The organism is Denitrobaculum tricleocarpae (assembly GCF_007004665.1).
GTDB lineage: Bacteria > Pseudomonadota > Alphaproteobacteria > Kiloniellales > Kiloniellaceae > Denitrobaculum > Denitrobaculum tricleocarpae.
On sequence record NZ_ML660062.1, the window covers coordinates 114,690 to 172,360 of the forward strand.

Below are 57,671 nucleotides of genomic sequence, written 5' to 3' on the forward strand. Positions count from 1 at the left end.
AAGCTCCTATTCTCTGCCACGCGCGGGCCATTGCCCGGCGGCTCGGATGCGATCCCTTCCCGGCCTACGATCTGCTCGAGCTCTTTGCCTTCGTGCGCCCGGCGCGCTTCTGCACGCCGACGCCGCGCGGTCTTGCCAACGAACTGGGCCTGCTGACACCGGACAGTCTGGATGCGGATGTCAGTGTCCTGCCACAGATCGCTCTGGCCCTCCTGCGCGAATTGGCGGCAGGAAGCAGCCGGCGCGACCCCTCCGCCCACGACATCGCCTGGGCCATGGCCCAGACCGGCTGGCGCTGGGGGCCTGCCGTGCTCTCCGCCGTTCAGCTGACCGACAGCGGCGACGAGCGGCACATGGCGCGCGGCCTGCATGTCTGGGACTTTCTCTCGGAGTGGAACGAAGTCCCGCCCGCCACCCCGCCCGGCAGCGAGGCCGTCACCGCGAACGAAGCCCGGCACCGCCTGAGCGAACTCTTGGATAGCGAGGCCGAATCGCGGCCGCAACAGGCGGACTACGCTTCCGCCGTCAGTCAGGCCTTCGGCCCCAGGCGCGAAGCCGATCAGCCCAATCTGGTTCTGGCCGAAGCCGGCACGGGAACCGGCAAGACCCTGGGTTACATCGCCCCGGCCAGTCTGTGGGCGCAGAAGAACCAGGGCCCGGTCTGGATCTCGACCTATACGCGGAACCTGCAACGCCAACTGGACGACGAACTCTCCAAGCTCTATCCGGAACCGCGCCTGAAGTCCGAACGGGTCGTGATCCGCAAGGGCCGGGAAAACTATCTCTGCCTGCTGAATTTCGACGAAGCCGTGACGGGGCTGGCCAGCCGCGGCAGCGACGGCGTTGCAATTGGGCTGATGGCCCGCTGGGCCGCCTGGACCCGGGACGGCGACATGGTCGGCGGCGATTTTCCGGGCTGGCTGGCGGATCTGCTGGGCCGGGCCAGAACCCTTGGCCTGACCGACCGGCGGGGCGAATGCATCTATTCCGCCTGCTCTCACTACCGGAAATGCTTTATCGAGCGCAATCTGCGCAAGGCAAAACAGGCCGAGATCGTGGTGGCCAATCACGCCCTGGTGATGATCCAGGCGGCCCTGGGCGGCGGTGAGGACGGCCAGCTGCCGACCCACTACGTGCTCGACGAAGGCCATCATGTTTTCGATGCCGCCGACAGCGCCTTTGCCGCCCACCTCTCCGGGCAGGAGACCTATGACCTGCGCCGCTGGCTGATCGGCAGCGAGTCGGCAGGCCGCTCGGCGGGCCGGGCACGGGGCCTGCGCAAGCGCCTGGAAGACCTGGTCGCGGGTGATGCCGAGCTCACGGATCTGCTCAACCAGACCCTGAGGGCAGCCACGGTGCTGCCGGCCGAAGCCTGGCATCAGAGGATCGCCGACGGTCGCACCAACGGCCCGGCGGAGGCCTTTTTACGTGGTGTGCGGCAACAGGTTTACGCCCGCAGCGGCGGCCATGACAGCCCCTACAGCCTGGAAGTCGACGCCCGCCCGGCGGAACCGGACGTGATCGAGGCGGCCGCGACACTCAAAGACGCCCTCATGACGGTGCTGAAACCCATGGAAGGGCTGAAAAAGGGTTTGCAGGCACGGCTCGACGACGATGCCGACAAGCTGGACAGCGACACGCGCCGCCGGATCGAGGCCTCGACCCGCAGCCTGGAGCGGCGCGGCCAGATGCAGATCACGGCCTGGTGCGCCATGCTGGACGCTCTGCAGGCGGACACCCCGCCGGAATTCACCGACTGGTTCGCGGTCGAACGCAACGGCGGAAACGACATGGATGTCGGAATGTTCCGCCATTGGAAGGACCCGACCATTCCCTTCGCCGACGCCGTCATGCGCAACGCCCAAGGGCTGGTCATCACCTCCGCGACCCTGACCGATGACCCGGGCGGCACGCCATCAAAAAAGCCGACGGATAGCGCCGAGCTTGAGAGCCCGGATCCCGAGAGCCCGTTGGGCGAAGCGGCCTGGAAGGCCGCGGAACAGCGCACCGGCGCGCTGCACCTGGAGAATCCGGCGATCCGCGCCCTGGTGACGTCACCTTTCGACTACGAGAAGCAAACCCGGGTCTATGTGATTTCCGATGTGCGGAAGGACGATCTGAACCAGGTTGCCGCGGCTTACCGCGAACTCTTCCTGGCATCCGGCGGCGGCGGGCTCGGTCTCTTTACCGCGATATCCCGCCTGCGCGCGGTCCGGCAGCGGCTGGTGGAACCGCTGGAGCAGGCCGGTCTGCATCTCTATGCCCAGCATGTGGACGCCATGGATATCTCCACCCTGGTGGATATCTTCCGCGACGAGTTGGATTCCTGCCTGCTGGGGACCGATGCGGTTCGGGACGGCGTGGACGTGCCCGGCGATGCCCTGCGCCTGATCGTCTTTGACCGGGTGCCCTGGCCCCGGCCCGATATTCAGCATCGCGAGCGCCGCAAGCTCTTCGGCGGGCGTGCCTTCGACGATCGCCTGGTGCGCCTGAAACTGCGCCAGGCCTTCGGACGACTGGTCCGCCGGGACCGGGACCGCGGCATTTTCGTGCTGCTCGATCCCATGATGCCCTCGCGCCTGCACGGCGCTTTTCCCAAGGGCGTTGTGCCGCAGAAAGTGGGTTTGGCTCAAGCGGTCGACGAGATCAGTGCGTTTTTCAGCAAAGACGCAGAGGGGGATTCGCCCTTTTAACGCGACATGCTTTAGCTGATCCCCAGGATGTTCAGCAGGACGGTCAGGGTCACAACGGAAAGCAGGGTGGAGATCATGATCGCCGCCGTGGAACGCTGGGTATAGATGCCGTAGCGCTGGGCCAGGACGAAGGCCAGAGCCCCGGTCGGCAAGGCCCCCATGATGACGGCAGACGCGGCCCAGATCGGCTCCATATCCATCACGCCGTACGCGAGCCAGGCGGTAATAATCGGCTGCAAAATGAGCTTGAGCGACACCAGGATCGAGATCTCGCCGGCACCTGCGGTAAAAGACCGCCCCACCATAAAGAGGCCCATGGCGAAGAGTGCGCAGGGACCCGCGGTCGCCGCCAAGAGGTCGCAGAAGGTCGCCAGCGCCCCGGGCAGCGGGAATTCGACTGCCGAAAGCAGCAATCCGGCAAGGGCCGAGACCACGAGCGGGCTTTTGAAGACGCCGGCGAAGGCGTTGCGCAGAATGGCGAGCCCGCCGCTCTTTTGGTTCAGATCGATCTCAATGATCACGGTCGCGACCGCCAGCACCACGGTTCCGTTCAGAACCGTCGCGATTACACCCGGCATGGTCGCGCGGTCCCCGAACGCGAGCAGCAGGATCGGAATGCCCATGTAGCCGGTGTTGGAAAAAATCGCTGTCAAACCGTTCAAGCCCAGGGCACCGAGCCGGTTCGGAAAGAGATAGGTGGCAATCAGCATGGCGATGCCGAAGGTTCCCAACATGCCGCCGCCGATCGCCAGGAGGTAGGGAATGTTGAAAATCTGCGAGACTTCGACGCGCGACATGGAAACGAGAAAGAGTGCAGGCAGGGAAACGTAGTAAACGAATGCATTCAGAGCCTCGCCGCTGGATTCCCCCAAAACGTTAAAGCGTCCGCAGGCATAACCGGCCAGCATGATCCCGAAAACAGGTAAAACGACGTTCAATACAGCATCCATAGCGGCGGAAACTGCCTTCCTATTCTCCATCTGTCGAGTGCGGAATTTGCATCGCTCCCTTGCAACTTCGTAGGATGGCAGTATATAGCGAGTGTCGTTGCCAAGCGGCTTGCGGATAGGCCTTCGCGCCTTTCACGGTCACTGCAGCGGCAGTTTAGTTCGAGAGATTTTCCGAAACGCACCCCGTTGGCGAAATCAGCATAGAAAGAAGCGAGCCGTCCTTATGATCGACCATCATGCCGCCCTGATCTACACCATGGTTCTGGTGTCCGCTGCCGACCGTGAGATGACGGACTCCGAACTGCTGACCATCGGCGATGTGGTCAAGCATTTGCCGATCTTCGAGGACTACGAAGAGGCCAAACTGCTTGAGACGTCCCGCGACTGCGCGGAGCTGATGAACAACGACGACGGTCTGGAGCGTGTGCTGAACGTGATTCTGGCCAGCTTGCCCGAAAAGCTGCGCGAAACCGCCTACGCCCTGGCCTGCGACGTTGCGGCCTCGGACGGGGAAGTGAGCCAGGAAGAGCTCCGCCTGCTTGAACTCTTGCGGCATCAACTGCCGGTCGGCCGCCTGCCCGCAGCCGCCATCGAGCGCGGCGCCCGTGCCCGCTTCATGACCCTTTAAGGATCATCAGCCGCAAAATACGCCGGTGGCGGCGCTTTGCCACAGTGAGTGGGCACTTGGCCGCACAGGGTTGTCGGACTAGATTATGTCGCGTTCGCGTTAGCGGACGTCAGAAATCCAGTTCAGCAAGAAGCATCCATGACCGCGAGCCCCTCAGTCTCCGCAGGGACAATTCCAAACAGCTCTGACAGAAGCGTCGGCCTCTGGCTCTTAAGCTGTTGTGCCATGATTCTGGCGATGGCGGTCATCGGCGCCATCACCCGCCTGACCGAATCCGGCCTCTCGATCATGGAATGGGCACCCATCGGCGGAACTCTGCCGCCCCTCAGCGACGCCGAATGGCAACGCGTCTTCGCGCTCTATCGCCAGATCCCGGAATATCAGCAGGTCAATGCCGGGATGAGTCTCGAGGAATTTAAGACCATCTTCTGGTGGGAATACATCCACCGGCTTTGGGGCCGCCTGATCGGGGTGGTTTTTGCGGTTCCCTTCATCTGGTTCCTGATTCGCGGCAAGCTCCGGCGCGATCTGATCCCGCATCTGATTGCGATGTTCCTGCTCGGCGGCCTGCAGGGTGGTCTGGGCTGGTACATGGTTGCCAGCGGCTTCGCCGACCGGACCGACGTCAGCCAATACCGCCTGACGGCACACCTGCTGCTGGCCATCGTGATCTATGCCTACATTCTCTGGGTCGCGCTGCGGCTGCTGGTGCCTGCACCGCCCCCATCCCCTGCCGTCCAGGTCGGCGGCCTGCGCCGGTCGGTGATCGCCCTGATCGCCCTGCTGCTGGTCACCATTGCCTCGGGCGGCTTCGTCGCGGGGCTGAACGCAGGCATGATCTACAATACCTTCCCCTTGATGGACGGAGACTGGATCCCGAGTGACTACGGCGCGCTCTCGCCCTTCACCCTGAACTTCTTCGAGAACATTGCCGCGGTGCAGTTCAATCACCGGGCGCTGGCCATGATCTGCGCCGCCGCGGTCCTGGGACTGTGGATCTGGTCGCGCCGTCTTGCGCTGTCCGATACCGCACAAAACGCCTTCACGCTGCTGCTGGCCGGAGTCGTGGCGCAGGTGATCCTGGGGATCTCCACCCTGCTGCTGGTAGTACCGATCTGGCTCGGCGCACTGCATCAGGCCGGCGCGATTTTGCTGCTGTCCCTGGCGTTCTGGGTTCTGCATCATCTTCGCGCTGCCCCGGTGGAACAGGAAAACCCGGGGGAGACTCTGCAAACAAGCTACAGAACGGCATCATGACTGCGCCAGAGCAAGGGCAGGGGCACGGGCAGGGGCAGGAGCAAGCACAAGACCAGGATCTGGCCATTCCTGATGCCCCCTTGCCGGTCTCGGTCCTGACGGGATTTCTGGGCAGCGGCAAGACCACGGTTCTACGCCATCTCCTGGCGCAGCCGGATATGGCGAACACCGCGGTGATCGTGAATGAATTCGGCGAGATCGGCCTGGATCACATGCTGGTCGAGAATGCCAAGGAAGATACCATCCTGCTGAACAGCGGCTGTCTTTGCTGCACGGTCCGGGGCGATCTGGTCGAGACCATGCGCAGGCTCTTCAAGCAGCGGGTCCGGCGCGAAATTCCGCCTTTCGACCGGCTGGTGATCGAAACCACCGGCCTCGCGGATCCCGCACCGATCCTGCAGACTCTGATGAACGATCCCTTCCTGGTCGAGCGCTTCCGCCTGGACGGTGTGATCGCGACGGTCGATGCGGCCAACGGCGGCACTACACTCGACAATCACTTCGAATCCGTGAAGCAGGCGGCGGTGGCCGACCGGCTGCTGCTGACCAAGACCGATGCCGCCGAGCCGGATGCGGCCGAGGCCCTGAAGATCCGCCTGAAAGATCTGAACCCGGCGGCGCCCGTCCTGCCGGTCTCGCAGGGCGAAGTCGAAGCCGCCGCGCTTTTCAATGCCGGCCTCTACGATCCGACCACCAAAACCCTGGATGTGCAGCGCTGGCTGAAACCCGAAGCTTACGACGACGATCACGGGCATGATCATCACCACGACGTCAACCGGCACGATGCCAGCATCCGCGCCTTCTGCATCACCCGGGAGGAACCGTTGAACTGGGACCGGCTCAATTCCTGGGTCGAGATGCTGATCATGCTCTACGGCGGCAATCTGCTGCGTATCAAGGGCATCCTGAACATCGAAGACTGCGAGGGTCCGGTGGTGATCCACGGCGTGCAGCATATGTTCCATCCGCCCAGTCAGCTGGAGAGCTGGCCCGATGCGGATCACCGATCACGGCTGGTCTTCATCACCCGGGATCTTGAGAAAGAGATGTTCGAGCACACCCTGGAAGCCTTTGCGGGCGGGTCGGATCTGACCTAGGCTGCTGCTACCATGAGCAAAGCTTTCACCAAGGAAACAGAAACTGAAGACGAGGATCTGCCCGAAGAGGCGGAAGCGCTGCCGCGCGGGGTGAAGAACTATATCACGCCCGCGGGCCTGCAGCGCCTGCGTGACGAGCTGAAACACCTGCGCGTCGAGGAACGGCCGAAGGTCGTCGAGGTGGTCTCCTGGGCAGCGGGAAATGGCGACCGCTCCGAGAACGGCGACTATATTTACGGCAAGAAGCGCCTGCGCGAGATCGACCGGCGTATGCGCTTTCTGATTAAACGCATTGAGATTGCCGAGGTGGTCGATCCGGCCCGTCAGACCAATCACGAGCAGGTCTTTTTCGGCGCCACCGTAACCTATGCGGATTCCAACGACACCGAGCGCACCATCCGCATCGTCGGGGTCGACGAGGCCCGCAGCGAGCATAACGAAGTCAGCTGGATATCGCCTATCGCCCGCGCCCTGCTGAAATCCTCGGAGGGCGATACCGTCGAGGTGCGCACCCCAAACGGCCGGGAGCCCATCGAAGTGCTGGAGATTTCCTACAGCGGCGCGTGAGACTTCGAGAGTCTTTCGTAAAGCAGGGAGGCAACCGCAAGATCCTGGGCACCGAGCCCTGTCAGATCGACCACGGAGATCGTATTCCCACCCACCGTAAAGCCTGCGGGGTCCTCGAGGACACGCCCCAGAGGGAGATCGCCGCTCTCCTCCACGAGACCGGCGCGAACCGCAACGCCGAATTCGCCGTGATGCAAGGCCTGTTTGTGATCGTCGGTGATGATGGTTTCGGCGCGCGCCAGAATTTCCGGATCCAATTCGTTCTTGCCGGGGCTGTCCGCCCCGACCGCGATGATGTGTTTGCCGCCCTCGATATCCGAAGACTGCAGGACCGGCGTGCTGGCGGGCGTCGTGGTCACAATGATGTCCGATTGCGCGCAGAGTTCCGCTGCCGAACCCGCAACCAGGCAAGGCCTGCCGCTGTCGTTCAACCGCTCCGCCAGTCCGGCGGCCTTGCTCGCATCGCGGCCAAAGATCGTGATTTGCGAGATGCCGACATGGGCGGAAATCCAACGCGCCTGCTGGTCGGCCTGCTGGCCGGTGCCGATCACCCCCAGACGCTGGGGCGTCGCATCCACCACAACGGAAGCAGCAAGCGCACCCGCCGCCGCAGTGCGGGCGGATGTCAGATACCCCTGATCCTGAAGCAGGGCGATCGGCACACCCGTCTCGGCGGATAAAAGCAGCAGCAGGCCGTTGTTCACCTCAAGGCCACGTGCTGGATTGCCGTAGAAGCCAGTCGCGACTTTGATGCAAAAGTAGGGCAGCTTGGCGGAAAGGGCCGACTTGACGTGGCAGTCGCCTCTCAAGTCCTGCGCCTCCGCTCCAAAGAGCATCTGAATGGGCGCCGGCGTCTCGATCTCGCCACGGCTGTGCAGGATGATGCTTTCACGCACGGCGTCGATGATCGGTGCCTTGTCGAGCAGGGGCTGAATCTCGTCCAGAGCAATCACTCGCATGGCTCAAACCCTCTAACGCGACACGCGCTAAACAGCCAGACGATTGTGATTGCGGTCGAGGAAGTCACGAAACGCCGTGACGCCTTCCTCGATCTTTTCCCGCCCGAAACCGATCCGGAACCGGTCTGTGGGAGCTTCCATCAGCTCCGATCTATAGATCGAAGCGGGCAGCAGAAGCACACCATTCTCCTCGATCAGGTCATGACAGAAGCTCTCGACATCGCCTTGCCCGATGTAGCGGGGATAGGCGATGCAGCCGCCGTCCGGATGGCGCCATTCGAAGAGCTTAGGATAGTCAGCGAAGAAGCGGTCGAGTTCAGCGATATTGCGCCGAAGCAGCGCTCGGTTCCGCTCGAGGATCTTGTCTCGAACCCCCAGCGCGATGACTGCAAGCCGTTCACTCGGCGCAGAATTGCAGATCGAAAGGTAGTGTTTGTAGCGCTCCAGTTTCAGGAGAACCTCTTTGTCCTGGCTCGCGATCCAGCCAATACGCAAGCCCGGCAAACCATAGGCCTTCGACATCACGCTCAGGGAAAGTCCCTTCTCGTAGACATCAGCGGTTTGCGGCAGGCGTTTGGTCTCGTCCAGTTCCAGAAGGCGGTAGACTTCGTCATTGAAGAGATACAAATCCTGTTCCCGGCAGAGCGCGATCAGGGCGTCGTAATCTTCCCTCGGCATCACCGCACCGGTCGGGTTGTTCGGAAAGTTGATGGAAATCAGCTTTGTGTTGGGCCGGATGGCACGCCTGACATCCTCGAGATCCAGCCGCCAGTCTCGCGTTGCGTCAAGCGGAACACCCGTCACCGCGCAGATGCTCAGGGGAATGGTCTCTGCGGCCTGGTAGTTCGGAACCACGACGATGGCATGATCGTCAGGCCCCAGAAGAACCCGCATGGCGGCGTAGACGCCTTCTTCCGCACCGGCGAAGCAGAGGATGTTGTCCGGCTGCATCCCCTCGTAAGTGCCGGCAATCGCCGCGCGCAGGTCCGGCGCCCCCCAGGTTTCGGTGTAGCCCAGCCAGAGATCGTCCAGGCTTTCCGCCGCCGAGGTGCCAGCCATCGCCAGCAGGTCATTGAGGCTCATGCTCTGGACATCGGAGGCCGTCATGTGATGGCGGGCCGTGAATTCCCATTTTGAAAAGTAGGTTTCGAGTTCGAAATTACGCATGGAGCTAAGCAACCTCCGCCGTCTCGTTATCACCCGCCGAAGCCCCCTCGCGGCGGGCGTCTTTCAGCAGGTTGTAAATGCTGGCGCGCGACATCCCCAGCGCCTTGGCCGCATAGTCCGGCGAACCCCGCATCTCAAGAATACCAGCCCGGTCAAGCGCCGCGACCAGTGCAACCTTATCGGTCCTGCGCGCCGTCACGAGGGTCACGCCGCGTTCCGACAGTGTTTCGGCGATCAGCGCATTCGCGGCCTCCCGCCAATCCTGCGCGAAGAGAGCCTTCGAGCGCGGCTTTTGCCCAACGGCGCTGAAAGCCGCCAGCAGGTCTGCCGCGGCAGCAAAGGCCGCCGTGCGCATATTCACGCAGATCAGCCCGCTCGGCCGGCGGTCCTCATCCCGCACCACGGCGGTAAAGGATCGCAAGACTTCGCCGTTCCAGTTTGTCTGCGCGTAGGGTCCGATGATGTCCGCATCATCCACGTCCGCTTCGAGACTTTCGGTCTCAACAAGCGATTCGTCGCCGACGGCACGATTGGAGAGATTCCCCTCAATCCCGACGATTTTTCCGGTCCGCAGGTCATGCAGAACGACCTCCAGCTGGCCCGGGAAAAGCCGCGTCATCAGTCTGCACACCGCGGCATAGTCTGAAGATAAATTGCTCATAGGATCTATTGAGCAGGAATTTTACAAAATGTCTAATTTTTTATTTTTCATCTTATCGTAACTCGACGCAGGTAGCCCCCGGATACATTCTCCGCTTGTCTTTACACGGAGTTCCGTAATATGGATTTTTGACCGGTTTGTTTCCAAGAAGTTCAAAATGACGAAACTGCAGCAGAGCTCGATCGTCCACAAGTGCGCACAGATTCTGGACGTTCTGGCGCACGCGAGACGTCCGCTCGCCTATATGGAAATTGTCGAAAAGACCGGCTTCGTGAAGAGTTCGGCCCACCGGATTCTGGCCGTCATGGAGGGCGAAGGCCTCGTCGAAAAAGACGCATCCCTGAAAGCCTACAGGCTGGGTCCCAAGCTTTCCTACTGGGCGCAGACAGCCTGGCGCAAGACGGATCTGCAGGATGTTGCCGGCGCAGAACTTGAGGCTTTCTGCGAAAAAAACGGTTACAACGTCGCCCTATCGATTCGAGACGACGATAAAGTGCTTTATCTTCGTACCCTCGACTCGGTGCCGGTCCGCTATGCATCGCGCGCCGGAGAGCGCGCGCCGCTGCACTGCACGGCAGCCGGCAAAGTCTTTCTCGCCCACATGAGCGAGTCGCAGCAGGATCGTCTGATGGGCGAGCTGAAATTCGAGCGCCTGACGGAAAATACAATCGTCTCCGCCGAGGTTCTGAAACGCGAGTTGAAGCTGACCCGCTTGCGGGGTTATGGCACCGCGGACCGGGAAGAGTCCCTGCAGGTGGCGGGCGTCGCCGCGCCGATCCTGGATACGGACCGGGCCGTGATGGCAGCCGTCTCGATCTGGTGCCCGGTCGCCCAGGCGGGCATCGGCGAGCTGCAGCTCATGGCGCCCGAACTGCTTGAGATGACCAAACGCATTTCAGCGCAAATGGGGCATCACATCGGCGCCTAGAGCATGTTCCGATCATACGGGATCAGTTTGATGGGCTTTGAAGTCTCATTCGGCAAGGCGCGTTGTGAAGCGCGATGCGGCGGCATCCGATGCGGCGGCATCCGATGCGGCGGCATCCGATGCGGCGCATCGGGCAAGCAGCGCAACGCCGCCGATGAGCCTTCAAGGCCCACCGTAGGCCGGGCTCTTTTACGCTCTGACTGCGTTGCGGCTCTTATCCGATGCGCTGCATCGCATTGCGAGCCGCGCCTTGTCAGAACGAAAAATCTTCCCGGTCAAATGATTCCGGATGATCGGAATATGCTCTAGCTCGAAGATTTTCTCGGAACTCTCACGCGCGAAACCCCATGAATCAGCTGCGATCACCCGCAGACTGTAGAGGCTCACGCTTCGCCTTTTTCACAGACACAACAGAAGGATTCGGATCCCGCTCGAGGACCGGATCAATTCAAATCGACCGGCCTCTGTGGAATTTTGTTTCAATTCTGAATAAAAGAACTTAAGTTCTGTATTTTAAAACTGTAGCTCATTTGGACTGACAGGAAGCCAAGTTATGAGAACCGACGTCTCAGAAACGGCAGTTTGGAAGGTGACTGCGCCGGATCGGCCGGCTGGTTCACCACTGAACGAAGACCTCCGCTGCGACGTTGCCGTGGTCGGGGCCGGCTTTACCGGCCTGCGGGCGGCGATTGCCCTGGCCGAGGCGGGAAGCCATGTTGCCGTCTTCGACGGCGGCGATGTGGGATATGGCGCCTCGGGCCGGAGTGGCGGGCAGGTGAACCCGATGCTGCCGGTGGCACGGCCGGAAGACCTGCGCGCGGCGGTTGGAGACACCTACTTCGAGAGAATGGCCCAGGTTTCGCTTGGCTCCGCCGACGAACTCTTCGTACTGGTCCGCAAATACAAGATCGACTGCGACGCCCGGCAACATGGCTGGCTTCGCGCAGATCACAGCCACGCAGCGCGGGAACAGGCCCGGGCCGGGGCCAGAGCATGGAACAAGTTCGGGGCCGGCTTCGAGTTTCTGGAAGCCGAAGACACCCAAAGACTGAGCGGCTCACCCGCCTACCAGTCGGCCACCCTCTCGCCAAGGGGCGGCGCGGTTCAACCCCTGGCGCTGGTGCGGGGTTTGGCAGATGTTGCCGAATCTCTCGGGGTGAGAATCTACGCGCGCTCGGCGGTCCGGAATCTGGAGCGGCACGACCAGCGCTGGAACATGACGGCGGCCGGACAGAGGGTTACGGCAGACAGGGTCCTGCTGGCAACAAACGGCTACACAGACAACCTCTTCAAGGGCCTGAAACGCTCGATCCTGCCGCTCAATCCGATCCAGATTGCCACGGATCCGCTTGGCGATAATGAAATCGGCCCGGTTCTGCCCGAGGGCCACACCATTTCAGACACCCGGCGCCTGATCATGTACGCCCGGCGCGAACCCGACAATCGGATGGTTTTCGGAGGCATCGGGTACCGGAAACCCTTTGGCGGAGCGGCCAGGTTTAACGCGCTGCTTCGAGATGCGCGACGCATTTTCCCGTCGATCCGGCCTGAGAGCTGGCGCTATCGCTGGAGTGGCCAGATCGCAATAACGGACGACCGTATCCCGCACTTTCACGAACCTGCGCCGGGTCTGGTTGCGGGCCTCGGCTACAACGGGCGCGGCGTGGCCATGTCGCTCGTGATGGGCCGGGTTCTTGCTGAGCGGCTGCTGGGGGCGGCCCCCGAATCACTGCCCCTGCCGGTCTCACCAATCCATCCCGCGGCATTTCGCAACCTGCAATTGGCAGGGGCCAGCATCGGCATATCCGCAATGGCTGTGCGCGACAGGTTTGAGTTTCGTTAAACGATATCCGCCACTTACGAGAGAGGAGAAGCAAAAAAGATTGACCTGCCCGAGTTCCTCGATAACTGTCAAAAAAACGTCTCGCACCGGTGCAGGTGTGAAGGCGAGAACAAGGCGAAGGGTTCCGCGTCATTTTCAAACGGACGCGGAACAGAAGTTTTAACTGGGAGAGCAAAGATGAAAAAAATGCTAGTTTCAGCGGCAGCGGCGGTGATGGCGCTGTCCGTATCCTCGGCCAAAGCAATGGACGAGATCACGGTCGCTTACTTCCTCGAGTGGCCGATGCCAATGCTGGCCGCGAAGGCGGATGGCACCTACGAGCGCGAGCTCGGCGTAAAGATCAACTGGCGCTCGTTCGAAACCGGCACCGCCATGTCAGCCGCAATGGCCTCGGGTGACGTCCAGATCTCGGTCAGCCAGGGTCTGCCGCCCTTCGTTGTCGCAGCTTCGGCGGGCCAGGACATCCAGGTTCTCGACGTGGCCGTGAGCTATTCGGACAACGACAACTGCGTCGTCCATGGTGACCTGGAAGTCGATAAGGCTTCCGCGTCGGAGTTGGCCGGGAAGAAAGTGGCCGTGCCCCTGGGGACCGCGGCGCATTACGGTTTCCTGCGCCAGATGGACCACTTCGGCATCGATATCGCCAGCCTCGACGTGGTGAACATGCCCCCACCCGAGGGCGCTGCGGCCCTGGCCCAGAAGGCGGTCGACTTTGCCTGTGGCTATGGCGGCGGCCTTACCCGGATGAAGGAACACGGCAACGTGCTGCTGACGGGTGCGGAGAAGGAAGAGCTTGGTATTCTGGTGTTCGACGTCACCTCGGCTCCGGCGGCTTTCGTGGCTGAAAACCCCGATCTGGTGTCGAAGTTCCTGGGTGTCACCGCGACAACCAACGCAAAGTGGAACGCCAGCAAAGACGAAGCCATGCTGGAAGTCATCGCCAAGGAAGCCGGCATGGACCTGGAAGCCGCCAAAGGCGCCATTGCCACGATGTCCTTCCCGTCTGCTGAAGAGCAGCTCTCAGAGAAATGGCTTGGCGGCAACGCGCAGACCTTCATGAAGGGTGTAGCGGACGTCTTTGTCGAGGCAGGCTCGATCGACAAAGCCCTTGATACTTACGAGAACGCGGTCAACGCAGGTCCTTTGGGCGAGTCTCAGTAAGCTGGAAATCCGGGCCTGGAGAGCAATCTCCAGGCCCATTTTCATGAATGGGGGCGAGAGCAATGACTGCACTTACGATCGAAGACGTTTCGATGCGTTTTGAGCTGCCGAACGGCGCGTCGGTACAGGCACTAAAGAATATCAACCTGGATATCGGAACCGGTGAGCTGATGTCCGTGCTGGGTCCATCGGGCTGCGGAAAAACAACACTTCTGAACATCGTTGCGGGCTTCCTGGCACCGACCGAGGGCATCATCAAATTGGGGAACGAGGTGGTGCACGGCCCCGGACCGGAGCGCGGCATGGTGTTCCAGCAGGGCGCCTTGTTCGAGTGGATGAACGTGCGCAAGAATATCGGTTTCGGACCCGCAATGAAGGGCGCGCCACGCGCTGAGACCGAGGCGCGGGTCACGGAGCTTCTGGAGATCGTTGGCCTCCACGACTTCGGCGAAAAGATGATCTATGAACTCTCCGGCGGCATGCAGCAGCGCGTCGCTCTGGCCCGTTGCCTGGCCAATGATCCGGAAGTGATCCTGATGGATGAGCCGCTCGGCGCACTCGACGCGCTGACCCGGGAAAAAATGCAGTCCCTGGTTCTGGAAATCTGGAAAAAGACCGGCACCACCATCATCCTGATCACACACTCCGTGGAAGAAGCCTTGCTGCTGGGTGAACGGCTTCTGGTCATGGCGCCGCGGCCTGGCCGGATCCACAAGGAATACCGTTTGCCCTTTGCCGAAATGGGCGTTGGTGCCGATCTGCGCGAAGTGAAGCACCATGAAGACTACAGCACGACGCGCGAAGAGATCCTGTCGATGATCTGGGATATGGAAGAGGAAATCATGGGCAGAGGCGAGACCGCGGCATGACTATTCTTCTCATCTACATCGCAATCTTCGTCGGCGCGTTTTTTGCCGTCAAAGCGGTTGCAGGCCATCTGACCAAGCGGTCCGACTTCACCTCCAGGAAGACCGTCACCTTCGGCGACGAGAGCGCGGTCACGGCGAACCGGGCCGCCTCGGTCATCTCGGTGATCGCCATTTTCCTGATCTGGGGCGCCTTCACCGGATCAAGCCTGTCACCAATCCATGCTCCCGGACCCTTCGTCGGCGACGCGACCTTCACTTACACAGTCGAGACGCCCGACGGTCAACGGGACGACGGGACCGTCCACGTGAGGGTCTTTCCCCGGGACGCGGCGGCGGACGTGCCGGAAATAGAACCGGGAGACGGCTTCGCCAAGGACGATGCGGCAAAGGTCGCCGCCTGGCGGTCCGTCCTGATCCGGGTCGACAGAAACGACGAAATCGGCAGAGACCAAGGCGCCAAGGTTGTCGCCATCGACGGCCAGGCCATTGCGCCGGGCGAGACGGTCCAGGTCGCCTCGGGCGAGGTCACACTCACGCCGAAGGGAACGCCTAACTATAAACCGGAGCAGGGCTGGCAGATGGAGCCGGTCTGGCTGCCGCCGCCCGAGGCCGTTGCCGGGCGCGTTATCGAGATCATGGGCGGCGGCTACCAGAACTTTACTCTGGCCGAACACGTGGGCTGGTCGCTGTTCCGCGTGATCGCCGGTTTCCTGGCAGGCGCACTGGTTGGAATACCCCTTGGCTATGCCATGGGCCTGAGCGACTGGTTCCGGGGCTGGTTCGATCCGATCGTCGAGTTTATGCGGCCTGTACCGCCCCTGGCCTTGATCCCGCTGGTGATCATCTGGGCGGGGATCGGTGAGGTCGGCAAGGTCATCCTGCTGTTCCTCGCGGCGCTCTGGATCATGACCATTGCCGCCCGCGCCGGTGTATCGGGCGTGCGGATATCGAAGATCCATGCGGCCTATTCTCTGGGCGCTTCGAAGTGGCAGATCCTCCGGCATGTCATTGTTCCGAACTCGCTGCCGGAAATCTTCACCGGCGCGCGTGTGGCAATGGGCGTCTGTTGGGGAACGGTTGTCGCCGCCGAACTGGTCGCCGCCGAGAAAGGCGCCGGCATGATGATCATGGTTGCGTCACGCTTCCAGCTCACCGACATCGTGATCATGGGTATCATTCTGATCGGCGTCATCGGTTACGCGATCGATATTCTCATGCGCATGGCCGAAAACTGGCTGATCCCCTGGAAAGGCCGCGGCTGACGCCTGCCGCTGCAAAGCCAGCTTTGAACAGTCGGCCTCCAATCGATGCGGTTGGAGGCCGATTTTGGTTCCAGACGGGTGAACGGAAACAGGCTGTTGTTGCTACAGGGACTTGTGCAGCCGCACGTAACGCGCCGGGGTGATGCCATGGGCCGATTTAAACATGCGGGTGAAATGCGCCTGATCAGCGAAACCGGCTTCGACCGCCAGTTCCGCCAGCGAGCCCTCGCGGCTCAAGCGGCAACGCGCGAAATCCAGGCGGCGCGCCAGGGAATAGCGGTAGGGGCTGTTGCCGTAGGCCGCGCGGAACTGACGTGCGAGATCGTAACGGCTCAGTCCGCTGACGCCCTCCAATTCCGACGAGGAAACGACACGGTCGAACGCGGCGTCCAGGAATTCTCTGACACGCTGCAAGGCAGGAAGATCCAGACTTCGTCCCGACGCACGCGCAACGCTGCGCGGGTCATTCCGCCGCAGCCCCTCAGCCAGTTCCAGGATAAGGCTGTCTGTGGCAAGCGGTTCCAAACCAGCAGCACGGCCATCATCGAACGCCGATGCGATCACACGCGCCAATTTGGGATCACTGGAAACAGCATCGGGAACAAAAGGAAGGACGGCATCACTGGAGAGCGAACGTACGGCTTCGAAGAGACGCACGGGTGACACGTACAGCATGCGGTAACCGAAGCCCTCGTCGCTTCCGGCGTGACCGTCATGAACTTCGTCGGGATGTAAAACGATGACCTTACCCGCGGTACTGACCTGCGCGGCGCCCCGGTAATCGAAGGCCTGCACACCGAGATAGGTCAAACCGATGGCGTAGGTGTCATGACGGTGCTTGTCGTAGGCATGTCCCTGGAACCAGGCTTCGAACAATTCCAGACCCGGCGCCGAGGCGACGTTACGGAACCAGTCGCGTCTTGGCCGCTGCGCGACAGAAGCGTGCCCGCACAAACGTTCAATACCTTCGCCGCCCGATCTGTTTTTCTTACCGGTCATGAATTCCACAAGAGGACGCCGTCCTCAAACAGATAGGATACCCACGCATGTCTTACGAGCCCGGCACAATAAACCTGGCTGAAAAGTTCAGCAAATTCTCCGAGCACTGGTCACCGAAAGTCATCGGCCAACTCAACGACCTGCACATCAAGATCGCGAAGATCCAGGGCGAATTCGTCTGGCATGCCCACGAGGATACCGACGAGCTTTTCATGGTCAACAAAGGCCGGCTGACGATTCGCTACCGGGACGGCGACGCCAGGCTGACGCCAGGTGATATCCACGTTGTGCCGAAGGGAGTCGAACATCTGCCCGTGGCCGAGGAGGAATGCGAGATCATCATGATCGAACCGGCCGGCACCTTGAACACGGGCAATGCAGATGACGGCCGGACGGTCGAGGACCCGCCCTGGATCTGAGCCCCTCTCGTTACGCATCGTCCGGAACACCGAAGCCCGTCTTGAGGGCCAAAGCCCATCTGCAGAGCCAAAATCATGTCTCTTGAACAAGCGCTCGCCTTTTTTATTTTTGCCTTCGTCGCCGCGGTGACGCCGGGCCCGAGCAATGTGTTGCTGACTGCCACGGGTGCAAATGCAGGTCTGATGCGGGGCCTGTCCTGCCTTTTCGGCGTGGTGCTAGGCATGGGTTTCATGATGTCGATCGTCGCTTTCGGGCTGGGCAGCGTCGTGCTCGACAGCCCGCAGATTATGGAGGCGCTGAAGTGGGGCGGCGCCACCTTTCTTCTCTGGCTCGCCTGGAAAATTGCCACGGCGCAGCCCTCGGCACCGGAGTCCGGCGATGATGAGGGGCAAGCCGGAGAGCCCATTGGCTTCCTGGGTGCCGCGGGCTTTCAATGGGTCAACCCGAAGTCCTGGCTGGTCTGTGCCGGGGCTGCGGGCACCTACCTGCAGAGCGATGCCGCCGGGGCTCTGGCGCAATCCCTCTCTCTGGGTGGTGTCTTCGTCCTTGCCGCCTTGCCCAGCAGCTTCATCTGGCTTGCCGCAGGGGTGGCATTGCAGCAGGTCTTGCGCGATTCCAAAAGCCAGCGCCGTTTCAATCTGGTCATGGGCGCGCTTCTGGCCGGCTCCGTCATCTATTTCATACGTTGACCGCTCACCGCGACTTTGCGCCCCCGAATTGATAGCCTTTGGATAGATAGCCTTTGGACAGTGAGGCGCAGATCGGATATTCAAGGCGCGTCGGACCGGGGACGTAAACACGCCACGCGCATTTACGTTCCCGGACAGGTCTTTCCAGATCCAGAGGTGGACTCATGAGCAGTGAAAACGCAGGCAGCAACCAGGACGTCAAAGGGCTTGGAACCCTGTTCCCGCTCGGAGAGGATACCACGCCTTACCGCAAGCTCTCGGATCAGGGCGTTTCGGTCGAAAGCTTCAACGGCGAAGAGATCCTGAAGGTCGACGCGGAAGCCATCCGCCTGCTGTCGGAACAGGCCTTCATGGACATCAACCATCTGCTGCGCCCCGGTCATCTGGAGCAGCTGCGCAAAATTCTGGACGATCCGGAAGCCTCCCCAAACGATCGCTTCGTCGCCTTCGATCTTCTGAAGAACGCGAATATCGCGGCGGGTGAGATACTGCCCATGTGCCAGGACACGGGCACCGCTATCATCATGGGCAAGAAGGGCCGGCGCGTCTGGACCGCAGGCGGCGACGACACCGCGCTGGGACAGGGCGTGCTCGACGCCTACGACAAGCGGAACCTGCGCTACAGCCAGGTTTCGCCGGTCACCATGTATGAAGAGAAGAACACCGCCAACAACCTGCCGGCCCAGATCGAGATCTATGCGGAGGGCGAGGACGCCTACAAGTTCCTCTTCGTCGCCAAGGGCGGCGGCTCGGCCAACAAAACCTTCCTGTTCCAGGCCACTCCTTCTCTGCTCACTCCCGACCGGCTGATCGAATTCCTGGACGAAAAAATCCGCACGCTCGGCACAGCAGCCTGTCCGCCATACCATCTGGCGATCTGTATCGGCGGAACCTCCGCGGAAATGGCGCTGAAGACCGTCAAACTGGCCAGTTGCCGCTATCTGGACAGCCTGCCGACGCAGGGCTCCGATCAGGGCCATGCCTTCCGCGATACGGAGATGGAAGAACAGATCTTCAAGCTGACCCAGAACATGGGCATAGGTGCACAGTTCGGCGGTAAATATTTCTGCCACGATGTGCGGGTCGTGCGCTTGCCGCGACATGGCGCCAGCCTGCCTATTGCCTTGGGCGTTTCCTGTTCCGCCGACCGGCAGGCCATGGGCAAGATTACCAAGGAAGGCGTTTTCCTGGAGGAGCTTGAGCGGAACCCGGCCAAGTTCCTTCCCGATGTGGACGGCGAAGCTTTGGGCGGCGATGTCGTTAAGATCGATCTTACCCGGCCCATGTCCGAGATCCTCACCGAACTGAACAAACACCCGATTAAAACCCGCCTCTCGCTGACCGGCCCGATGATCGTCGCCCGCGATGCGGCGCATGCGAAGCTGCGCGCCCGTCTGGAAGCCGGTGAGCCGCTGCCCGACTACTTCAAGAACCACCCGGTCTATTACGCCGGGCCGGCCAAGACACCGGAAGGCTATGCGTCAGGCTCCTTCGGTCCCACCACGGCGGGCCGCATGGACGGTTTCGTCGAACAGTTTCAGGCCGCAGGCGGCTCCATGGTCATGCTGGCCAAAGGCAACCGCAGCAGCAAGGTGCGCCGGGCCTGCGCGGCGCACGGCGGATTCTATCTGGGTTCGATCGGCGGTCCGGCGGCACGGCTGGCGCAGGACTGCATCCGCAAGGTCGAATGTATCGAATACCCGGAACTGGGCATGGAAGCTATCTGGCGTATCGACGTGGAAGACTTCCCCGCCTTCATCGTGATCGACGGCAAGGGCAACGACTTCTTCCTGGATCTGAACCTGGAATAACTCAGCCCGCCAGCAGGTGTTTGACGAAAGCCCGTTCGGTGAGCGACGGCTTCTTGTCGAGAAGCTGCACCAATGAGATGCGGTTGATCTCGTCGGCAGGGCCCGAGAGCACGGCGCGCAATGCGCCGCTCTCAAGCTCGGGTTCCACCAGATGCGACCCGAACACCGCAAGCCCGAGGGAGCATTTCACCGCTTCGATCAGCGCGTGACTGTCATCAACCGTCAGAGCAATCGAAAGCTGCGGCGGCACCTTGGCAAAGTGATGCCGGAACCAGCTTTTGAGATCGAAGTTCTGGCTCTGATAGGTCAGGAAATTGCAGGCCGCGAGCGTCTCGATCGTCGCATTTTCGAGCCGGTGATCTTCGAAATACGCGCGCGAACACACCAACGTCATGCGCTCCTCGAACAGAGTCTCCAGACTGAAGAGCGACGAACGCAGGCGTGACGGGCTGGGATCGTCGAAAACATCGGCGATAGTGAAATCCAGTTCCCCCGCTTCAAGCAGGGACAGCAGCCGGGTCTGGTTGCCCAGTTCAAGTGCGAACTCCACCTCCGGATAGCGCGCCCGGAAGGCGGCAAGCTTCACAGGCAAGTAGCAGCGGCCAAAGGCAACCGGAGTACCAAGCCGCAGCAGACCGGACGGACGCTCACCCGCCGACTTGATCGCGCGCACCTCGTTTTCCAGTGACGACAGGAAAGGATCGATGCGCCGGAAGAGGCTGTGTCCCGCCGAGGTCGGGACCAAGCCTTTCGCCGCGCGGGTGAAGAGTTTAACCCCGATCTCGGCCTCCAGTTTGCTCAAGGACTGGCTGACCGCCGATCGGGTGACCGAGAGCGTACGCGCGGCGCCGACCGTGCTATTATGTTGATAAACCGCCTGAAAAGCGCGGAGTCTGTTCAAATCCATAATCGTTATTCCAACTAATCGATAACTATAAATAGATTAACATAGTTAACTCATGAAAAGCAGGTCTCACGGAGTTTTCTGTCGGCAAGCCCGGTAAATTAACGCATTTAACATTATTGTTAATTATTAATTAACCAAAAGCGAAATTATGAAAAACACCGAACTTGCGGCTTTGATCGACCGCTATTGCGCAGCCTGGCGGGAGAGGGACGCGGGCGCGAGGGCAGCAATACTTGAGGCCGTCTGGCATGACGACGGACGTTACAGCGACCCCACAGTGGAGGTCGAAGGACGCATCGCCCTCTGCAATCTCATCGGCGAAACCCAGGCCCGTTTCCCAGGAAGTGAGGTCGTGCGGTTGAGCGAGGTGGATAGCCATCACGGTACCTTTCGCTTCACCTGGAAAATGCAGACGGGCGAGGGCAAGCAACTGCCCGAGAGCATCGATTTTGGGCGCCTCTCGAGTGACGGACGTATTCTTGAAATAGTCGGTTTCTTCGGCTTGATCGGAGGCGAGGACGTTTGATGGGGGTTTGACGAAGATCCGGGAATGGGGTCGGAAGCCAGGCCAACTGGGCGGCAAGCCCTGTATCAAAGCTCAAGAAGCGCAGATAAGACGATTAGTCCTGCTAACGCATGTCGTCATAAGGTTTAACTTTTCTACCCATTAAACGGCGCATAATTCTGGAACGATGAGGAAGCGCAGTCTCTTCTTCTGATCAGCTTGGGTTTGAACAACCGGCGAACATGGGCGCTTCGCGCACGTCGGGATCGTTAGACGAGAGGAACTGAGTGATGGATGTCTCACGAATTGCCGCCTTTTCAGAAAACAACGCCGGTGGAAATCCAGCCGGTGTTGCCTTTGTCGAAGCCATGCCGCCGGACGCCGAGATGCTGAAAACCGCTGCCGAGATCGGTTACTCTGAAACCGCGTTTCTCACCCGGACCAGCGAGGGCTGGCGCGTGCGGTACTTTGCACCGGAATCCGAGGTGCCCTTCTGCGGTCACGCCACGATCGCAACCGGCGCGGCCCTGGGCCAGCGCTTCGGCGCAGGCACCTACAAACTGGAACTCAACGATGCCAACATCACGGTTGAGGCCGAAGCGACCGCGGACGGCGGCTGGGGCGCAGCCCTGCAATCACCGAAAACCTGGTCGAAACCGGCGCCTGAAGAACTGAAAAAAGCCGTCCTGGCCGCCTTTGGCCTGACCGCAGGGGACCTGGACACACGCCTGCCGGTGACCATTGCCAATGGAGGGGCGTCGCATCTGGTCATCGCGCTGGCGAGCCGCGGCATCCTGGCGGACATGTCCTACCCTTATGAGGAGGTCAAAAGCCTGATGACCTCGGCTGGCCTGACCACCATCAGCCTGATCTGGGCTGAAAACGACCGGCGCTTCCACGCCCGCAACCCCTTTCCCGTCGGCGGCGTCTACGAAGATCCGGCCACCGGCGCCGCGGCGGCGGCCCTCGGCGGTTTCCTGCGTGACCATGGCTGGCTGAAAGACGGCGGCACCATCGAGATCCTGCAGGGCCATGATATGGGCGCCCCCTCTGCCCTGACGGTTACGCTTGGCCCGACGAAGGGCGAGAGCGTCCGGGTCTCCGGCGGGACTCACGTGATCGGCTAGTCTGCCCCGCCATCCGGATGTTAAAGGGCCAAATCTCATAGGAAGCTGTAACGCCGGTCACTCCGCCTCGATGACCACCACCAGATCGTGCGGTTCGACACGGGTGCCGGCGGGCGCCGTCACCTCGAGCACCTTGCCGCCGATCTCCGCGTAGACCGCGGTCTCCATTTTCATGGCTTCGATGGTGAAGAGACGGTCGCCCGGCTCCACCTTGCTGCCCGGTGAGGCGGAGACCGAGACGATCAGGCCCGGCATGGGTGCCCCGATCTGTCCGGGGTCGTTCTCATCGGCCTTGACCTGTGTACGTGCGTTTGCCGCAAGCAGTTTATCAGCCACTTTGACTGTACGTGGTTGTCCGTTGAGCTCGAAGAAGACCGTACGTTGGCCTTCGACGTTGGCATCGCTGGTCGCCTGATAGCGGATGATCAGGGTTTTGCCGCGCTCGATGTCGACGTTGATCTCCTGACCGTGCTCCAGCCCATAGAAGAAGGCCGGGGTCGGCAGGATCGCGACATTGCCAAAGCTGCGGCGGTGATTTGCGTACTCCTCGAAAACACTTGGGTACATCAGGTAGGAGGCGAGATCCCGGTTGTCGACCTTGCGGCGCAGCTTGCGTTCGATCTCCGTGCGCTCCTGTTCCAGATCCGTATCCGGCAGGACCGAGCCCGGGCGTACAGTGTTTGCTGTCTCGCCCTTCAGCACTTTCTCCTGCAGCGCCTTGGGCCAACCGCCCGGCGGCTGTCCCATGTCACCCCGGAAGAGCTCGACCACGGATTCCGGGAAGGCAATATCGTGGTTCGGATCGAGCACCTCGGCGGGCGTGAGATCGTTGGTGACCATAAAGAGCGCCATGTCGCCGACCACCTTGGAGGAAGGGGTGACCTTCACGATGTCGCCGAACATCTCGTTGACCGCGGTATAGGCTGCGGCAACCTCCTGCCAATGGGCTTCCAATCCCATGGAGCGGGCCTGTTGCCTGAGATTGGTGTACTGGCCGCCGGGCATGCCGTGCTCGAAAACGCCTGCGGATCCGGCACGCATGTCGCTCTCGAAGGCCTGGTAGTAGCGCCGGACCCCGTCCCAATAGTTTGCCGTCTCGCGCAACGCGGTTCTGTCCAGACCAGGATCGCGCGGCTGTCCCTTCAAGGCTTCGGCGATCGATCCCAGGTTCGGCTGCGAGGTCAGCCCGCTCATGGAATCCATGGCCCCGTCGGCGGCATCCACGCCGGCTTCGGCAGCCGCCAGGATCGAGGCGGCGGCAATGCCGCTGGTGTCGTGGGTGTGGAAGTGGATCGGCAGCCCCACCTCCTGCTTCAAAGCCGTAATCAGCATGCGCGCAGCCGCCGGCTTGCAGAGCCCGGCCATGTCCTTGACCGCGATGATGTGCGCGCCGGCAGCTTCCAGTTCCTTCGCCATGTCGACGTAGTACTTAAGGTCGTACTTGCTGCGGTTGGGATCGGTGATGTCGCCGGTGTAACAGATCGCGGCTTCACAGACCTTGCCGGTCTCGACCACCGCATCCATGGCGACCCGCATGTTCTCGACCCAGTTCAGGGAATCGAAGACCCGGAAGATATCGACTCCGGCCTCGGCGGACTGCTGGACGAAAAAGCGCACCACGTTGTCGGGATAGTTCTTGTAACCCACCCCGTTCGCGCCGCGCAGCAGCATCTGGAACAGGATATTCGGGATCCGCTCTCGCAGCGCGACCAAGCGCTCCCAGGGATCCTCTTTCAGGAAGCGCATGGCGACATCGAACGTGGCCCCGCCCCAGCACTCCAGGGAAAAGAGATTCGGCAGTGAACGGGAATAGTGCTCGGCGATCGCCAGCATGTCGTGGGTACGCATGCGCGTCGCAAAGAGCGACTGATGAGCATCGCGGAAGGTGGTGTCGGTGACCAGAAGCTGTTTCTGGTCGAGCATCCATTTGGAAAGGCCCTCGGGACCCAGCTGATCCAGGCGATCCCGGCTGCCGCGCGGACCCTGGTCGCTGTCCGGCGAAGTGGTCACCAGAATCTTGGTGGCGGGCACCTGGGCCTCCGGCATAGGACCGGGGGCGGGACGGCCTTCGACCTCGGGGTTGCCGTTGATCAGGACATCGCCAATGAAAGACAGCAGGCGGGTCGCCCGGTCGCGTCGGAACTGCACCTCGAAGAGCTCGGGCGTCTGATCGATGAAGCGTGTGGTGTAGTCGCCCTCGACGAAGCTGGGATGCCCGATCAGCGTCTCCAGGAAGAAAAGATTAGTTGCCACGCCGCGAATCCGGAACTCGCGCAACGCCCGGTCCATGCGGTGCACGGCTTCTTCCGGCGTTGGCGCCCAGGCCGTGACCTTCTCCAGCAGAGAGTCGTAAAAGGGCGTGATCAACGCGCCGGAATAGGCGGTCCCGCCATCCAGACGGATCCCGAATCCATTGGCGCCGCGGTAGTTGGTGATCCGCCCGTAGTCGGGGATGAAATTGTTCTGCGGATCTTCCGTGGTAACCCGGCACTGCAGGGCGTGGCCGCGCAGCGTGATATCTTCCTGGGCCGGAACACCGCTTTCGGGACTGCCGATGACCGCACCCTGGGCAATACGGATCTGAGCCTTCACCAGGTCGACGCCCGTGACCTCCTCGGTCACCGTGTGCTCAACCTGGATACGCGGATTGACCTCGATGAAGTAAGTCTTGGCGGTATCCACGTCGTAGAGGAACTCGACCGTACCGGCGAGCTGATAGCCCGCCGAGCGCGCCAGCTTCACGGCCGACTGGCAGAGGTCCTGGCGTTGCGCTTCATCGAAATAGGGCGCGGGGGCGCGTTCCACGACTTTTTGATTGCGGCGCTGCATGGTGCAGTCACGCTCGAAGAGGTGCACGATGTTGCCGTGCAGATCGCCCAGCACCTGCACCTCGACATGGCGGGCGCGGCGCACGAGCTTCTCCAGAAAAACCTCATCGCGGCCAAAGGCGGCACGGGCTTCCCGCTGGCCTGCGGCGACCTGTTCGAAAAGCTCGTCCGCACTTTCGATGATCCGCATCCCGCGGCCGCCGCCGCCCCAGCTGGCCTTCAACATGACCGGATAGCCGACCTGTTCAGCCAGCCTGGCGATCTCTTCCTTGTCGCCCGGCAGAGGGCCAGTCGCGGGCATGACGGGAACGCCGGCGGCTTCAGCCATGTCGCGCGCCTCGACCTTGCTGCCGAAGCTGCGCATGACATCCGGAGACGGGCCGATAAAGGTGATGCCTTCCCGGCGGCAGGCTTCGGCAAAGTCCGGGTTTTCCGACAGGAAGCCATAGCCCGGATGGATCGCGTCGACCTTGGCATCCTTGGCGACGCGCAGGATTTCATCAATCGCGAGATAGGCCTGGACCGGCTCACGGCCCTTGCCGATCAGATAACTCTCATCCGATTTGAAGCGATGGAGGGCGAAACGGTCTTCATGGGAGTAAACCGCGACCGTGCGAATCCCCAGTTCGCTGGCCGCGCGCAGTACCCGGATCGCGATTTCACTCCGATTCGCGACCAGAATTTTCCGGAAAGTCTTGCGGCCGTTCTTTGAGTCTGCTGCCGGCATTCTCACGCTCCCTTTTTTTAGTTAGAGCCCGGCCCCTTTTTCTAATTTCTTGAGCCAAAACCGTGTGTCTTGAGTCAAAATCTGAGGCCGTGGTTCCATTATAGCTTCAAATACACTGGATCGGGCTCTATATGCCCGAGCAACTTTGCCGACTCCAGAAATTCGCTTGACCAAACGTATGTTTCGCTGAGGACGCAGCCTCCAAAACAAATGGAGTCGCGCGGGCGAATCCGAAGGCGATACAGCTTAGTCTGGAACCTTCGCAGGGAAGTGGTTAGTGTGCGCGTTTTATTGCAGAGACTCACATTCTACCGCCATCTGCGGAGCTTGGCAGTCACAGGTTGCAGGTGGATTTTATTTTTTGTCGCGTAAGGTTTGATCCCAGTTCGATGGACCACAAAGAAGTACAGATGTTGGCGGCGGAGTTTGTGCTCGGCACCTTGAACAGGGCCATGCTGCTGCAATTCAAAAACGAACTGAGTCAGAATCCGGCGTTGCGCACGGCTGTGAAAGACTGGGAACGGCGTTTCGGGATGGAGCGCGGTGGTGCGCCGCTTCACCGTGAGAAGCCTGATCCGGCCTCGGAACCGCACGAAACACCGAAGAACGAAACATCTTTCAGCCGCAAAGGCGACAGCGCCAGCGAAGCCGATCCCATTCTCGATCAAAAGACCCAACGCGAAGTGCAGGCCACTTTAGAGCAGATATCGCTGGATTCGACCCTTGCCAGCCGGGTGCGCTGCGGACAGGCGGGTCAGCGGGTCCCCCGCAGAGTAACGGCTGCAACGCCCAGTCAATCACCGCCGCGAACCAGCCGGTCGGGAAACACGGCGCGCGCCCTGGTGTCGGCCCTCGAACAAGAGGTCAACTCGGCGACCAGCCCGGACGCCGACTTTAAGACCGGCCCAAAGGCCGATCCGGAGACCAAGCCGGAAGTCCGCCGGCAGCAAACGACCAAACAGCTTCCAAAGGCACCGCAAGCGCAGGACGGCACCAAAGCCGAGAACGATACCAAAACCGAGGAGACCGAGAAGCACGCGCGGGACCAGGCAGCCTTGAAGGTCCAATCCGTCTTAAAAGCCGCCCGGAACATTTTGTCGAAGCAGGCTTCAGAGGCCAAGCAGCCCCCCCGGGGGAAAGAGACATCTCAGGTGACGGAAAATGCCCCGGCCGGCGCGGCGTCTCAGGCCGAAGAGACGCGGCCCGTCCTTGACACAACGCCAGTCCCAGACTCACCAAGAGTCCCAGAATCACCAAGAGTCCCAGAATCACCAAAAGCCCCAGAATCACCAAAGGTCTCAGAATCACCAAAGGTTCAAGAGACACCCAAGATCCAGGAAACCTTGCCGGTCCAAGACTCCCCAAAGGCCAAGGAAAATCCGTCCGCCCATGAAACAACAGCGGCCCAGGAAATGCTGCCGGCAAAAGCGGCCTCTGGCGCCACCCCTGCGGCTCAGGATGAGCCCGGGGATTCGGCACCATCGCTTCTGCGCGCCGAGGACGGCATTTGGGACGCGCTTGCGCCACGGGTGTACAAAAAACGACTCAACCGGGACGACAGTTTCAACCGGCAGAGTTATCTGCTTCGTATGATTCCCGGCGGCCGCATACAGCCTCAACGCAGAGGCGGGATCGAAGAAATCTACGTGGTGGAAGGCCGGGTCAAAATCGGCGAAAACACCCTCGGTCCCGGCGATTTTCAAGCCTTTGCGGCCAGGAGCTTCATACCGGAAATCGCCGCATCCGGCGATAGTCTGGTTTTGGTCCGTGGCCAGATCGCGACACGGATCCCCGATCCCGAAGGCACGGCCTGACTTCTCCCCGATTGAATGTAAGCACTTGACTTCCGGCAATGTTTGCCACTAGACCGGTGCATTCGTTAACCATATTCACTCAAGACTAGTGCCGGATTTAACTGTCAGCCTGTTTACGTCTTGGTCATAAACTGCTGCGAGACTGGTCAAGCTGAACAACGGCAATTGAGGATGAAAATACGTGTCGATACTGCCTATCGGACATCTCGCGTTTACCAAGGCCGATATCAATGTGCTCGTCGAAGCGGGCACCCACTTGGTCGACGATCAGCGCGCCGGATCCTGTGTTCCGGTTGAAATCGACAACGGCGAGGTTGTCGTCGCAATCCTGGATCAGGACGACGAATATCTCCTCTGCGCATTTGGCAAAGACCACGGCTGGTATTGTGCCTACGACTCCGAATGGTCGGTCATCGCCCGCAGCCAGTTTATTCAGGACGTGATCGACGTTCTGCCCACTGTTGCGGAGAACAATGATCGCAGGTCGGCAGCCAACGCAGCCTGACCCCGCTGGAAAGTCTCTCGTTCGCCGGGCCTGACCGCCCGGTACGAAAGCCTGCGAGAATAGAATTTCCCTCTGCGCCCGGACGCCCCGTTGCTATGCCGCGGATCACCGGGCCGGCAGAAACCAAAAGACGGCGGCCCAAAAGGGCCGCCGTCACTTCTGTTGGGTCAATCCTCGCTACCCGGGCACGTCGCTCGACCCGAGTAAGAGCTTGCCAGCCGGACCAGCCCGGCTCGCAGTCCAGACCCTATTCCCTAACTTCACGCGGAAGAATGCGCAGAAGAATGTACAGAAGACCCTGCGCCTCGGCCCCTTACTGCGTAGGAACCGACGGATCCTGAGGCTGCTGGTTGTCAGGCACCTGCTCAAGCTGAGCCGGCGCTTCACTTTGCTGTTCCCGCGGAACTTCGTCGCACGCCGACACCGCAGCACCCAAAGCAAGAACCGCGAACAACGGGGCGAAACGCTTCACTTCAAACATCGTAATCTCCTTCATAACAATACAACATCGTTATGAATCGAATATTTGCGCCCGTAAAGTGACATTCAATCGCTTTTTACATTGCTATTTTTATATCACAGAATGCCATTTATTTGACATCCATTAGACACCTGAGGATCACAGAAACTGATTTCAGATGAGAGCTATAATTTCGCATTGAATGTATTGCGCCTAGTTTTACAGGCGCCACCGATTACTGTTGGGCATTCCCGGGGTCACGCGCCTTCTCCCCCCTGCGGCTTAATGTCTTTTGCCGTGGCGTAGATCGAGGACGCCAGAAACAGCGCAACGGCAATGGATGCAAAACCAAGGCGATAACCCAGTTCGTCCGACAGGCCTGAGCGCCTGCTGAGATCCAGGACGAGACCGAAACCACCCTGCAGCAGGGGAATACCGGCCACGGAAACCAGGGTCAGGAGTGTCGAAGCACGGCCAACGAGGTGATCGCCGAAGAGCGCACGGTTGTGCGCAGCCAATGGCAAATAGAATTGCTGGCAGAAGGTCATAAAGACCAGGCAGGCAATCGCGGCCCCCAGAGGCGCCTGCGGCCAAAGCGCGAGCACGGCAAGGCTGCTGAACGACAAGAAGGTACATCCCAAGATGACGCCCTTGCGTGTGCCAAAGCGGCGGTCCAAAGGCCCCACGACCAAACCTGCGAAACTGGTCGACAGAAAGAGCACAAAGAGGATCAGCCCGGTTTCAGTCCGGCTGAGGCCGTGGACCTCCTGGAAATAAGGCCCACCCCAAAGTCCGGCAATCGCAGTGATGGGCGCAAAGGTCACCAGCCCAAGCGCCAGGATCTTGAAGAAGTCCCGCTTGCCAAAGATCTCCCGATATCCGGTCAGAGTTTCCTTGATTGACCTGGGACGGCCGCCCTGGTCACGATAGTCAGGAGGTGCATCGCGGATCGTCAGGTATCCGAGCAACGATACGGCCAGAATAAGGAAACCGACCGCGGCAAAGTTCGACCGCCAGCCGAAGATCCCGATGGATTCGGCGAGCGGGTAGGTTCCGGTCAAGCCTCCGATGCCGCCGATCGCGACCATGAGACCGGACAGGGTGGCAAACCTGTCCTGCGGGAACCAGCGTGCGAAGAGGAGGTAAGCTCCGGCCGTGAGCGATGCAAACCCGACACCCAGGAGAATCCGCGCCACGAGCAGCCACTGGACGTCGATCGCCTGCGCAAAAAGCAGGCTGCCGCAGCCTGACAGGGCGAGCGAAAACGGTACGACCCGTCGGACGCCGTAGCGGTCCAGTGCGATACCCGCGGGTACCTGCATGATCACCGTCGCAATGAACATCGCACCGATCACGCCGCCAATCGCCGTGGGGGTCAGCTGAAATTCTTCGGTCAGAACCGGTGAGATAATTCCGCCGGCGGCACGGTGAAACTGCGCCATGGCGAAAATCAAAGCGCAGAAGAGGACGATCCAGATACGGGCCAAAGGCAAATTTGATGAAGCCGTCAAGAGAACCGCAGTCTTTCTCATCGAATTCCAGCGCGCCCTGCATGCCGTGCCGGAAGTGTCATGGACGCACAGCCGCCATCAGGGAGTGTTGTAAGATGACAGGAAAGCTGGAGCGGGCGAAGGGAATCGAACCCTCGTCGTAAGCTTGGGAAGCTTCTGCTCTACCATTGAGCTACGCCCGCAGCCGGTTTTTGTATAAGCGAAGGCGCCGCGGGATGCAATGGCGCACACCTTTGCTGCGGACCGCCACAACACAAACCTGAAGCTGTGCCGACGCTGCAGATAATCGATGCAAGCGGTAACTTCCCGGTAAAAGCCGCGTGAAGGCGTTTTTCTAGCTACTGACATTGGCGAGCACGCAGGCTAGGTTGCCCCTCGCCCGAAATCAGAGAAAAGAAGCAACGATGCGCAGTATTCAGACCGGAATTCGCCAGATTTTCATCGGCCTTATCTGCCTGCTCGGCACCGCTGCTGCGAGCCAGGCCCAGACTCAGGATGAGACTGTCGCCGCGAACTGGGAGGAGACCCTTGCCGCGGCGCGCGGGCAAGAGGTTTACTGGAACGCCTGGGGCGGAGACGAACGCATCAACGCTTACATCGCCTGGGTTGGCCAGCGCGTTCGGGACGATTACGGCATCAAGCTGAACCACGTGAAACTCTCGGACACGGCCGACGCGGTTTCCCGGGTTCTGGCCGAGAAGGCAGCGGGCCGCACATCCGGCGGCTCGATCGACCTCATCTGGATCAATGGCGAGAACTTCGCGGCCATGAAGGAAAACGGACTTCTGTTCGGTCCCTTCAGCGAAGAGCTTCCCAATTTCGCCGGGGTCGACGTCGAACATAAGCCCAGCACGCTGGTGGACTTTACGGTTCCCGTCGAAGGCCTGGAAGCGCCCTGGGGCATGGCCAAGATCAATTTCATCTATGACAGCGCCCGCGTGAAGACGACTCCACGCTCCATTCCGGGCTTTCTGGAGTGGGCAGAAGCAAACCCGGGCCGCTTCACCTACCCGACCCCACCCGACTTCATCGGCTCGACCTTCCTGAAACAGGTTTTGATCGAACTGGCGGAGGATCGGGACGAACTTCAAAAGCCCTTCACCAGCGACGCGCGCTTCGCCGAGGTGACGGCACCTCTTTGGGATTACCTCGACGCTCTGCATCCACATCTCTGGCGCAAGGGTGCACTTTTCCCCGCCAACGGTCCGGCACAAAGGCAGTTGCTGGATGACGGCGAAGTCGACATCCACATCTCCTTCTATCCATCGGAAGCATCATCACTGATCGCGACCGACCTGCTGCCGGATACCGCACGGGTCTTCGTGTTGGAAGAAGGTACGATCGGCAACACGCACTTTGTGGCCATTCCCTTTAACGCGTCGGCCAAGGAGGCCGCCATGGTCGTTGCGGATTTTCTCATGAGTCCCGAGGCTCAGGCGGAAAAGCAGAACGAGGCGGTCTGGGGTGACGACACGGTGCTTGCCATGTCGAAACTCTCGAACGAAGACCGGCAGCGCTTTGACGATCTGCCGCGCGGTGTCGCAACACTTACGCCCGAGCAACTGGGCGCGACGCTGTTGGAACCCCACCCGGCATGGATGACCAAAATTGAGGCGGAATGGCAGCAGCGCTATAGCCGCTGATCAGGCGGCACTGACGGCAATGCACTTGCCTGAGCCTGCGATCTCCATTGCACCCCGGGCCTCGGGGAAACGCCTGTGAACGGATTCAGGCGAGGTGGGATTCTGCGCGCCGCCCCGGGCCTTACCATGCTGCTGTTTCTGGCGCCGGTCGGCGCCGGACTGATCGGAACCTGGCTGCCTGCTTTCGGGATTTTTCCTGCACTTGGGGGGGATGAATTCAGCCTCGCCGGCTGGCGCGAACTCTTTGCCTATCCGGGTCTGGGTTCCGCCCTCAGACTGACACTGGTCTCAGGCATTCTCTCAACATTCTTGTCCCTGGCGCTGGTCATCGGCTTCGTCGCGTCCTGCGGCGAACGCAAGTCATTTCAAGCGCTTCGCCGTCTCATCGCCCCACTGCTGGCAGTCCCTCACGTCGCAGTGGCAATCGGCCTGGCCTTTTTGATCGCCCCCAGCGGATGGTTTGTGCGACTGGTTTCGCCCTGGCCGAGCGGCTGGGACACACCGCCTGATATAGCCACGGTACAGGACCCTTACGGGCTCGCACTGACGCTCGGGCTCGTGGTCAAGGAAATGCCGTTTCTTTTCCTCATGACCCTGGCGGCGCTTCACCAGACCCATGCGGACCGCCGCCTAGCGATCGCCCGCTCGCTGGGCTACGGCCCCGTAACGGCCTGGATCAAGACGGTCCTGCCTGCGATCTATCCACAGATCCGCTTGCCAATCTATGCAGTGCTCGCCTTTTCGCTGTCGGTCGTCGACATGGCCTTGATCCTGGCGCCCACCACTCCGCCACCGCTCGCGGTCCTGGTCCTGCGCTGGTTTAATGATCCGGATCTGAGCATGCGGTTTGTCGCGGCCGCCTGCGCGAGCCTGCAGTTCGGTATCGTCGCCGCGGCGATCGGAAGTTGGAGACTGCTCGAAATCCTGGTTGCCAAGCTCGCCCGGTCCTGGCTGACCGACGGCCGGCGCGGCGGAAGCGGAAGCGCTCTCGCACCGGTTTTCAGTCTGGCGGCCGGCGCCATTTGCGGACTGGGCGCTTTGAGCATTCTGGGTATGGCGGTCTGGTCGATTGCCAGGCGATGGCGCTATCCGGACGTCCTGCCCAGCGCCGTCTCGCTCGACAGTTGGATGCGGCAGGGAAGCTCGATCCTGAATGCGGGCCTGAACACTCTGTCCATCGGCCTGGCGGCCGCGGCCATCGCGACCATACTGGTCGTCGCCTGTCTCGAGAATGAACGCCGCCAGCGGGTCCCTAGCAACGGGCGCGCCATCTGGTTGCTCTACGCGCCCCTGCTGGTACCGCAAATCGGCTTTCTCTTCGGAACCCAGGTCCTGGCCGTACATCTGAATCTCGACGGCACCTGGTTGGCCCTGGTCTGGACGCATTTGCTGTTTGTCTTGCCGTACGTGTTTCTCTCACTCTCGGATTCCTACCGTAATCTCGACGAACGCTATGTCCGCAGCGCGCTCTGTCTCGGAGCGTCGCCCGGCAGGGTCTTCTGGCGGGTCAAGCTGCCGATGCTGTTACGACCGATTCTTTATGCGATGGCCATCGGATTCGCGGTCAGCGTCGCGCAGTACCTGCCGACCCTGTTTGCAGGCGGCGGGCGTTATGTCACTCTCACCACGGAAGCCGTGAGCCTGGCGGCCGGCGCCAATCGCCGGGTGGCTGGCGTCTTTGCTTTACTGCAGGCCCTGATGCCAATGATTGCCTTCGTTTTGGCAATTGGCATCCCGGCGTTACTCTATCGTCACCGCCGCGGCTTGAGGGGAATCGCGTGAGTCAGTCTAGAGATGGGTCAAGAGATCCGGCAAGGGATCGGACAAAGGACCGAATCGAGGCGCAAAGCAGCTTGGCCTTGCGGGGCGTCAGTCTTGCAATCGCAGGCCGTCCCCTGATCGCGCCGCTGGATCTCGACGTTAACGGCGGCGAGATTGTGACCCTCATGGGACCGAGCGGATCCGGCAAGTCGAGCATCCTGGCGTGCGTTTGCGGGACTCTGGACCCAATTTTCGACACGACCGGAAAAATTTTTATCAACGGTCAAGATATGACGGGATTCCCACCGGAGCGGCGCCGGGCCGGGATCCTGTTTCAGGACGATCTGCTCTTCCCACATCTCTCAGTAGGTGAGAACCTCGCCTTCGGTTTACCGCGACACATCAAAAACCGGCAGGAGCGCGACGCCCGCATCAATCAAGCCCTGGTAGAAGCGGATCTGGAAGGCTTTGCGCGCCGTGACCCGGCGACCCTGTCCGGCGGCCAGCGGGCCCGGGTGGCGTTGATGCGCACTCTGCTGTCCGAACCCCGGGCTCTGCTTCTTGATGAGCCCTTTTCGAAACTGGACGTTCATCTGCGCGAGAGGGTCCGGCGGTTCGTGTTCGACCACGCCCGAGCGGAGGGCCTGCCGACACTGCTGGTCACGCACGATCCGGAGGATGCAGCGGCAACGGGTGAAAGGGTTGTTGAAGTTCAGCCCGCTATGGTTGATAATTCATCGGCCTCTCGGCCGCCGCAAAAAAATCATGAAATATCCACAGTTGATCACAGAGAAGTCGGGATAATAAAAAAACTATCACTGTAACGCGATAGGATCGAATGTCGGCGTGTATATTTGCCATCGAACGGTTTTGACAGTAAGACTCGCCGCACATAGACTGTGTTTTCGTCAGCATCAAGTCCGTAACAACACGCATTGCGAAGTCGCATAGATCCGGTTCAGAATTACGTCGTTTTATATTCGGTGCGCCACATGGAGCCGCCGTTAAGGAGAGTGTGAATATGTTCCCTACTAAATTACTTGGCGCTCTCGCCGCTCTGACTCTGTTGAGCGGCTGTGCTGGTTTCGGTGTTGGCTACGACATTGAAAACATGCGCAATGCCAATGCATCGGGCGGTACGCCCTTCACCCAGGCTCTGACCGAGGAGTATCGTCAGATCACCTTGTTCGAGGCTGACGAAATGTACGACTGGCAAGATGCCGGCTACTTCTCTCAAAAAGGTCTGCGCGCCGCAGGCGGCGAAGTCGTCCTGCCTGAAGAGATTTCTGCATGGCACCTGCCCGCCGACAAGGTCGGTGAACTGACCGACGCCCGTGCCCGTCTGGTCACCGCGCTGGATAACGGTGGACGCGAGAACAAGCCAGAGCGGGCCGCTCATGCGCAAGGCCGCTTTGACTGCTGGATCGAGCAACAGGAAGAGAACCACCAGCCTGATCACATCGCTGCCTGCCGCGATGAGTTCTTCGCCGCGCTCGCGGATCTGGAGGCCAAACCAGCCCCTGCGCCGGCCCCTGCCGCCGCCGCTCCGGCGCCTGCCCCAGTGATCGCGACGGATGCACCGAAGCCGTTCGTGCTGCTGTTTGATTTCGACAGCTCCAGCGTTCGGGGCGGAGACTTCGCCAAGCTCGACGAAGCCGTCTCAACTGCAAGCGCACTGGATGATGCAGAATTTGCCGTCACCGGTCATGCTGACCGCGCGGGCTCCGAGGAGTACAACATAGACCTCTCGCTCCAGCGGGCGGATGCGGTTCGTGCTGCTCTGATCGACCGGGGTGTTGCGCCGGATGCCATCTCGGTTGGTGGACGCGGTGAGGCCGAGTCGGCCGTTCCGACCGCCGATGGTGTACGTGAACAGGCAAACCGCCGTGTTGAAGTCATTATCCAGTAACCGGATATCGGCTCGCGACCGGGGAATATCCCCGGGTTGATTGAAGAGGACGGCGTCGCGAGAGCGGCGCCGTTCTTATTTTTACTTGATCGTGAGTGACGATATACTAAGGTCCGCCAAGCGCTTAGAGCACAATCGGGCCTGCCTGAATCCGTTACGGGCTTGAATTGATCTCTAACGAAATAAATAGAGATCCGTTCCTTTTTCGTGAGATCAAAGAAAAAGCCGGGCTCTAAGACCGGATCATGTTTGGCAGGAACCCGTTGTGGGGCCGTGGAACATGTGAATGCGCCTGAACTCGGAGAGCGAGTGGCGGTTCACCAGGATGCTGGATCACCGAGAGGGATTCCACCATACCTGGATCTACTCTGGCAGGACCGAGAGGGCCTGCGAGTGCGATAGCCAGGTAAGGAGTTCTACAGGCCATGTATTCCGCGACAACACGCGGTATCCGCGTCACGGTCAAACCAGTCTATCTGGAAGAGCAATCCTCGCCGTCTGACAGTCACTTCGTCTGGGCCTATCAGGTTCACATCGAGAACACCGGAGACGAAACGGTCCAGCTGCTGAACCGCTACTGGCGCATCACCGATTCCCTGGGGCGGGTTCAGGAGGTCCGTGGCGCCGGTGTTGTCGGCGAACAACCGCAGCTCAATCCGGGGGATGACTATGAATACGCCAGCGGAACGCCGCTTTCGACCCCCTCGGGCATCATGGTCGGATCCTACGAGATGGAATACGCGAACGGCGAGCGTTTCGATGTCGAGGTCCCGGCCTTTTCTCTGGACAGCCCCCACCAGGCGGTGCAGCTGAACTAGCAGAACATCATGGCAGCGCCCACCCTCGGGTCGTTTTTCGTGGAAGCGATCGCGCCGAAGACATGCCGGTCCTTTTGAGTGAGGCCGGGTAGGTTAGAGCGGGCTAAGTCATCGCATCCCCCTTGCCTGTTGCGGACTTGCATCCACTTCATTGCCGAACCACTGCAGGACCGATCCGCAGCAACATGGAGTTTCGAACGTGAATACAAACCCCTCCCCCTCTCCGTCCACCGAGACCGGACCGGATTCCTCAGACAAACCGACGCGTGACGAAGCGCTGCAGGCGGTAAAGACACTTTTGCGCTGGGCCGGGGACGATCCGGACAGAGAAGGCCTGCTGGCCACTCCGGACCGGGTGGTGCGGTCTTATGACGAGTTTTTTGGCGGTTACGACGTCGATCCGGATGAAGTGCTTCAGCGGACCTTCGAGGAGGTTGAAGGCTACGACGAAATCGTTCTTTTGCGCGACATCGACTTCGTTTCCCACTGTGAACACCATATGGCACCGATTATCGGGCGGGCACACGTTGCCTACATGCCCGACAACCGGGTCGTTGGAATCAGCAAGCTGGCGCGCATCGTCGAAGCCTACGCGCGCCGCCTGCAGATTCAGGAAAAGATGACGGCCCAGATTGCCAACAGCATCAACGAGGTCCTGAAACCCAAGGGCGTTGCAGTCGTTATCGAAGCCGCCCACCAATGCATGACGACCCGCGGCGTCAACAAGACCGGGGTGACAATGGTGACCAGCCGTATGCTTGGTTTGTTCCGCAGCAATGCCTCTACCCGCCGGGAGTTCCTGGCCCTGGTCGGTTCGCCGCAAACAAGGTGATCCCGAAAGACTTGAGTTTCGGGACTCAAATGCGCGTAATGGCACTGTGACGAATCGGAGCATGACAGCAATCGACGAACGGACGCCGTGTCTTCCCGCGCAACGGCCTGTGCACACCTATGCGTCTGCCCAGGCCCTTAGCTCCACTGATGATGGGGCCCGCAGGTAATGGAGCTGCGCCCGGTCGTCTTCGTCGCTGGCATTCTGCTCTCGGTCCTCGCCGTTGCCATGATGATCCCCGCGGTCGTGGATGCCGCCGCGGGTCACCCAGACTGGCAGGTCTTTGCCGCTTCCTCGGCGATCGCTCTGTTTCTCAGTGTATCCATGGTGCTCACCACACGCTCGGGGTTTCTGACCTTTACGCTGCGGCAGGCCTTCGTCATGACCAACCTGTCATGGCTGATGATCGCCACGGTCGGTGCCTTGCCCTTCGCGTTCAGCGATCTCAACATGAGCTTCACCGACGCCTTTTTCGAATCCATGTCCGGCGTCACGACCACCGGATCGACCGTGATCGTCGGCCTCGACAACGCACCCCCGGGTATCTTGCTGTGGCGCGCGATCCTTCAATGGCTTGGCGGCATCGGTATTATCGTCATGGCGGTCGCAATCCTGCCGATCCTGCAGGTTGGTGGTATGCAGATGTTCCGGGTGGAAGCCTTCGATACGGATAAGGTTCTCCCCAAAGCCGCGCAGATCGCTGCTGAAATCTCGATTGTCTATGTCTCCCTGACGGTCTTCGCCGCCATCTGGCTCTGGAGCCTGGGCCTCTCGGGCTTCGACGCCATCGCACACGCCATGACCTCGATCGCGACCGGCGGATTCTCGACCTACGACGCCTCGGTCGGACAGTTCGACAGCAGCGCCGTCGATTGGTCAATCAGCCTTTTCATGCTGCTGGGCAGCTTGCCGTTCGTGCTCTATCTGCGCGCGGTGCGCGGAAACTTCCGCTCCCTGATCAACGACGCCCAGGTGCGCGGACTGATGGCCCTGGTCGTGCTCGCGATCCTGGCGACGGCAGGCTGGGTCGTCGCTCAGGGCATCATGGATATCCCTGCCGCCCTGCGCTACAGCACCTTCAACGTGATATCCATCATCACCGGAACCGGATACTCGACGGCCGATTTCGGCCAATGGGGCGGCTTCGTCGTGATCCTCTTCTTCATGCTGATGTGTGTCGGCGGCTGCGCGGGCTCGACCACCTGCGGGATCAAGATCTTTCGCTTTCAGGTGCTTTACGCGACAGCCAAGACACAGTTGCTCCGCCTGATGCAGCCCCACGGCATCTTCTTTCCCTATTACAACAGAAAGCCGCTGGCGGAAGGCGTCGCCGAGTCGGTTATGGGGTTCTTCTTCCTCTTCGCCGTCAGCTTTGCACTGCTGGCCATCGGTCTCTCGATGTTCGGCCTCGACTACATCACGGCCATGTCCGGCGCGGCAACCGCGATTGCCAATGTCGGTCCTGGATTTGGCGAGGTGATCGGCCCTTCCGGCACCTTCGCGCCATTGCCGGACGGCGCCAAATGGCTGATGAGCGCCGGCATGCTGCTGGGCCGGCTTGAACTCTTTACCGTACTGGTCCTCCTGACCCCGGCGTTCTGGCGGGGCTAAATTCCAAACACATCGGAAGTGGTCACATCATGGCACGAGATACCTTCACTACGCGCGAAATGATCGATCGCCTGATTGCGTTCGATACCACCTCAGCGCTCTCGAACATCGCCCTGATCGACTTTGTCGACGACTATCTGCAGGGCTACGGCGTAACGACACGGCGGACCGGCAACGAGGACGGCAGCAAGGCCAACCTCTTCGCCACGATCGGCCCGGACATCGAGGGCGGTGTCGTTCTCTCAGGTCACACGGACGTGGTTCCGGTGGCAGGCCAGGACTGGGTCAGCGATCCCTTTACTGTGGTGGAAAAAGACGGGCGGCTGTATGGGCGCGGGACATCTGACATGAAATCCTTCAGTGCGGCCGCCCTCGCGCTGGTTCCCTCCTTTCTCGCCCGTCCGCTCAAAAAGCCGATCCATCTGGCGCTTTCCTATGACGAGGAAGTCGGATGTCTGGGGGTGCGCAGCCTGATCGCAGATCTCAAAGCCAACCTGCCGCGCCCCGCCATGGTCATCATCGGCGAACCCACATCCATGCGGATCGTCAACGGCCACAAGGGCATCGCGGTCTATGAAACCCGGGTCACCGGACAAGCAGCACATTCAAGCCAGCCGCACCGGGGCGGCAACGCGATCTTCGCCGCCTCCATGCTGATCGATTTCATCCGGAAAATGGCCGAGGCCAAGCGGGCCAATGCTGTGCCGGATTCAGGCTACGAACCGCCCTACACCACCTTCAACGTAGGCGTCATCAACGGCGGAACGGCGCAGAACATCATCGCGCAGGACTGCAATTTCTTTTGGGAGCACAGGACGCTGCCCGGAGACGATCCGGCAAGTATCCTGGCCGGCTACGAGACTTATGCCGCGGAAACGGTCCTGCCGAAACTGCGCGAATTTGCGCCCGACGCACAGATCGTCACGGCACTCCACTCCAGCGTCCCGGCACTGACACCGGAAGATGACGGCGCGGCCGAGCAACTCGTGCGCCTGCTGACCGGCCTTAACGCCAGTGAAGTCGTCTCCTTCGCGACCGAAGGGGGGCTGTTTCAGGAAATCGGGATTTCCACCGTCATGTGCGGCCCGGGCTCAATCGATCAGGCGCACCAGCCCAACGAATTCATCGACATTGCCCAGGTGGAACACTGCGAAGCCTTCCTGAACAAACTGGCGGACTGGGCGGCAGGCGACTGAAGCATATGGACGTAGCCAGCAGGCCGTCTTTCCCGCAGTCAGAAACGGTTAGAGCACGAGGGCCTTTGATCGAAGCAACCAAAGGACATCCGTCGTGCTCTAACTCGTCAGGGCAGAAGCCGATGTCAGGATCTAAAAGAGATACTTGAATCCAATCAGAACCGAATGGTTCTGCATTTCTGTCTCAGTGCCTTCGAAGTCGGCGTCATCGGCAATCAAAAACCGATAGTCGAGTGAAAGTTCGACGTTTTCCGTAACCGCATAGGCCACACCGGCGCCGAGTTGTCCCGCTAGAACCGTATCGCTATCGTCAGCAATATTGACACCAGAAACATCTAAGTCTTCAAGTTCGACATGAAGAACCCCGACGCCACCGCCGACATAGGGTGAAAAGCCGGATCCGACATGCCAATTCAACCATCCGTTTGCCATGAAAGCAAAGGAGGTCAGATCGCCATCCGCGTCGAAATCCACACCCTCAATCGTGAGGTCATCTACGTCATTATCGCGGTACGTGACTTCACCCTCGATATCGAGGGAAACGCTGTCGTTAAGTCCGAAGCGATATCCCCCTAAAGCTCCGAGCGCAAAGCCTTCAGAATAACCAAGTTCGCCACTAATACCGTCTTCGTCGGCATCGCTGTCGTCCTGGATCGAGACGCCGCCTTGCGCGCCGAGGTAGAATTGTGCCTGAGCGGCACTGGTGAACCCCAAGAGGGTTAGAGCCGATAAGCCGATGAGTAACGCTTTCATGAATTCCTCTGAGTTTTAAATTTCTGCACAACCATTCGTGCGCATCCGAACATTCCGAGAGACTTTTTCTAGTGTAAGAAAAGAATTGCCGCATTACAAACTCGTTATTGTACACTTACACCTGATATACACTCTTATTAGTGGCGCTATGTCATCTCGGATAAAAAATTAAATAAATTTAATAAAGCATTTCTTGTCTTGACAAGTAAGAAGAAAGAACCGCGCACCAGACAAAGACAGTAAACTGTTGTAATTCAAATGATTGAAGAGAATTACACCCTGCAGAAAACCGCGTCTGGATTTTTCGTTTTGCCCAGACCGCGTCCCGGCACTCGTAACAAAAAAGCACGGAAAACGGGTGTGCGTCCGTTCCCAAAGAACAGACGCGACACTATGAAGCAGCTTCAGCTTTATAGCCTAAAAGCAGAAAATGCTGCTTTGCCGTATGACAAAGGAATCAAACTCAAGCGATCGACCGCGCCAGACAGGTACACTGCAGGCGTTTCAAGCGCATGACGATGGTGTGACGCTCACGACACCCGTGGACGGGCGATCGCGGCAACAAACCGTCAATCTCAATCCCGTCTGATTCGATGTCTCTTCAGAGGGTCACATAAGGAAAAAACACCCGCCGAATCGTGGGTTCAAGCTGCTGATCCAGGTCGCGCATCACGTCCTCTGTCAGCTTGAACCAGACTTCCTCGCGTTCGCGCAGCGAGAGGTCTTCCGCGGTCGTTGTCGAGCGTTCCGTCCGGGCGTTCAGCGTTGAGAGTGTGTTGCCGAAGTTATCGACGATATTCATCTCAACTGACATACGGGCGGTATAGCGCTCGCTCTGCTGCGTCGTAAAAGCACCGGTGACGCCACCTTTGGTCTCAAGCCTCTCCTCGATCACCGACGCGTCTTTTAGAATAAACACGGCTTTGTTCGCAGGCCCCACAGCACGGAGCCGGTCGTCGGCCCAGCGTTTCACCGCACGCTCAGGCGGGACGGGAAAAACGTGGTCGACATTGGGCAGGGCCTTGGGTGCCTGATAGTCGGATTGATAGACGATCTCGCTGACGTTTAATTTGATCTCGGGCAGGTGACTAAAGGTGATTTCCGCAAAGTTGTTCTGTGACGGCGGTGTCTCGCAGGCAGCGACAACCAGGCCGAATATCACCATCAGGGCCGCACGGGCCGTACCACGCAAAGCAAAACGCATTTTCCCGAGTCCTCTCGAAACGATTGGAGTGTTCACAGGCTTATAGATCAGATCAAGTTTAGATGGAATCGCAATCGGCGATCTGTCGTGCCTGTGAATCTGATCTAACTATCAGATTTAGAACGGATTCATACGTTTCCGTTGAGAATTCTCAGTTACGAATTCTCAACCTCGTCGGAACCACCTAGATCAGATCCGGGTTATATGGAATTGCCTATGGCAATCCATTCACCCGGTGAATCTGATCTAAACATGTGAATCCGCTCTAGTCGCTCCGCCAAAACGTGATCCTGTCTAGAAGCAAACTTTGATCAAAATACAGCAGAGGTCGAAATAGCTACTCACAGGCGTCAGAGGACACCCGCCAGCTACTCGTAAAGGCGGTCCAGTGCCGCATCGTCATATCGGTAGTCGGTGCTGCAGAACTCGCAGGTCGCAACGACCACGCCGTCGACCTTGAGGGTTTCCACCTCTTCGCGCGGCATCTGCGCAAGCACGGCTTCAAGGCGGCGGCTTGAGCATCGGCAACCGAAGGCGATCGCCCGGCGTTCGAAAACCCGCACGCCTTCTTCGTGGAAGAGGCGAAAGAGCAAATCGTTGGCAGGCAGATCAGCATCAAGAAGCTCGGCCTCGGTGCAGCTGGCCTGCAATATCATGGAGCGGCGCCAGTCTTCCTCGCGCAGATCTTCGTTCTGGCCACTGGCCTTGGCTTCATCGGGCAGATGCTGGAGTCCCAAACCGCCGCCGCGCCAGCGGCCCTCTCCATCCTGTCCGACGGTCACCAGCAAACCGGTCTGGATCTGCTCCGACTGGCGGAAGTAGTGCAGAAGACAATCCGCCAGGCTCTCGCCGTCCAACTCGACGATACCCTGATAACGATCGCTGTCGGATCGCTGATCCACCGTGAAGGCCAGATATCCCTTGCCCAGCAAGGCTGGAACGCTCTGCCGGCCACCGCTTTCCGGCGGCACAGCGTCCAGGGCCGCAATCTTACCGGCGTCGAAACCCGCGTAGCCGCGCAATTCACCCTCGGAGGTGATATCGGCGACCATAATGTTGACCGGGCCGTCCCCTTTTACCTGCAGCGTAAAAACGCCGCTGAACTTGAGCATGCTCGAGAGAACGGATGCGAGCAGCAACAGCTCGCCGAGCGCAGTCGCAACCGGTCGCGGATAGTCATGGCGTCCAAGAATCGCATCCAGGCTTTCGCCGAGCTTTACCAGACGCCCGCGGATGCCGGAGGTCTCCAGGATGAAGGGCTGGACCAGATCATCCAGGATCGGATTCTCCCCGGGATCCCCGGCAGAACCGCTATCCGGACTCATTTTGCCAAACACCAGTAGAGGATCCCTTTTTGCGCGTGCAGGCGGTTCTCCGCCTCGTCCCAGATCACCGACTGAGGCCCGTCAATCACCGAGGCCGTTACCTCATCGCCACGATGGGCCGGCAGGCAATGCATGAAGATCGCATCCGGTTTGGCGAGCGACATCAGGCGGTCATCGACCTGATAGCCGCGCAGGACGTTGTGACGCGTCGTGCCGTCATCATCGCCCATGGACACCCAGGTATCCGTCACGATGCAATCCGCCCCGTCCACCGCAGCTTCGACATCCGGGGTAACGACGATCTTACCGCCCTCCCGCTCGGCCCAATCCAGAACATCCTGTGGCGGATTAAGGATTTCCGGACAGGCGAGGCGCAGCTCGAACCCAAAGCGGGTGGCCGCGTGAATCCAGGAGGTCGCCATGTTGTTGCCGTCCCCGGACCAGGTGATGACCTTATCCTTGATACCGCCGCGGTGCTCCTCAAAGGTCATGACATCCGCCATGAGCTGACAGGGATGAGTACGGTCTGTCAGGCCATTGATCACGGGCACCGTCGCATACTCGGCCATTTCCAGAAGGATATCCTCCCGCGTGGTGCGGATCATAATCGCATCCACGTAGCGCGAGAGAACCCGTGCCGTATCGGCAACCGTTTCGCCGCGGCCCAACTGCGTACCGCTGGGTTCCAGGACGACGGCGTCACCGCCGAGCTGACGCATACCGACCTCGAAGGAAACACGGGTGCGCGTGGAGGGTTTCTCGAAGATCATGGCCAGCATCTTGCCGGCCAGCGGCTTGCTCTCGCCGTTCAGGGATTCACCTTGCTTGAGGCTCGTCCCGATATCCAGGATATCGTGAAGCTCCTGGCCCGAAAAACGGTCCAGATCGAGAAAGTGTTTTGGGCTTGTCATGCCGCACCATCCGAGCCCGTCTCCGGCCAGCTCGCGCAGACCCGCTCGAGAGCCGCCAGAGCTTCGTCAACATGTATCTCGTCGATAATCAGAGGCGGCAGGATCCGGATAACGTTTTCCGCTGCCCCCACCGTCAAGAGTCCCTGGTCACGCAGGGCGGCAATGATCTCCACATTTGCAGGCACCGCCTTCAGACCCAGGATCAAACCGGTTCCACGCACCTCTTCGAAGACATGCGGATTGGCCGCCACGAGAGCCTCCAGGCGGGATTTCAGCAAGTCGCCGGTCTTCTGCACCTTGGCGAGGAAACCTTCTTCCAGCATGACATCCAGCACGGCGTTGCCGATCGCCATCGCCAGTGGATTGCCGCCGTAGGTACTTCCATGCGATCCGGGTTGCATGCCGGAGGCCGCCTCCTCGGTTGCCAGAAAGGCCCCCATGGGAAAGCCGCCGCCGATACCCTTGGCCAGGGCCATGACATCCGGCGTGATCCCGGCCCACTCGTGGGCGAAGAGTCTCCCGGTCCGCCCCATGCCGCACTGGATCTCATCGAAAATCAGCAGCAGGCCGTATTCATCGCAGACCTCGCGCAATGCGCGCAGATATTCCACCGAGGCAGGTCGGATACCACCTTCGCCCTGCACCGGCTCAACCAGGATCGCCGCCGTCTCGGGCGTGATCGCCGCCCGCAGCTCGTTCATATTGCCGAAGGCCACATGATCGAAGCCTTCGGGCTCCGGCCCAAAACCCTCCAGGTACTTCGGGTTACCCGCTGCGGAGAGTGTCGTCATGGTCCGGCCATGAAAAGCATTGCTGCAGGTGATGACCCGGAAACGCTCGGGATTGCCCCTTGCGTGATGGTACTTCCGCGCGAGCTTAAGCGCGCCCTCCATCGCCTCGGCCCCGGAGTTCGAGAAGAAAACCCGGTCCGCGAAGCTGTTCTCGGCCAGGCGCTCGGCCAGGCGCGCGCCATCGGGGATCTGATAAAGATTGGAAACGTGCCACAGCTTGGCGCCCTGTTTAGTCAGCGCCTTGACCAGATGCGGGTGACTGTGACCCAACGAATTCACTGCGATCCCTGCGGCAAAATCCAGGAATCGTCGGTCGTCGGCCGTGTACAGGTAAGGGCCCTCACCTCTTTCGAAGGCGAGGTCAGCGCGGGCGTAGGTCGGCATAAGTGCTTGGCTCACGAGATCCTCCTTCTGGCTACACGTCGACCAAAAAAAATGCCCGGGAAAGCCGAAGCCACCCCGGATATCTCGTGAATATTCGCTGAAACCCCGGCGCTGTCAACCGGACGCTCCGCAATCCCGCCATGTGCCGGATCGCAAGGACCGGGTCTCAAGCCTCGGAAGGGATCAGTAAACCCGCGTGAGCCTGTAACCCTTGGACTGAAGCAGGTTCAGCACGCCCAGCTCGCCGGGCAGATGCAAGGCGCCGATCGCGACAAAGGCGCCGCCCTCCTGCAGGTGCTCCTGCATGCGATCGACCATGTTGAGGTTGCGCTGGTCGAGAAGGCTATCCAAAAAACTAGCCAAGGCTTCGGCGTCCGGCGCCCCCGGACTGTCGCTGATCATAGCGAAAATACCGCTGATATCGCCGGCCAGGTAGAGCTGCAACATGTTCTCATAAAGTGATTCAGCTTGCTCCAGTTGCTGCAGGGTTGAGTCTAAAACCGCAACTTGGTCGCTATCCGGCATCCCATCGAAAAGAGCCATCTGTTCCTCAAGTGTCTCAAGCCCGTAAACTGGCAACCCGAAATCGCGCGCGCGGGTCTGCATTGCAAAATCCAGTATTTTCCTGCCTTGCCTTTGCCGCGCGTCCTCAGATGGCGGCGCGGAAAGGAGCAAGTAAACACCCCAAGGCTTTAGACGCTGGAGGTCACGCTCCTCAAAGCCATACAGCTCAGCCGCCTTGCCCAAGAGTCGAAGCTGATCGCGAGTAAGATAGTCGCTGAGCGACTTATCCTCGTCCAGCATCATAATACTTCTCATTACAGCGGCATCGTTACCGCTTTGCCTGATCTCGAAGATAGCAGCGCGCGCATGGGCGAAGGCCTTTCGGACCTCCATCGGCAGGTTCAAAACCCGTCGGTCAGTGACGTGAATCGTACCGAACACATAATTCGGAGCGGCGTCGCTGTTCGGCTCCTCGACTTTCCATAACACACCTTGTCCGAAGGGCTGCTCGACTGCGCGTGCCAGAACTACGTCGGACCAACAGAGAACGAGAAGAAGCAAAAACGGGAGGGATCGGGTACGCAAGTCCCGCGGAACAGCAATCTCGGGATGTGACGAAAGTTCGAAAAATCTCATTAAAAACATGGTGCTCCGCGCCCCTACAGCTTCTCTATGCAATCCTACCTGAGCATAGCTTCAACCCTAAAGAGTAGAGATTCGATTAAATCTTGGATTTGAGGCATCGGGAGGGCTGCCTCCGGACTAAGACTTAATCCGGTATCCCAGAGCGAAGAGACGCCAGGTTATCGCGGCCAGAAGCAGGCTTAGTCCGGCAATCATGCCGGCACCCAGCCAAAGCGAAGCATCGCTGTGGCCGGTCAGAGCAGCCCTTAAGCCGTTTATGGCATGAAACATCGGATTGCCCAGCAGCAACCATTCAAACCCGGCCGGCACACGTTCGAGAGAAAAGAATGTGCCTGAGAGCAGCCCCAACGGCATGACGAGAAAAGTCTCGGCGGCGCTGAAGTGATCCCAGCGTTCAGACCAGATTCCAACGATCATGCCGACCATGGCAAAAAGCACTGTCCCGCCGAGCGCAAAAGCGATTGCCATGAGCGGGTTCACGAAGGGAAGGTCGATGAAAATCGCAAAAATCAGCAACAATATACCGCCGGTCAGCAGTCCGTTGGTGGCAGCGCCCAGACTATAGCCGACGACAATCTCGAGGGGCGTAAGAGGCGCCATCAGTACATCCTGTATGACCCCGTCCTGCTTGTCGTGAATAATCATCACGGCTGCGGAATCAAAGGCGACCTGGGCCAGCGTAAACATGACGATTCCGGGCACAACGAACTGCGCAAGGGTCAAATCAGGCGACATTGCCCTGCCGCCATCCAGCGCAAGAACGAAGACCAAAACGAAAATACAACTCGAGGCGACCGGGCCGGCGATCGATTCCAAGCCGTAGCGCAGAAACCGGAGCACGGCCTTGCGGGAATAAAGCACCCAGAGACCACGCCAGTTGACGGCCCCGTAGCGGCGGGCGGCTCTTGGTTTTCCAGTTTCTCTTGCCGCGCCCAGACTCATATTTTATCCGCCTTCGGCGCAGCACCGCCGCTTCGTGAGGCAAGCTGCGCACTGCGTGTCACGGCAGCATCATGCCTTAAGCCGATAGCCGGTCGCAATCATGCGGTGGGCCGTGAACCCGAGGATGATGTTGACGATAAGGACCAGAAAGAAGCCCACGGTCAGCGAGGAATCCGCGTGTCCGATGAAGCCGTAGCGGAAGCCGTCGATCATGTAGAAGAAGGGATTGAAATCCGCGATAAACCGCCAGTTTTCCGGCAAGCGCTCAATGGAATAGAAGGTTCCAGAGAGGAAGGAGAAGGGCGTGATGATGAAGTTGGTCACCGCGGCGATGTGGTCGAATTTCTCTGCCCAGATACCGCCGATCATTCCCAGCAACGCCAGCATCAGCGACGCATTCACCGCGTGCCAGATGATAAAGCCTGCGTTGTGAACCGAGAGCGGCATAAAGACCGACATGCCCAGTGCCACAACGAATCCCACCATGACCCCTCGCGTCACGCCACCGCCGGCAACCCCGATCACCAGCTCTGCCGGAGATAGCGGCGGCATGAGTAAATCGACGATATTGCCCTGCACCTTGGCGATCAGGATGGAGGAAGAGGTATTCGCGAAGGCGTTCTGGACCATGGACATCATGATCAGGCCCGGCCCCAGAAACAGGATGTAATCCACACCGCCAACCTGCCGCCCGCCGCCACCCAATGCCAGGGCGAAGACAGCAAGGAACAGCAGGGTGGTTACCATCGGCGCCAGTAGCGTCTGGGAAAAAACGTTCATGAAGCGGCGGACCTCTTTAACGTAGAGTGTCCAGAGTCCGCGTCCATTGATCACCCCCATCTTGCGGGGCGACAAGGGCTTGGTTGTCGGAGAAGATTGCATAGCGGATGAAATAATCCCCCGAGACGCGGCTTGCAAGATATCCGTTACTTTTGCGATGTAACGAGTACGAGCGCGACGTGGCGGCAACTCGGCGAAACGCGAAACGGCCCGTCGGCTAGTGTGATGTTTCTGAAGTTCGCCGCATAATATGCGGCGAATTTAAGAGACTGAATTACACTAGATTCAATGAGTTAGTGTCCGATTGAATCTAAAATTCAATGAAGTGAATTTCAGATTCGGGATACTAGGGAGTTCGCTTGGTTTGACTCAGTTGACGCGGGCGAGCTGCGGTGACACGGCTGCGCTGCGTGGCAGCACGATGCTTACTGTGGTCCCCTTGCCTGCATCGCTCTCGATGGAGAGCGCGCCGCGATGCAGCTCAATCAGGCTCTTGGCGATCGGAAGGCCGAGCCCGGTTCCTTCGTAGCGACGCTCCAGCCGGTCGTCGGCCTGGGCAAAGGGCTTGAGCACGCGGTCCACGTCTTCGGGCGCAATGCCGATGCCGGTATCCGAGATGGTCATGCGGATGTCATCAACGCCTCCGGTGATCTCGATATCGACGGCACCGCCCTCCGGTGTAAATTTCAGCGCGTTGCCAATGACGTTGAGCAGAACCTGGCGCAGGGCCTGGCGGTCTGCCTCGATTGCCTGAACCGGCATGGGAGGCGTAAACCTGAGGGCTACGCCTGCGGTTTGAGCTTGTAACGACAAAAACACGACGGCTTCCTGTGTCACAGCCGCAACATCAACCTCCTCATACCGCAGGGTTTTATGCCCGGCCTCAATCTGGGCCATCTCGAGAATACCGTTTACGATATTGAGCAGGTGCGTGCCCGCGCCGTTGATCGTTTCCAAATAGTCTTTGGCTGTTTCTTTGGGAACCTCGATGCTGGTGAGAAGCTGTGAGAACCCGATGATGGCATTTAAGGGCGTTCTCAGTTCATGACTGGTGGCCGCCAGAAACGCCGTCGTCGCTCGAGATGCCGATTTCGCTTCTTCCATCGCATCCCGGAGCTGTATCAGGGCCGTTTCCCGGACCGTGACATCCGAGCCGACGCCATGCCAACCGCCATCTTCCCGCTTGCGGCCCGAGAGTGAGATCCAGCGGTCCTGCCCTTCAATGTCGGTGGCGCGCACGACCAAACTGCGGAAGCTTTCCGCTTCCCGGAACGCAGTGCAGAACTCCGGCCAGCCTTCATCTCCACCCTTAGGAGAAAGCCCGATCAAACGGGTATTCGCGAGCGTTCCGGCTTGGCAGCCAAAAAGGAATTCCATGCGCCCGGGCGGAGACTTGAGGCGCCCGGCGCTATCCGTTTCCCAAAGCCAGTCCGACGCCTGCTCCTCGTAGGTATTGAGTACGAGGGCAATGGTCTCCGCCTGGCGTTCCTGGGCTTGGCGCACCAGAACGTTGCGGGCGAAACCGTGATAGGATTGCCCCAGAAAAGCGCCCATCGAGCCAGCGTAGAGAATGCAGAGGATAGCCAGTGTCGTAAAACCATCGCCTTCCAGAGTGGCGAAGCGCAGGAGTGCCGGAACAAGTATCGCACCGGTGAACGCCAGCGCTGCGGAAGGAACCGACGCAAGTGTTGCCGTTCCGCCAGCCGCCATGCCCAACCCCAGGGCAATGAGAATAAAGCGGCTGTTGGTGTCGACGGAGACAAAAAACACCGAAAGGGCAATGCCCCAGGCCAGCCCCATCAAACCCGAGTGATACGTCATCCGGCGCAAGGCTGCCTTGGAAACGGCAGCCGGCAAGGGGCGATTGCGGTTCCGCAGCCAGACCCGCAGGCTGGCCGTGGCCAGCGCGCCCACAAAAACCGCCCAACTTACAAGGACCCAATGCGGCACCTGAGACCAAACGCTGCCGACCAGAAATGCACCATTCGCGAGCACCAGTGCCATGGTGAAGCCGGATTGCCGCACAACAGCTGCGACCTGATCGGGCCTGAGCGCCGCGAACTCCGGATGATCGGACTTGAGGAACGGACTGGCAATCGAGGCAAGTGTCGAAAAGGGCAGAGGGTGGTTCGCGTCTTTGGATCTGCGGGTGATCACGAAGAACCTCAAGCCGATCCAGGCTGCGAGAACGAGCGCTAGCAGTGCCCCCAGCGACATCACAAGGTGACTGCCGATTGACTGGAGCTCAGAGGTCTTGACCAGATCTTTTTCGAGAACCAGAGAGCCCAGCCGCGCATCGTCCGGTCCCAGCGGAAGCATTAAAGAGAGGGTCTGAAGCGGGTTGCTGGCCGGCTGCCGGCCCTCGGGAAGGCTCAGGATTATAGCGTTCCGGACATCCGAGACCGAAAGATAGGCGAGTTCGTGATCTGACTGAATTTCACCAAGAACTTCTCGAAGACGCGAGAAGTCCTTTTCACGCAGCATGCGTTCCGCGACTTGCGCAGTTTCCCGCGCCACCAAGGAGAGCTCCGCCTTTACAAGGTTCCGTTGCTCGATATTGGCGCTGTCGACGAAAAACCCGAACAGCAACATCAACACAACAAGCATTGCGGCGAAGAACGCATAGACCTGTGCATCGACCAGTTTTCTGCCGCTTGTCGTCATATTTCCCATGCATCGAAACAGGGACGCCCCTGTTTCAATATGTCTTTTCAGCCTTTTGAACGCCCCGGGCCCAAGGCAGAGAACGACCAGGCCCGACGCCCCGCACTATTCCTGATAGAATCAACCAGAGACCAGGTTTCACCCCTGAATAGAGCGGCGATTTCATCGAATAGAGTTTTCGCAAAACACAATGCACACATATGGTTTAGATACCTTTACGATCAGCATTGAAGGCCCGGTCGGCCTTGCTGCGTCGCGGCTCAATACAGGCGGTGCGTATTATCAGTGAATCCAGGCGCTTCTCATGTCATCTTGCGTATTAATGACTGACGAAACTGATAGTCCGCAGCAACAGGGCCGGCGCCGCAGAACAGGACCGAAGAAGGCAACCGCGCGCTACCTCGAAAATGCTGCACTTTACCACCTGGACCGCTACGCGACCTCGCGGGCACATTTGGCACGCCTGCTGATGATGAGAGTTGAACGTTCGGCGCGTGCACACGGCACGGACCGGGAGGAAGGCGCAAAGCAGATTGACGCGATTCTCGAGAAGCTGGTGCGCAACGGCCTGCTCGACGATCAGGGATATGCCGAGACTCGGGCACGCAGTCTGCATCGGCGCGGCACCTCGGCGCGCGGCATCCGCGCCGATTTGGCCGCAAAGGGTGTCGCGGCAGATCTCATCGAGTCCGCTCTCACCGGCCTCAGAGAGCAGAGCGCCGACCCGGAGGTCACCGCAGCCATTGTCTACGCAAGAAAGCGGCGGCTCGGTCCATATCGGACTGAAGCACAGCGTGCGGAAAAACGTGACAGAGACATGGCGGCACTCGGGCGAAAGGGGTTCAGCTATGACCTGGTGCGTCGGATCATCGATGCTGAGAATCCCGAAGACGTCGAGACCATGCGAATTGCGGCGCGGGACTAACTCCCAGGCATAAGGAAAGGTTTATGATCGCCAAACTCACCTCGCGCAGGCTTGCGGCGGCTCTGGTCGTCCTCTTGCTAGGCGCGCCGGCCAGTCCGATACCCGTCGTTCAAGCGGCAGGTCCTGTCGGCGGTTACGAGTCAGACGACGCCTCAGACGAGAACAAGGAACTGGCGAAGGCCATCAAGCTGATCGGCCTGGGCAGCTATGCTTCGGCGATCCCCTTGTTGGAAAAAGCGATCGCAGCAAACCCGCGCAACCCAGATGCTTTCAGCCTGATGGGTTTCAGCCATCGGAAGCTGGGTCGCCGAAACAGAGCGCTAGACTATTATTTAAAAGCGCTGGAGCTCGAGCCGGAACATCTGGGCGCCAACGAATATCTCGGTGAGCTCTATCTGGAAACGTCGGATCTGGCGCGCGCCCAAGAGCGGCTGCAGGTTCTGGAACAGGCCTGCGGAACCAAATGCGACGAGTATCTCGAGCTCAAAGCGGCCATAGCAGACTTTGCGGGCGAGACACGTTAATCGGCCTTTGCGGCGACCCTCTTCGCAGCTTTGGTGATTTTGGCGTCTTGGGGCTTTTCCGGCAGTTTTAGATCCGTCGCAGCCGGGATGACCCTGACCGTCAAGCCTTCTTCGCGGCCCCGAACTTCGATGCGATGACTGGAGAAGCCCGTCGTGTCGAGGCTGGCCAACTCAGCCACCGGGTCGGAAATCACCAGTTGCGCGCCGAATTCCTTGGTCATGGTCTCAAGCCGGCTGGCGGTATTGACCGCGTCGCCGATCGCGGTCACCGAAGTTACCGAACCATACCCCATCTCGCCGACGATCACAGGACCGACATGAATTCCGATCCCGATCCGCAGCGGCGTCTTGAGGTCGTTGGCCAGGGCCCGGTTCAAATCTTCAAGGCGCTCCGCCATTGCGCGCGCGGCGGCAAGCGCGTTGCGACTGCCCGACTCGGGTCCGCGCTCGATACCGAACAGGGCCATGACGCCGTCACCGATGAACTTGTCAAGCCGGCCCCCACTGGCCTCGACCGCTGCCCCCATGGCCGCGAAATACCGGTTCAGGATGAAGACGACATCATAGGGAAGCTTGTGCTCAGCCAGAGTGGTAAAACCGCGCAGATCCGCGAAAAGGATGGCAATTTCCCGCTCCTGGCCCTGCAGGTAGTCGGCCCCGCCCTCGGCCTGGCGCGGACTGACACTGGGTGGAAGCACCGGTGTGACCTCCAGATCGGCCTGTGGCCGCGTCTGGCATGCAAGGCGTTGATTGGGCGGCGCGCCAACCCGCTCGAGGACCCGCTTTTCCTCCAGACTGGGCGGGGGCAAATCCTCGGAGCCCGTGCCGATACGCACGCGGCAGGTCGAGCAGCGGCCACGGCCGCCACAGACCGACGCATGCCCTATCCCGGCGCCGCGACTGGCCTCCAAGATCGTCGTGCCTTGAACCACCGCGACACGGCGCCCGTCGGGATAAGTCAGATGGACCAGGCCGCGCAGGCGGTCCAGCATCCGCCGGATCACCCGCCCGGACAGCGAGAGAAGCAGGAGCGCCGCCAAAACGCCGAGGACAATGTTGTCGAGCAGTGCAATCTGGGCTGCCTGGGTACGGGTCGCGAGCTGCACTGTGGCTTCAACTTCCCGCAGCCACGCCGGATCCTGCGCCAGGACTGCAATCTGCTGTCCGGCGACGAAGGCGCCGACCGCGGCCAGAACAGGCACCAGCAAGGCAAGGGCCGCGAGATATGGTAAGACGCGAGGATACCAGGGCTTGAGCCTGAGCCAAAAGTGTACGCCGAGACAGCCATGAACCCAAACCACCGCGATTGTAATGAGTTGCCTGACGCCGTAGTCGGGACGCAGAACGAAGAAAACCAGGAGAACACTGAAATAGCTGCCGTCGAGATCATAGACTTCATGGGCAAATCGCGTTCCCAGGATGTGCATTACCAGAAGCGGCGGAATCGCGAAGCCGAGCAGCGTCTGCCAGAACTCCCAGGGCGGCATCTTGAGGCGTCGACGCTGGTACAATGCCCAGAAGGCCAGGAGAACATGCAGAATCAACGCTGTGTAGAACAAGGCACTGACCGGCAGGAACCGCCAGAAGGCGAGAAAGACCCGGCGGCCGGCCTCCATCCACTCCAGCGATACGATCCCAAGCGCATGGTTCGCATAGTGGGTAAAGACAAACGCCATCAGAAACAGGCCGCTCCAAAGGCGTAATCGACGGACCATAAAAAAACCTGCTTCTCACGACTTTGGCTGGCAATTGCGCCAACGAGGATATATTGGGGGCTCGCAGATAGGCAAATCTGCAATCAACACGATCTCGTTAGGCATTTCCCTACGGCGGGACTTTAAGGTCGGGATCGCAGTGCCTTAATCGAAGTGAGCCGATTTTGGGATAATACGCAGAGCGAAGGTTTCAAAACCTTGAACAAAGAACAGGACGCAGAACGCATGGCGCGCCGCGAGCGGCGAAAACAGGCGCGTCTGCGCGGCATCGACCGCTCCATCCCCTCGCCCTGTATCAGTGTCTGCCAGCTCGACGATGGCTCGGGTCTGTGCATCGGCTGCCTCCGGAACGTCGATGAGATCCGTGACTGGCCTGTTATGACCGCGGAAGAGAAAAAAAGCGTCCTGGCGATGATCGAGACGCGAAGATAAAGCCTACCGGTCATTGGGAGGCCGGTTCCTGCCGCTCCAACTGATTTCCAGACAGGCCTCGGGGCAGGGTAACGGTGAGCGTCGTGCCTTCACCGACACGGCTCCTGATTAACAAGCTGCCGCCGTGGAGCTCGATCAGGCCCTTGGCGATGGAGAGCCCCAGGCCGGTACCTTCGTAGCGCCGGGCCAAGCGGTCGTCGGCCTGGGCGAATGGCTGAAAGACCCGGTCGATGTGGCGTTGAGAAATGCCGATCCCGGTGTCGGCCACGGTGATCTCGACGCTGTCGTCAAGCGTTCGGGCCGCGACGTCGATCGATCCGCCCTCGGGGGTAAACTTCACCGCATTCCCGATGATGTTCAACAGAACCTGCCGGAGCGCCTGGCGGTCAGCGCAAATGCGAATGGGTGCGGCGCTGGGTGCCACTCTTACCGTGACCTTCGCCTTGCTGGCTTCGAACGAGAGGAATTCGACGGATGCGCCGACAATTTCCTCCAGATCGAAGGTTTCCCGAAACAGCCTTTTACTGCCAGCTTCGATCTGCGCCATTTCGAGGATACCGTTGACGATCTGCAGCAGGTGCTGTCCCGCGCTATTGATCGTCTGGATGTAGTCCTTGACCTTCTCCGGCTTGAGTTGACCGATTGTCAGCATCTGCGAAAAGCCGATGATTGCATTGAGGGGTGTCCGCAGTTCATGGCTTGTGGTGGCAAGAAACGCCGAGGTGACGCGCGATGCCGCTTCAGCAGCCTCGATCGCCTCACGCATCGAGGCCAAGGCCCGCTCCCGCTCCGTCACATCCGAACCGACGCCGTGCCATTCGCCACCGGGCCGGCAGCGCCCGGAGAGAGATATCCAGCGCCGCTCACCAAGGTGATCGAGTGTCTCAATCACTTCGCCGCGAAAGCCTTGGCCTGCATCAAGCTTCTGCAAAAGCTCATACCAGGCGTTGCCTTCCGAGCCTGCCCCGATTTCTCTGAAGGTCCGCCCGGTCAAGCCGCCCGTGTTCTTTCCGAACAGCAACTCCATGCGCCTTGGCACCGCACGGAGGCGTCCGTCGGAATCCGTTTCCCACAGCCAGTCGGAAGCCTGTTCCTCATAGGTATTCATCACCAGTGCAAGGGTTTCCGCATGGCGGGCTTCATCCAGCCGCGCCAATACGTTACGGGCGAAGGCGTGATAGACCTGGCTCAGGAAAGCCCCCATCGCGCAGGCGAAGAGCACACAAAGGACAGCCAGCGTAATGAAGCCGTCGCCCTCGAGAGTCGCAAACCGCAAAGCTGCAGGGACCAGGATAGCGCTGGTGAAGGCGATCGCCGCAGAGGGCACTGGGGCCAGTGCGGCCGTGCCGCCGGCCGCTGTCCCGAGCCCGACCGCAATCAGAATGTAGCGTGCGACGGCACTGGCATCGGTGAAGAAGACGGAAAGCGCGATGCCCCACGCCAGGCCCAGAACACCGGCGCGGTAAGTCATGCGGCGCAAGGCCCGCTTGGACACCTTATCAGGTAACGGACGTTTGTGATTTCGCCACCAAGACCAGAGCGCGGCCAGGACCAGAAGGTACACAAACACCGCCCAGGGAATCAGCAGAGGTAAGGGGACCTCCTGCCATAGGATCGCCAGCAGAAACGAAATATTGGCAAGATTGACCATCATCGTAAAACCGGCCTGCCGCACAACAGCTGCAACCTGATCCGGTCTCAAAGCCGCGAAATCCGCCGAATCGTGACTGCGGAATGGACTTACGATGGCTTCCAGCGGTGAGAGAGGACGCCGTGAGTCGGAACTTGCGGAACTGCGCGCAACGACAAAGATTCTGAGACCGATCAGGACGGCCGTAAGCGCCGCAAACAAGGTCAGGAGGGACACAAAAAGATGTTCCCACATCGAACGCGCCCCGGGCGGCGGCAAGACCGGTTTCTCCAGTTCCAGGCGCCCCTGCAGCTTTCCCTCCAGGAACACAGGAATTTCGAGCGAGATGACATCAAGTCTCATCCCGCGGCGCGGGTCGTCCAGGTCCGGGAAAAGATCATTGGATGACCGCACGACTTCGTAGGTTTTTGCAGTCTCGTTGTCCTGGAAAGCGATGCGCAACAGATCATCTGCCACCGCGAGCTGTTGCAGCAGGCGAGGCAGGTTCGGTGCCGGCGATGTTTTTAATTCGAACACGGCGAGTGTTGCGATTCCGTTGGCCACGGCTGTCAACTCAGCCTCAGCCAACCTCTGCTGCTCGCGCTCCGAACTGTGGATGAAGAAACCGACAAAAACCAGCAGGCTGATCAAACAGACAGCAACCGCAATGTAAGCTCTTCTCCCGTTGCGAACACTGTCCATACTCTCGCCGAACCCTGAACGGGTTACATCGCCCCCTCTTGAAGGACCCTCAGGCGGCAGCCCCGCCCCGGTGTTAAATGCCGAACCGCAACTCTGCGTAAATCCACGATTTCATCCCGCCATCACAGTTCTGGAGAGGGTCACCGATGTGTTGCCGTAACCATACAAACAAAAAGTCATTTCGTTAAATGCTGCATACGAATGAAATTATACGCCCTATACGAGATATTTTTAACCTGTTTTGTCCTTCCTGGTGTTTTACTTGAACTTGTCAGCGACTGCGGGAGACGATTTCAGCCGGAACAATGGCTTGTATCTGCGCTGGGAACCCCGATCACTCCCGTGGCATTCCGGGCAGATGACTGCGTCCTTCATCGCCAGTCGGTGATGCCTCTCGCTGCTTTATCATCAACTTTGGAAGCAAACCATCTGCGGTCCCGGTCCAGCTCGCCCCCGGACTTGCGCGTCCCCGGTCCTGCGCCAGAGGCACAGGCCCGGCGACATCGCCACCCTTCAGTTTTTAGTTGACGCAGAACCCGAACAGCAGTCACGATGTTGCTACACCAATGCTACATTGGTATACATACGATAAATAAGCACACGCAAATCAACGAGGTGGTGGTTAAGCGTATGGGGGAATTCTCGAGGCCGACTCAGCTCGACGAAGCCTTGCAGTGCATGAAACAAGGCTCTTGGCGTATTCTCGCCGGTGGCACGGATTTCTA

At 60.0% G+C, this 57,671-nt stretch carries 50 protein-coding genes and 1 tRNA gene (2 of these 51 cut by a window edge); 30 read left to right on the forward strand and 21 right to left on the reverse strand.

Features of this window, described 5'->3' with window-relative positions; all coding sequences use genetic code 11:
* On the forward strand, positions 1-2,693 hold the 3' portion of the coding sequence (locus FKG95_RS25155) for an ATP-dependent DNA helicase (protein ID WP_342779275.1). The gene continues 163 nt to the left of window position 1, outside the view; 2,693 of the gene's 2,856 nt are visible here — the last part of the coding sequence; its start codon lies beyond the left edge, outside the window; the stop codon is at positions 2,691-2,693.
* A gap of 11 nt (positions 2,694-2,704) precedes the next feature.
* Here FKG95_RS25155 and FKG95_RS25160 read toward each other — a convergent pair whose 3' ends face one another.
* Positions 2,705-3,643, reverse strand: a complete 939-nt coding sequence (locus FKG95_RS25160; protein ID WP_142899211.1) for an AEC family transporter — start codon at positions 3,641-3,643, stop codon at positions 2,705-2,707.
* 223 nt (positions 3,644-3,866) lie between these two features.
* On the opposite strand from FKG95_RS25160, the gene FKG95_RS25165 reads away from it, so the two are divergent.
* The 4 genes from FKG95_RS25165 to greB all read left to right on the forward strand — a co-directional run bounded on the left by FKG95_RS25165 (position 3,867) and on the right by greB (position 7,192).
* Positions 3,867-4,271 carry a tellurite resistance TerB family protein gene (locus tag FKG95_RS25165; protein ID WP_142899212.1) on the forward strand — a complete coding sequence of 135 codons (405 nt, stop codon included), beginning with the start codon at positions 3,867-3,869 and terminating at the stop codon, positions 4,269-4,271.
* Between the two features lie 138 nt (positions 4,272-4,409).
* On the forward strand, positions 4,410-5,528 hold the full coding sequence (locus tag FKG95_RS25170) for a COX15/CtaA family protein (protein WP_142899213.1): 1,119 nt from the start codon (positions 4,410-4,412) through the stop codon (positions 5,526-5,528).
* Positions 5,525-6,625, forward strand: a complete 1,101-nt coding sequence (locus FKG95_RS25175) for a CobW family GTP-binding protein (RefSeq protein ID WP_142899214.1) — start codon at positions 5,525-5,527, stop codon at positions 6,623-6,625. The genes FKG95_RS25170 and FKG95_RS25175 overlap by 4 nt, the downstream gene beginning before the upstream one ends.
* 12 nt (positions 6,626-6,637) lie before the next feature.
* Positions 6,638-7,192 (forward strand): transcription elongation factor GreB, encoded by a 555-nt coding sequence (greB, locus tag FKG95_RS25180; protein WP_142899215.1) that lies wholly within the window; start codon positions 6,638-6,640, stop codon positions 7,190-7,192.
* Here greB and FKG95_RS25185 read toward each other — a convergent pair.
* The 3 genes from FKG95_RS25185 to FKG95_RS25195 are packed head-to-tail and all read right to left on the reverse strand — an operon-like array spanning position 7,177 to position 9,979.
* Positions 7,177-8,151, reverse strand: coding sequence for an ornithine cyclodeaminase family protein (locus FKG95_RS25185; RefSeq protein ID WP_142899216.1), 975 nt, complete (start codon positions 8,149-8,151; stop codon positions 7,177-7,179). The genes greB and FKG95_RS25185 overlap by 16 nt on opposite strands.
* A gap of 27 nt (positions 8,152-8,178) precedes the next feature.
* On the reverse strand, positions 8,179-9,318 hold the full coding sequence (locus FKG95_RS25190) for an aminotransferase class I/II-fold pyridoxal phosphate-dependent enzyme (protein ID WP_142899217.1): 1,140 nt from the start codon (positions 9,316-9,318) through the stop codon (positions 8,179-8,181).
* Positions 9,319-9,322: 4 nt separating this feature from the next.
* Positions 9,323-9,979, reverse strand: a complete 657-nt coding sequence (locus tag FKG95_RS25195; protein WP_142899218.1) for a helix-turn-helix transcriptional regulator — start codon at positions 9,977-9,979, stop codon at positions 9,323-9,325.
* 157 nt (positions 9,980-10,136) lie between these two features.
* Between FKG95_RS25195 and FKG95_RS25200 the strand changes: the two genes are divergently transcribed.
* From FKG95_RS25200 to FKG95_RS25220, 5 genes are all read left to right on the forward strand, one after another.
* The gene (locus tag FKG95_RS25200) at positions 10,137-10,907 is read left to right on the forward strand and encodes an IclR family transcriptional regulator (RefSeq protein WP_142899219.1); all 771 of its coding nucleotides are present in this window, start codon (positions 10,137-10,139) and stop codon (positions 10,905-10,907) included.
* 553 nt (positions 10,908-11,460) lie between these two features.
* Entirely contained in the window at positions 11,461-12,750 is a 1,290-nt protein-coding gene (locus tag FKG95_RS25205; protein WP_142899220.1) for an NAD(P)/FAD-dependent oxidoreductase, read from the forward strand.
* A gap of 177 nt (positions 12,751-12,927) precedes the next feature.
* On the forward strand, positions 12,928-13,911 hold the full coding sequence (locus tag FKG95_RS25210; RefSeq protein ID WP_142899221.1) for a taurine ABC transporter substrate-binding protein: 984 nt from the start codon (positions 12,928-12,930) through the stop codon (positions 13,909-13,911).
* Between the two features lie 62 nt (positions 13,912-13,973).
* Entirely contained in the window at positions 13,974-14,780 is an 807-nt protein-coding gene (locus FKG95_RS25215; protein WP_142899222.1) for an ABC transporter ATP-binding protein, read from the forward strand.
* Entirely contained in the window at positions 14,777-16,042 is a 1,266-nt protein-coding gene (locus FKG95_RS25220; RefSeq protein ID WP_142899223.1) for an ABC transporter permease, read from the forward strand. The genes FKG95_RS25215 and FKG95_RS25220 overlap by 4 nt, the downstream gene beginning before the upstream one ends.
* 102 nt (positions 16,043-16,144) lie before the next feature.
* On the opposite strand, the gene FKG95_RS25225 is transcribed toward FKG95_RS25220, so the two are convergent.
* Complete coding sequence (locus tag FKG95_RS25225; protein WP_142899224.1) at positions 16,145-17,041, reverse strand: AraC family transcriptional regulator; 897 nt, start codon at positions 17,039-17,041, stop codon at positions 16,145-16,147.
* A 47-nt stretch (positions 17,042-17,088) separates the two neighbouring features.
* On the opposite strand from FKG95_RS25225, the gene FKG95_RS25230 reads away from it, so the two are divergent.
* The 3 genes from FKG95_RS25230 (at position 17,089) to FKG95_RS25240 (ending at position 19,961) form a co-directional block, all read left to right on the forward strand.
* The gene (locus FKG95_RS25230) at positions 17,089-17,460 is read left to right on the forward strand and encodes a cupin domain-containing protein (RefSeq protein WP_142899225.1); all 372 of its coding nucleotides are present in this window, start codon (positions 17,089-17,091) and stop codon (positions 17,458-17,460) included.
* Positions 17,461-17,535: 75 nt separating this feature from the next.
* On the forward strand, positions 17,536-18,150 hold the full coding sequence (locus FKG95_RS25235) for a LysE family translocator (RefSeq protein WP_142899226.1): 615 nt from the start codon (positions 17,536-17,538) through the stop codon (positions 18,148-18,150).
* Positions 18,151-18,314: 164 nt separating this feature from the next.
* Positions 18,315-19,961 (forward strand): fumarate hydratase, encoded by a 1,647-nt coding sequence (locus FKG95_RS25240; RefSeq protein WP_142899227.1) that lies wholly within the window; start codon positions 18,315-18,317, stop codon positions 19,959-19,961.
* Between the two features lies 1 nt (position 19,962).
* On the opposite strand, the gene FKG95_RS25245 is transcribed toward FKG95_RS25240, so the two are convergent.
* A complete protein-coding gene (locus tag FKG95_RS25245; protein WP_142899228.1) occupies positions 19,963-20,868 on the reverse strand; it encodes a LysR family transcriptional regulator in 906 nt (301 codons plus the stop codon).
* Between the two features lie 148 nt (positions 20,869-21,016).
* Between FKG95_RS25245 and FKG95_RS25250 the strand changes: the two genes are divergently transcribed.
* Both FKG95_RS25250 and FKG95_RS25255 read left to right on the forward strand, forming a co-directional pair.
* A complete protein-coding gene (locus tag FKG95_RS25250; protein ID WP_142899229.1) occupies positions 21,017-21,394 on the forward strand; it encodes a nuclear transport factor 2 family protein in 378 nt (125 codons plus the stop codon).
* 269 nt (positions 21,395-21,663) lie between these two features.
* Positions 21,664-22,500, forward strand: coding sequence for a PhzF family phenazine biosynthesis protein (locus FKG95_RS25255; protein ID WP_142899230.1), 837 nt, complete (start codon positions 21,664-21,666; stop codon positions 22,498-22,500).
* Between the two features lie 57 nt (positions 22,501-22,557).
* Here FKG95_RS25255 and FKG95_RS25260 read toward each other — a convergent pair whose 3' ends face one another.
* Entirely contained in the window at positions 22,558-26,055 is a 3,498-nt protein-coding gene (locus FKG95_RS25260) for a pyruvate carboxylase (RefSeq protein WP_142899231.1), read from the reverse strand.
* 389 nt (positions 26,056-26,444) lie between these two features.
* On the opposite strand from FKG95_RS25260, the gene FKG95_RS25265 reads away from it, so the two are divergent.
* Positions 26,445-27,869 carry a hypothetical protein gene (locus FKG95_RS25265; RefSeq protein ID WP_142899232.1) on the forward strand — a complete coding sequence of 475 codons (1,425 nt, stop codon included), beginning with the start codon at positions 26,445-26,447 and terminating at the stop codon, positions 27,867-27,869.
* Between the two features lie 181 nt (positions 27,870-28,050).
* The gene (locus tag FKG95_RS25270; RefSeq protein ID WP_142899233.1) at positions 28,051-28,374 is read left to right on the forward strand and encodes a hypothetical protein; all 324 of its coding nucleotides are present in this window, start codon (positions 28,051-28,053) and stop codon (positions 28,372-28,374) included.
* A gap of 313 nt (positions 28,375-28,687) precedes the next feature.
* Here the strand turns inward: FKG95_RS25270 and FKG95_RS29790 are convergent, their stop codons facing one another.
* Together FKG95_RS29790 and FKG95_RS25275 are read right to left on the reverse strand one after the other, a co-directional pair.
* Complete coding sequence (locus FKG95_RS29790) at positions 28,688-28,855, reverse strand: hypothetical protein (RefSeq protein WP_179954279.1); 168 nt, start codon at positions 28,853-28,855, stop codon at positions 28,688-28,690.
* A 236-nt stretch (positions 28,856-29,091) separates the two neighbouring features.
* Positions 29,092-30,276: an MFS transporter gene (locus FKG95_RS25275; RefSeq protein WP_179954280.1), complete on the reverse strand. Its 1,185-nt coding sequence runs from the start codon at positions 30,274-30,276 to the stop codon at positions 29,092-29,094.
* On the opposite strand from FKG95_RS25275, the gene FKG95_RS29795 reads away from it, so the two are divergent.
* Positions 30,275-30,439, forward strand: coding sequence for a hypothetical protein (locus FKG95_RS29795; protein WP_179954281.1), 165 nt, complete (start codon positions 30,275-30,277; stop codon positions 30,437-30,439). The genes FKG95_RS25275 and FKG95_RS29795 overlap by 2 nt on opposite strands.
* Before the next feature lie 14 nt (positions 30,440-30,453).
* Here the strand turns inward: FKG95_RS29795 and FKG95_RS25280 are convergent.
* Positions 30,454-30,527, reverse strand: a tRNA-Gly gene (locus tag FKG95_RS25280).
* A gap of 222 nt (positions 30,528-30,749) precedes the next feature.
* On the opposite strand from FKG95_RS25280, the gene FKG95_RS25285 reads away from it, so the two are divergent.
* The 8 genes from FKG95_RS25285 to argE all read left to right on the forward strand — a co-directional run bounded on the left by FKG95_RS25285 (position 30,750) and on the right by argE (position 40,115).
* The gene (locus tag FKG95_RS25285; protein WP_142899235.1) at positions 30,750-31,988 is read left to right on the forward strand and encodes an ABC transporter substrate-binding protein; all 1,239 of its coding nucleotides are present in this window, start codon (positions 30,750-30,752) and stop codon (positions 31,986-31,988) included.
* Between the two features lie 75 nt (positions 31,989-32,063).
* Entirely contained in the window at positions 32,064-33,770 is a 1,707-nt protein-coding gene (locus FKG95_RS25290; protein WP_246116892.1) for an ABC transporter permease, read from the forward strand.
* On the forward strand, positions 33,767-34,573 hold the full coding sequence (locus FKG95_RS25295) for an ATP-binding cassette domain-containing protein (protein WP_246116893.1): 807 nt from the start codon (positions 33,767-33,769) through the stop codon (positions 34,571-34,573). Before FKG95_RS25290 ends, FKG95_RS25295 begins: the two co-directional genes overlap by 4 nt.
* Before the next feature lie 197 nt (positions 34,574-34,770).
* Positions 34,771-35,658, forward strand: coding sequence for an OmpA family protein (locus tag FKG95_RS25300; protein WP_142899236.1), 888 nt, complete (start codon positions 34,771-34,773; stop codon positions 35,656-35,658).
* 425 nt (positions 35,659-36,083) lie between these two features.
* The gene (gene apaG, locus FKG95_RS25305) at positions 36,084-36,476 is read left to right on the forward strand and encodes a Co2+/Mg2+ efflux protein ApaG (RefSeq protein ID WP_142899237.1); all 393 of its coding nucleotides are present in this window, start codon (positions 36,084-36,086) and stop codon (positions 36,474-36,476) included.
* A 199-nt stretch (positions 36,477-36,675) separates the two neighbouring features.
* Entirely contained in the window at positions 36,676-37,308 is a 633-nt protein-coding gene (gene folE, locus FKG95_RS25310; protein WP_142899238.1) for a GTP cyclohydrolase I FolE, read from the forward strand.
* A gap of 168 nt (positions 37,309-37,476) precedes the next feature.
* Positions 37,477-38,919, forward strand: coding sequence for a TrkH family potassium uptake protein (locus tag FKG95_RS25315; RefSeq protein ID WP_142899239.1), 1,443 nt, complete (start codon positions 37,477-37,479; stop codon positions 38,917-38,919).
* 29 nt (positions 38,920-38,948) lie between these two features.
* Entirely contained in the window at positions 38,949-40,115 is a 1,167-nt protein-coding gene (argE, locus tag FKG95_RS25320) for an acetylornithine deacetylase (RefSeq protein ID WP_218940361.1), read from the forward strand.
* A gap of 132 nt (positions 40,116-40,247) precedes the next feature.
* Here argE and FKG95_RS25325 read toward each other — a convergent pair whose 3' ends face one another.
* The 9 genes from FKG95_RS25325 to FKG95_RS25365 all read right to left on the reverse strand — a co-directional run bounded on the left by FKG95_RS25325 (position 40,248) and on the right by FKG95_RS25365 (position 51,018).
* Positions 40,248-40,868 (reverse strand): outer membrane protein, encoded by a 621-nt coding sequence (locus FKG95_RS25325; protein WP_142899240.1) that lies wholly within the window; start codon positions 40,866-40,868, stop codon positions 40,248-40,250.
* A 601-nt stretch (positions 40,869-41,469) separates the two neighbouring features.
* Positions 41,470-42,072: a hypothetical protein gene (locus tag FKG95_RS25330; protein WP_142899241.1), complete on the reverse strand. Its 603-nt coding sequence runs from the start codon at positions 42,070-42,072 to the stop codon at positions 41,470-41,472.
* Positions 42,073-42,440: 368 nt separating this feature from the next.
* Positions 42,441-43,397, reverse strand: coding sequence for an Hsp33 family molecular chaperone HslO (gene hslO / locus FKG95_RS25335; RefSeq protein ID WP_142899242.1), 957 nt, complete (start codon positions 43,395-43,397; stop codon positions 42,441-42,443).
* Complete coding sequence (gene argF / locus FKG95_RS25340) at positions 43,394-44,308, reverse strand: ornithine carbamoyltransferase (protein ID WP_142899243.1); 915 nt, start codon at positions 44,306-44,308, stop codon at positions 43,394-43,396. Before argF ends, hslO begins: the two co-directional genes overlap by 4 nt.
* The gene (locus FKG95_RS25345) at positions 44,305-45,498 is read right to left on the reverse strand and encodes an aspartate aminotransferase family protein (protein WP_142899244.1); all 1,194 of its coding nucleotides are present in this window, start codon (positions 45,496-45,498) and stop codon (positions 44,305-44,307) included. Before FKG95_RS25345 ends, argF begins: the two co-directional genes overlap by 4 nt.
* 168 nt (positions 45,499-45,666) lie before the next feature.
* The gene (locus FKG95_RS25350) at positions 45,667-46,476 is read right to left on the reverse strand and encodes a TraB/GumN family protein (protein WP_179954282.1); all 810 of its coding nucleotides are present in this window, start codon (positions 46,474-46,476) and stop codon (positions 45,667-45,669) included.
* Between the two features lie 273 nt (positions 46,477-46,749).
* Positions 46,750-47,574 carry an ABC transporter permease gene (locus FKG95_RS25355; protein ID WP_142899246.1) on the reverse strand — a complete coding sequence of 275 codons (825 nt, stop codon included), beginning with the start codon at positions 47,572-47,574 and terminating at the stop codon, positions 46,750-46,752.
* A gap of 69 nt (positions 47,575-47,643) precedes the next feature.
* Positions 47,644-48,456, reverse strand: a complete 813-nt coding sequence (locus FKG95_RS25360) for an ABC transporter permease (RefSeq protein ID WP_142899247.1) — start codon at positions 48,454-48,456, stop codon at positions 47,644-47,646.
* Between the two features lie 267 nt (positions 48,457-48,723).
* Complete coding sequence (locus FKG95_RS25365; protein ID WP_179954283.1) at positions 48,724-51,018, reverse strand: sensor histidine kinase; 2,295 nt, start codon at positions 51,016-51,018, stop codon at positions 48,724-48,726.
* Positions 51,019-51,340: 322 nt separating this feature from the next.
* Here FKG95_RS25365 and FKG95_RS25370 point away from each other — a divergent pair, with 322 nt between their 5' ends.
* Positions 51,341-51,943 carry a regulatory protein RecX gene (locus FKG95_RS25370; protein ID WP_142899249.1) on the forward strand — a complete coding sequence of 201 codons (603 nt, stop codon included), beginning with the start codon at positions 51,341-51,343 and terminating at the stop codon, positions 51,941-51,943.
* Between the two features lie 23 nt (positions 51,944-51,966).
* Positions 51,967-52,467, forward strand: coding sequence for a tetratricopeptide repeat protein (locus FKG95_RS25375; protein WP_142899250.1), 501 nt, complete (start codon positions 51,967-51,969; stop codon positions 52,465-52,467).
* Here the strand turns inward: FKG95_RS25375 and FKG95_RS25380 are convergent.
* Entirely contained in the window at positions 52,464-54,182 is a 1,719-nt protein-coding gene (locus tag FKG95_RS25380; protein WP_142899251.1) for an adenylate/guanylate cyclase domain-containing protein, read from the reverse strand. The genes FKG95_RS25375 and FKG95_RS25380 overlap by 4 nt on opposite strands.
* Positions 54,183-54,380: 198 nt before the next feature.
* Here FKG95_RS25380 and FKG95_RS25385 point away from each other — a divergent pair, with 198 nt between their 5' ends.
* On the forward strand, positions 54,381-54,614 hold the full coding sequence (locus tag FKG95_RS25385) for a DUF1289 domain-containing protein (protein ID WP_218940362.1): 234 nt from the start codon (positions 54,381-54,383) through the stop codon (positions 54,612-54,614).
* A 10-nt stretch (positions 54,615-54,624) separates the two neighbouring features.
* Here FKG95_RS25385 and FKG95_RS25390 read toward each other — a convergent pair whose 3' ends face one another.
* Positions 54,625-56,946: a sensor histidine kinase gene (locus tag FKG95_RS25390; RefSeq protein ID WP_142899252.1), complete on the reverse strand. Its 2,322-nt coding sequence runs from the start codon at positions 56,944-56,946 to the stop codon at positions 54,625-54,627.
* 630 nt (positions 56,947-57,576) lie between these two features.
* Between FKG95_RS25390 and FKG95_RS25395 the strand changes: the two genes are divergently transcribed.
* Positions 57,577-57,671: the 5' portion of an FAD binding domain-containing protein gene (locus tag FKG95_RS25395; protein ID WP_142899282.1), read on the forward strand. Its footprint extends 766 nt past the window's final position; the window shows 95 of its 861 coding nt (coding positions 1-95); its start codon is at positions 57,577-57,579; its stop codon lies beyond the right edge, outside the window.

Bases quoted from the DNA above. Each gene is read 5' to 3' on its own strand.
- FKG95_RS25160 (WP_142899211.1), bottom strand. From the start codon at position 3,643: ATGGATGCTGTATTGAACGTCGTTTTACCTGTTTTCGGGATCATGCTG.
- FKG95_RS25165 (WP_142899212.1), top strand. From the start codon at position 3,867: ATGATCGACCATCATGCCGCCCTGATCTACACCATGGTTCTGGTGTCC.
- FKG95_RS25170 (WP_142899213.1), top strand. From the start codon at position 4,410: ATGACCGCGAGCCCCTCAGTCTCCGCAGGGACAATTCCAAACAGCTCT.
- FKG95_RS25175 (WP_142899214.1), top strand. From the start codon at position 5,525: ATGACTGCGCCAGAGCAAGGGCAGGGGCACGGGCAGGGGCAGGAGCAA.
- greB (WP_142899215.1), top strand. From the start codon at position 6,638: ATGAGCAAAGCTTTCACCAAGGAAACAGAAACTGAAGACGAGGATCTG.
- FKG95_RS25185 (WP_142899216.1), bottom strand. From the start codon at position 8,151: ATGCGAGTGATTGCTCTGGACGAGATTCAGCCCCTGCTCGACAAGGCA.
- FKG95_RS25190 (WP_142899217.1), bottom strand. From the start codon at position 9,318: ATGCGTAATTTCGAACTCGAAACCTACTTTTCAAAATGGGAATTCACG.
- FKG95_RS25195 (WP_142899218.1), bottom strand. From the start codon at position 9,979: ATGAGCAATTTATCTTCAGACTATGCCGCGGTGTGCAGACTGATGACG.
- FKG95_RS25200 (WP_142899219.1), top strand. From the start codon at position 10,137: ATGACGAAACTGCAGCAGAGCTCGATCGTCCACAAGTGCGCACAGATT.
- FKG95_RS25205 (WP_142899220.1), top strand. From the start codon at position 11,461: ATGAGAACCGACGTCTCAGAAACGGCAGTTTGGAAGGTGACTGCGCCG.
- FKG95_RS25210 (WP_142899221.1), top strand. From the start codon at position 12,928: ATGAAAAAAATGCTAGTTTCAGCGGCAGCGGCGGTGATGGCGCTGTCC.
- FKG95_RS25215 (WP_142899222.1), top strand. From the start codon at position 13,974: ATGACTGCACTTACGATCGAAGACGTTTCGATGCGTTTTGAGCTGCCG.
- FKG95_RS25220 (WP_142899223.1), top strand. From the start codon at position 14,777: ATGACTATTCTTCTCATCTACATCGCAATCTTCGTCGGCGCGTTTTTT.
- FKG95_RS25225 (WP_142899224.1), bottom strand. From the start codon at position 17,041: ATGACCGGTAAGAAAAACAGATCGGGCGGCGAAGGTATTGAACGTTTG.
- FKG95_RS25230 (WP_142899225.1), top strand. From the start codon at position 17,089: ATGTCTTACGAGCCCGGCACAATAAACCTGGCTGAAAAGTTCAGCAAA.
- FKG95_RS25235 (WP_142899226.1), top strand. From the start codon at position 17,536: ATGTCTCTTGAACAAGCGCTCGCCTTTTTTATTTTTGCCTTCGTCGCC.
- FKG95_RS25240 (WP_142899227.1), top strand. From the start codon at position 18,315: ATGAGCAGTGAAAACGCAGGCAGCAACCAGGACGTCAAAGGGCTTGGA.
- FKG95_RS25245 (WP_142899228.1), bottom strand. From the start codon at position 20,868: ATGGATTTGAACAGACTCCGCGCTTTTCAGGCGGTTTATCAACATAAT.
- FKG95_RS25250 (WP_142899229.1), top strand. From the start codon at position 21,017: ATGAAAAACACCGAACTTGCGGCTTTGATCGACCGCTATTGCGCAGCC.
- FKG95_RS25255 (WP_142899230.1), top strand. From the start codon at position 21,664: ATGGATGTCTCACGAATTGCCGCCTTTTCAGAAAACAACGCCGGTGGA.
- FKG95_RS25260 (WP_142899231.1), bottom strand. From the start codon at position 26,055: ATGCCGGCAGCAGACTCAAAGAACGGCCGCAAGACTTTCCGGAAAATT.
- FKG95_RS25265 (WP_142899232.1), top strand. From the start codon at position 26,445: ATGGACCACAAAGAAGTACAGATGTTGGCGGCGGAGTTTGTGCTCGGC.
- FKG95_RS29790 (WP_179954279.1), bottom strand. From the start codon at position 28,855: ATGTTTGAAGTGAAGCGTTTCGCCCCGTTGTTCGCGGTTCTTGCTTTG.
- FKG95_RS29795 (WP_179954281.1), top strand. From the start codon at position 30,275: ATGGCGAAAATCAAAGCGCAGAAGAGGACGATCCAGATACGGGCCAAA.
- FKG95_RS25275 (WP_179954280.1), bottom strand. From the start codon at position 30,276: ATGGCGCAGTTTCACCGTGCCGCCGGCGGAATTATCTCACCGGTTCTG.
- FKG95_RS25285 (WP_142899235.1), top strand. From the start codon at position 30,750: ATGCGCAGTATTCAGACCGGAATTCGCCAGATTTTCATCGGCCTTATC.
- FKG95_RS25300 (WP_142899236.1), top strand. From the start codon at position 34,771: ATGTTCCCTACTAAATTACTTGGCGCTCTCGCCGCTCTGACTCTGTTG.
- apaG (WP_142899237.1), top strand. From the start codon at position 36,084: ATGTATTCCGCGACAACACGCGGTATCCGCGTCACGGTCAAACCAGTC.
- FKG95_RS25315 (WP_142899239.1), top strand. From the start codon at position 37,477: ATGGAGCTGCGCCCGGTCGTCTTCGTCGCTGGCATTCTGCTCTCGGTC.
- argE (WP_218940361.1), top strand. From the start codon at position 38,949: ATGGCACGAGATACCTTCACTACGCGCGAAATGATCGATCGCCTGATT.
- FKG95_RS25325 (WP_142899240.1), bottom strand. From the start codon at position 40,868: ATGAAAGCGTTACTCATCGGCTTATCGGCTCTAACCCTCTTGGGGTTC.
- FKG95_RS25330 (WP_142899241.1), bottom strand. From the start codon at position 42,072: ATGCGTTTTGCTTTGCGTGGTACGGCCCGTGCGGCCCTGATGGTGATA.
- hslO (WP_142899242.1), bottom strand. From the start codon at position 43,397: ATGAGTCCGGATAGCGGTTCTGCCGGGGATCCCGGGGAGAATCCGATC.
- argF (WP_142899243.1), bottom strand. From the start codon at position 44,308: ATGACAAGCCCAAAACACTTTCTCGATCTGGACCGTTTTTCGGGCCAG.
- FKG95_RS25355 (WP_142899246.1), bottom strand. From the start codon at position 47,574: ATGAGTCTGGGCGCGGCAAGAGAAACTGGAAAACCAAGAGCCGCCCGC.
- FKG95_RS25360 (WP_142899247.1), bottom strand. From the start codon at position 48,456: ATGCAATCTTCTCCGACAACCAAGCCCTTGTCGCCCCGCAAGATGGGG.
- FKG95_RS25365 (WP_179954283.1), bottom strand. From the start codon at position 51,018: ATGACGACAAGCGGCAGAAAACTGGTCGATGCACAGGTCTATGCGTTC.
- FKG95_RS25370 (WP_142899249.1), top strand. From the start codon at position 51,341: ATGACTGACGAAACTGATAGTCCGCAGCAACAGGGCCGGCGCCGCAGA.
- FKG95_RS25375 (WP_142899250.1), top strand. From the start codon at position 51,967: ATGATCGCCAAACTCACCTCGCGCAGGCTTGCGGCGGCTCTGGTCGTC.
- FKG95_RS25380 (WP_142899251.1), bottom strand. From the start codon at position 54,182: ATGGTCCGTCGATTACGCCTTTGGAGCGGCCTGTTTCTGATGGCGTTT.
- FKG95_RS25390 (WP_142899252.1), bottom strand. From the start codon at position 56,946: ATGGACAGTGTTCGCAACGGGAGAAGAGCTTACATTGCGGTTGCTGTC.